General features: G+C 68.3%; 44 protein-coding genes, 2 pseudogenes and 1 riboswitch (1 of these 47 cut by a window edge). Of the genes and pseudogenes, 11 read left to right on the top strand and 35 right to left on the bottom strand.

Annotated features, from left to right (window positions below):
- Nucleotides 1-37 precede the first annotated feature (37 nt).
- Nucleotides 38-859: a 16S rRNA (cytidine(1402)-2'-O)-methyltransferase gene (rsmI, locus tag ABIA71_RS11125; protein WP_354285248.1), complete on the bottom strand. Its 822-nt coding sequence runs from the start codon at nt 857-859 to the stop codon at nt 38-40.
- A gap of 80 nt (nt 860-939) precedes the next feature.
- On the opposite strand from rsmI, the gene ABIA71_RS11120 reads away from it, so the two are divergent.
- From ABIA71_RS11120 to ABIA71_RS11105, 4 genes are all read left to right on the top strand, one after another.
- Nucleotides 940-2,661 carry a penicillin-binding protein activator gene (locus ABIA71_RS11120; RefSeq protein WP_354285247.1) on the top strand — a complete coding sequence of 574 codons (1,722 nt, stop codon included), beginning with the start codon at nt 940-942 and terminating at the stop codon, nt 2,659-2,661.
- 5 nt (nt 2,662-2,666) lie between these two features.
- On the top strand, nt 2,667-3,035 hold the full coding sequence (locus tag ABIA71_RS11115; RefSeq protein WP_354285246.1) for a YraN family protein: 369 nt from the start codon (nt 2,667-2,669) through the stop codon (nt 3,033-3,035).
- 305 nt (nt 3,036-3,340) lie between these two features.
- Complete coding sequence (locus ABIA71_RS11110) at nt 3,341-3,880, top strand: metal-dependent hydrolase (RefSeq protein ID WP_354285245.1); 540 nt, start codon at nt 3,341-3,343, stop codon at nt 3,878-3,880.
- Nucleotides 3,880-5,271 (top strand): FAD-binding oxidoreductase, encoded by a 1,392-nt coding sequence (locus tag ABIA71_RS11105; RefSeq protein ID WP_354285244.1) that lies wholly within the window; start codon nt 3,880-3,882, stop codon nt 5,269-5,271. Before ABIA71_RS11110 ends, ABIA71_RS11105 begins: the two co-directional genes overlap by 1 nt.
- Before the next feature lie 116 nt (nt 5,272-5,387).
- On the opposite strand, the gene ABIA71_RS11100 is transcribed toward ABIA71_RS11105, so the two are convergent.
- From ABIA71_RS11100 to ABIA71_RS11085, 4 genes are all read right to left on the bottom strand, one after another.
- A complete protein-coding gene (locus ABIA71_RS11100; protein WP_354285243.1) occupies nt 5,388-6,599 on the bottom strand; it encodes a hypothetical protein in 1,212 nt (403 codons plus the stop codon).
- 21 nt (nt 6,600-6,620) lie between these two features.
- Nucleotides 6,621-9,014: a TcfC E-set like domain-containing protein gene (locus ABIA71_RS11095; RefSeq protein WP_354285242.1), complete on the bottom strand. Its 2,394-nt coding sequence runs from the start codon at nt 9,012-9,014 to the stop codon at nt 6,621-6,623.
- 170 nt (nt 9,015-9,184) lie between these two features.
- Nucleotides 9,185-9,688, bottom strand: coding sequence for a CS1 type fimbrial major subunit (locus tag ABIA71_RS11090; RefSeq protein ID WP_354285241.1), 504 nt, complete (start codon nt 9,686-9,688; stop codon nt 9,185-9,187).
- A 113-nt stretch (nt 9,689-9,801) separates the two neighbouring features.
- Nucleotides 9,802-10,536 carry a fimbrial biogenesis chaperone gene (locus ABIA71_RS11085; RefSeq protein ID WP_354285240.1) on the bottom strand — a complete coding sequence of 245 codons (735 nt, stop codon included), beginning with the start codon at nt 10,534-10,536 and terminating at the stop codon, nt 9,802-9,804.
- Nucleotides 10,537-10,693: 157 nt separating this feature from the next.
- On the opposite strand from ABIA71_RS11085, the pseudogene ABIA71_RS11080 reads away from it, so the two are divergent.
- Nucleotides 10,694-11,118 (top strand): annotated as a pseudogene (locus ABIA71_RS11080) (FAD-linked oxidase C-terminal domain-containing protein); the annotation flags it as partial.
- 163 nt (nt 11,119-11,281) lie between these two features.
- Here the strand turns inward: ABIA71_RS11080 and ABIA71_RS11075 are convergent.
- The 3 genes and pseudogenes from ABIA71_RS11075 to ABIA71_RS11065 all read right to left on the bottom strand — a co-directional run bounded on the left by ABIA71_RS11075 (nt 11,282) and on the right by ABIA71_RS11065 (nt 18,137).
- Nucleotides 11,282-13,162, bottom strand: coding sequence for an autotransporter family protein (locus ABIA71_RS11075; protein WP_354285239.1), 1,881 nt, complete (start codon nt 13,160-13,162; stop codon nt 11,282-11,284).
- Between the two features lie 664 nt (nt 13,163-13,826).
- Nucleotides 13,827-14,666: pseudogene (locus ABIA71_RS11070) on the bottom strand (autotransporter outer membrane beta-barrel domain-containing protein); the annotation flags it as partial.
- Nucleotides 14,667-14,921: 255 nt separating this feature from the next.
- The gene (locus ABIA71_RS11065) at nt 14,922-18,137 is read right to left on the bottom strand and encodes an autotransporter family protein (protein ID WP_502961234.1); all 3,216 of its coding nucleotides are present in this window, start codon (nt 18,135-18,137) and stop codon (nt 14,922-14,924) included.
- Nucleotides 18,138-18,493: 356 nt separating this feature from the next.
- Between ABIA71_RS11065 and ABIA71_RS11060 the strand changes: the two genes are divergently transcribed.
- A complete protein-coding gene (locus tag ABIA71_RS11060) occupies nt 18,494-20,896 on the top strand; it encodes an autotransporter family protein (protein ID WP_354285237.1) in 2,403 nt (800 codons plus the stop codon).
- A 396-nt stretch (nt 20,897-21,292) separates the two neighbouring features.
- On the opposite strand, the gene thiL is transcribed toward ABIA71_RS11060, so the two are convergent.
- The 5 genes from thiL to ABIA71_RS11035 all read right to left on the bottom strand — a co-directional run bounded on the left by thiL (nt 21,293) and on the right by ABIA71_RS11035 (nt 25,364).
- On the bottom strand, nt 21,293-22,258 hold the full coding sequence (thiL, locus tag ABIA71_RS11055; RefSeq protein WP_354285236.1) for a thiamine-phosphate kinase: 966 nt from the start codon (nt 22,256-22,258) through the stop codon (nt 21,293-21,295).
- A gap of 174 nt (nt 22,259-22,432) precedes the next feature.
- On the bottom strand, nt 22,433-22,912 hold the full coding sequence (gene nusB / locus ABIA71_RS11050) for a transcription antitermination factor NusB (RefSeq protein WP_038690521.1): 480 nt from the start codon (nt 22,910-22,912) through the stop codon (nt 22,433-22,435).
- Nucleotides 22,909-23,376 carry a 6,7-dimethyl-8-ribityllumazine synthase gene (gene ribH, locus ABIA71_RS11045; protein WP_038690522.1) on the bottom strand — a complete coding sequence of 156 codons (468 nt, stop codon included), beginning with the start codon at nt 23,374-23,376 and terminating at the stop codon, nt 22,909-22,911. The genes nusB and ribH overlap by 4 nt, the downstream gene beginning before the upstream one ends.
- Nucleotides 23,377-23,643: 267 nt before the next feature.
- Complete coding sequence (ribB, locus tag ABIA71_RS11040) at nt 23,644-24,741, bottom strand: 3,4-dihydroxy-2-butanone-4-phosphate synthase (RefSeq protein WP_354285235.1); 1,098 nt, start codon at nt 24,739-24,741, stop codon at nt 23,644-23,646.
- The gene (locus tag ABIA71_RS11035; protein ID WP_354285234.1) at nt 24,738-25,364 is read right to left on the bottom strand and encodes a riboflavin synthase; all 627 of its coding nucleotides are present in this window, start codon (nt 25,362-25,364) and stop codon (nt 24,738-24,740) included. The genes ribB and ABIA71_RS11035 overlap by 4 nt, the downstream gene beginning before the upstream one ends.
- A 75-nt stretch (nt 25,365-25,439) precedes the next feature.
- Nucleotides 25,440-25,584, bottom strand: a riboswitch (FMN riboswitch).
- A gap of 160 nt (nt 25,585-25,744) precedes the next feature.
- Between ABIA71_RS11035 and ABIA71_RS11030 the strand changes: the two genes are divergently transcribed.
- A complete protein-coding gene (locus ABIA71_RS11030) occupies nt 25,745-26,383 on the top strand; it encodes an outer membrane beta-barrel protein (protein WP_354285233.1) in 639 nt (212 codons plus the stop codon).
- Between the two features lie 715 nt (nt 26,384-27,098).
- Nucleotides 27,099-27,983: a hypothetical protein gene (locus tag ABIA71_RS11025; protein WP_354285232.1), complete on the top strand. Its 885-nt coding sequence runs from the start codon at nt 27,099-27,101 to the stop codon at nt 27,981-27,983.
- Nucleotides 27,984-28,045: 62 nt separating this feature from the next.
- On the opposite strand, the gene ribD is transcribed toward ABIA71_RS11025, so the two are convergent.
- The 7 genes from ribD to ABIA71_RS10990 all read right to left on the bottom strand — a co-directional run bounded on the left by ribD (nt 28,046) and on the right by ABIA71_RS10990 (nt 33,326).
- The gene (gene ribD, locus ABIA71_RS11020) at nt 28,046-29,128 is read right to left on the bottom strand and encodes a bifunctional diaminohydroxyphosphoribosylaminopyrimidine deaminase/5-amino-6-(5-phosphoribosylamino)uracil reductase RibD (protein WP_354285231.1); all 1,083 of its coding nucleotides are present in this window, start codon (nt 29,126-29,128) and stop codon (nt 28,046-28,048) included.
- A 72-nt stretch (nt 29,129-29,200) separates the two neighbouring features.
- Nucleotides 29,201-29,722, bottom strand: coding sequence for a transcriptional regulator NrdR (nrdR, locus tag ABIA71_RS11015; RefSeq protein WP_354285230.1), 522 nt, complete (start codon nt 29,720-29,722; stop codon nt 29,201-29,203).
- Nucleotides 29,723-29,805: 83 nt separating this feature from the next.
- Nucleotides 29,806-30,285, bottom strand: coding sequence for a hypothetical protein (locus tag ABIA71_RS11010; protein ID WP_354285229.1), 480 nt, complete (start codon nt 30,283-30,285; stop codon nt 29,806-29,808).
- A gap of 239 nt (nt 30,286-30,524) precedes the next feature.
- Complete coding sequence (locus ABIA71_RS11005) at nt 30,525-31,031, bottom strand: hypothetical protein (RefSeq protein WP_354285228.1); 507 nt, start codon at nt 31,029-31,031, stop codon at nt 30,525-30,527.
- Entirely contained in the window at nt 31,006-31,449 is a 444-nt protein-coding gene (locus tag ABIA71_RS11000) for a hypothetical protein (protein WP_354285227.1), read from the bottom strand. Before ABIA71_RS11000 ends, ABIA71_RS11005 begins: the two co-directional genes overlap by 26 nt.
- Nucleotides 31,446-32,699, bottom strand: a complete 1,254-nt coding sequence (gene glyA, locus ABIA71_RS10995; protein ID WP_354285226.1) for a serine hydroxymethyltransferase — start codon at nt 32,697-32,699, stop codon at nt 31,446-31,448. Before glyA ends, ABIA71_RS11000 begins: the two co-directional genes overlap by 4 nt.
- Nucleotides 32,700-32,852: 153 nt before the next feature.
- Entirely contained in the window at nt 32,853-33,326 is a 474-nt protein-coding gene (locus tag ABIA71_RS10990; RefSeq protein WP_128096663.1) for an RcnB family protein, read from the bottom strand.
- Between the two features lie 236 nt (nt 33,327-33,562).
- On the opposite strand from ABIA71_RS10990, the gene ettA reads away from it, so the two are divergent.
- From ettA to ABIA71_RS10975, 3 genes are all read left to right on the top strand, one after another.
- Entirely contained in the window at nt 33,563-35,227 is a 1,665-nt protein-coding gene (ettA, locus tag ABIA71_RS10985) for an energy-dependent translational throttle protein EttA (RefSeq protein WP_128096664.1), read from the top strand.
- A gap of 149 nt (nt 35,228-35,376) precedes the next feature.
- Nucleotides 35,377-36,693: an NCS2 family permease gene (locus tag ABIA71_RS10980; protein WP_354285225.1), complete on the top strand. Its 1,317-nt coding sequence runs from the start codon at nt 35,377-35,379 to the stop codon at nt 36,691-36,693.
- Between the two features lie 68 nt (nt 36,694-36,761).
- Nucleotides 36,762-37,760 (top strand): DUF4434 domain-containing protein, encoded by a 999-nt coding sequence (locus ABIA71_RS10975; RefSeq protein ID WP_354285224.1) that lies wholly within the window; start codon nt 36,762-36,764, stop codon nt 37,758-37,760.
- Nucleotides 37,761-37,803: 43 nt separating this feature from the next.
- On the opposite strand, the gene ABIA71_RS10970 is transcribed toward ABIA71_RS10975, so the two are convergent.
- From ABIA71_RS10970 to gspD, 15 genes are all read right to left on the bottom strand, one after another.
- Nucleotides 37,804-38,937, bottom strand: a complete 1,134-nt coding sequence (locus ABIA71_RS10970) for an acyl-CoA dehydrogenase family protein (RefSeq protein ID WP_354285223.1) — start codon at nt 38,935-38,937, stop codon at nt 37,804-37,806.
- Between the two features lie 3 nt (nt 38,938-38,940).
- Entirely contained in the window at nt 38,941-39,627 is a 687-nt protein-coding gene (locus ABIA71_RS10965) for an alginate O-acetyltransferase AlgF (RefSeq protein WP_354285222.1), read from the bottom strand.
- Nucleotides 39,624-41,099 (bottom strand): AMP-binding protein, encoded by a 1,476-nt coding sequence (locus ABIA71_RS10960; protein ID WP_354285221.1) that lies wholly within the window; start codon nt 41,097-41,099, stop codon nt 39,624-39,626. The genes ABIA71_RS10965 and ABIA71_RS10960 overlap by 4 nt, the downstream gene beginning before the upstream one ends.
- Nucleotides 41,100-41,128: 29 nt before the next feature.
- Nucleotides 41,129-41,359, bottom strand: a complete 231-nt coding sequence (locus ABIA71_RS10955) for an acyl carrier protein (RefSeq protein ID WP_038690541.1) — start codon at nt 41,357-41,359, stop codon at nt 41,129-41,131.
- Between the two features lie 13 nt (nt 41,360-41,372).
- Entirely contained in the window at nt 41,373-42,953 is a 1,581-nt protein-coding gene (locus tag ABIA71_RS10950) for an MBOAT family O-acyltransferase (protein WP_354285220.1), read from the bottom strand.
- 12 nt (nt 42,954-42,965) lie between these two features.
- On the bottom strand, nt 42,966-44,090 hold the full coding sequence (locus tag ABIA71_RS10945) for an alginate O-acetyltransferase AlgX-related protein (RefSeq protein WP_354285219.1): 1,125 nt from the start codon (nt 44,088-44,090) through the stop codon (nt 42,966-42,968).
- Nucleotides 44,091-44,094: 4 nt separating this feature from the next.
- Complete coding sequence (locus ABIA71_RS10940) at nt 44,095-45,141, bottom strand: alginate O-acetyltransferase AlgX-related protein (RefSeq protein WP_354285218.1); 1,047 nt, start codon at nt 45,139-45,141, stop codon at nt 44,095-44,097.
- A gap of 21 nt (nt 45,142-45,162) precedes the next feature.
- On the bottom strand, nt 45,163-47,985 hold the full coding sequence (locus tag ABIA71_RS10935; RefSeq protein ID WP_354285217.1) for an NfrA family protein: 2,823 nt from the start codon (nt 47,983-47,985) through the stop codon (nt 45,163-45,165).
- The gene (locus ABIA71_RS10930) at nt 47,982-50,126 is read right to left on the bottom strand and encodes a glycosyl transferase family protein (protein WP_354285216.1); all 2,145 of its coding nucleotides are present in this window, start codon (nt 50,124-50,126) and stop codon (nt 47,982-47,984) included. Before ABIA71_RS10930 ends, ABIA71_RS10935 begins: the two co-directional genes overlap by 4 nt.
- A 6-nt stretch (nt 50,127-50,132) precedes the next feature.
- Nucleotides 50,133-52,346, bottom strand: coding sequence for a hypothetical protein (locus ABIA71_RS10925; protein ID WP_354285215.1), 2,214 nt, complete (start codon nt 52,344-52,346; stop codon nt 50,133-50,135).
- On the bottom strand, nt 52,343-53,524 hold the full coding sequence (wecB, locus tag ABIA71_RS10920) for a non-hydrolyzing UDP-N-acetylglucosamine 2-epimerase (protein WP_354285214.1): 1,182 nt from the start codon (nt 53,522-53,524) through the stop codon (nt 52,343-52,345). The genes ABIA71_RS10925 and wecB overlap by 4 nt, the downstream gene beginning before the upstream one ends.
- A gap of 170 nt (nt 53,525-53,694) precedes the next feature.
- Entirely contained in the window at nt 53,695-54,870 is a 1,176-nt protein-coding gene (gene pncB, locus ABIA71_RS10915; protein WP_354285213.1) for a nicotinate phosphoribosyltransferase, read from the bottom strand.
- A gap of 46 nt (nt 54,871-54,916) precedes the next feature.
- On the bottom strand, nt 54,917-55,753 hold the full coding sequence (locus tag ABIA71_RS10910; protein ID WP_354285212.1) for a glycosyltransferase family 2 protein: 837 nt from the start codon (nt 55,751-55,753) through the stop codon (nt 54,917-54,919).
- Nucleotides 55,750-56,610 (bottom strand): glycosyltransferase family 2 protein, encoded by an 861-nt coding sequence (locus ABIA71_RS10905; RefSeq protein ID WP_354285211.1) that lies wholly within the window; start codon nt 56,608-56,610, stop codon nt 55,750-55,752. Before ABIA71_RS10905 ends, ABIA71_RS10910 begins: the two co-directional genes overlap by 4 nt.
- Before the next feature lie 39 nt (nt 56,611-56,649).
- Nucleotides 56,650-57,671, bottom strand: the 3' portion of a protein-coding gene (gene gspD, locus ABIA71_RS10900; protein ID WP_354285210.1) for a type II secretion system secretin GspD. Its footprint extends 1,195 nt past the window's final position; only the last 1,022 of its 2,217 coding nucleotides appear in the window; its start codon lies beyond the right edge, outside the window; it ends in the stop codon at nt 56,650-56,652.

The following is a 57,671-nucleotide window of genomic DNA, read 5'->3' as shown; positions in this document are numbered from 1 at the left end:
GGCGCATGCCAGCCACCCATGGGGTGGCTCTACCGTGTCAGGTGCCGTAGAGGGCCTTGCGGGGGGCGCCGGTCAGTTCGGCGGCGAGCTTGGCGGCGGTCGAAGGCGGGAGGTGTTCGCTGAGCTTGGCGTACATGCGGCGGCCGGCTGCCAGCTGGGCCTGCTCGTCGTCGGCGGCGCCCTGCACCATCACCACGAACTCGCCCTTGCGCTGGTTGTCGTCGGCTTCCACCTGCTGCAGCAGCGAGGCCAGGGTGCCATCCAGCACGGTCTCGAACAGCTTGGTCAGCTCGCGGGCCAGCACCGCCGGGCGATCGGCGCCGAAGGTGGCCACCATGTCGGCCAGCGATTCGGTGATGCGGTGCGAGGATTCGTAGAACACCAGCGTGCGGGTTTCCGCCGCCAGGCCCTGCAGCCGCTCGCGGCGGCCCGAGCCCTTGGCCGGCAGGAACCCTTCGAAGGTGAAGCGATCGCTGGGCAGCCCGGCCACGCTCAACGCGGCGATCACCGCGCAGGCACCCGGCACCGGGCTGACCCGGATGCCCGCCTCGCGGGCGGCGCGCACCAGCCGGTAGCCCGGGTCACTGACCAGCGGGGTGCCGGCATCGCTCACCAGCGCCAGTGACTCGCCGGCCTGCAGCCGCGCCACGATGCGCTGCGCCATGGCCTCTTCATTGTGGTCATGCAGCGCGACCAGCGGCTGCTGGATGCCGAAGTGGGCCAGCAACTGGCCGCTGCGACGGGTGTCCTCGGCACAGATCGCGGCCACCGAGCGCAGCACGTCCTGCGCCCGCGGCGTCAGGTCGGCCAGGTTGCCGATCGGGGTGGCAACGACATACAGCGTGGGGACAGCACTCATCGCAACGTCACTCATGGGTCAAGGGTAGAATCGTACCGTTCCCCGGCCCTGGCCGCTGCCCCCATCGAATGGACCTGATCATGAACAAGCCCGTCGCACGGATCTCCGCCCTGTCGTTGTCGCTGCTGCTGCTTGCCGGCTGCGCCACGACGAGCCTGACCAGCGCGCCCGAATCGCCGGCCCAGGCCCAGGCGCTGGCATTGATCGATCAAGGCAAGCCACGCGATGCGGCCGTGCAGCTGGAAGCGCTGGCCAACACGCTCAAGGGCGGCGCGCGTGCCGGTGCACTGGCCGATGCCGCGTTTGCCTGGCACGAAGCCGGCGACAACGCCCGCGCGCGCAGCCTGCTGGCCCAGATCACCCCGCGCCAGCTCAACGGCGCCAGCCTGCAGCGCTACCACCTCACCAGTGCCGAACTGGCCCTGGCCGACAAGCAGCCGGCGCAGGCACTGGCCCTGCTGAAGGAATCGTCCGACACCGTCGCCCCGCAGCTGCGCACCCGCTGGCAGCTGGCCCGCGCCAGTGCCCTGCAGGCCAGTGGCGACGTCGTCGGCGCCGCGCAGGAACGCGCCCGTGCGCACGCCGCGCTCACCGGCCAGGCCCGCATTGAAAACCAGCAGGCCATCGCCGGCCTGCTCGGCACGCTCGACGATGCCACCCTGCGCGCCCGCGCCGCCGCGCTGCCGGCCAACGAGCCGCTGTACAACTTCGCCGGCCGCGCCCTGATCGCGCGCGGCCTGCCGCTGCCGCGTCCGTTCGATCGCGAGCAGGCGCTGCAGTTCGACACCAGCAAGCGTCCGCCGGCAATGAGCGACGGTTACCGTCCGCCGGTGAAGATGGCCGTGCTGCTGCCGCTCAGCGGCCGCCTGGCCACGGCCGCGCAGCCGGTGCGCGATGGCCTGCTTAGTGGCTACTACGGTGAAACCCGCCGCCGTCCCGACATCCAGTTCATCGACACCGCCGGCACCGCCGCCGGTGCCGTGGCCGCCTACGACAAGGCGGTCAATGCCGGTGCCGATTTCGTGGTCGGCCCGCTCGGCCGCGACGAAGTGGACGCCGTGTTCGGCCGCGCCCAGCTGCCGGTGCCGGTGCTGGCACTGAACCGCGGCAAGGGCAGCCCGCCGGCCGGCAGCGCCGGTTTCTCGCTGGCCCCGGAAGATGACGGCATCATCGCCGCCGAGTACCTGCGTGGGCGCGAGCGCAGCAAGGTGCTGGTGGTGCACAGCAATGACGACAACGGCCGCCGTGCCGCCGCCGCGTTCCGCGAGCGCTTTGCCCAGCGCGGCGGCCAGGTGGTGGCCAGCATCGGCGTGGGCGAGACCGTGGGCAACATCGATGCGCAGATCCGCGCAGCCGGTGCCGTCGACGGCGTGCTGCTGGCGGTGAAGGCACCGCAGGCGCGCGCGCTGGCCCCGCAGCTGGCGCTGGCCGGTGCCGGTGGCGCCACCCGCGTGGGCACCTCGCAGCTCACCGTGGGTGCCGGCAAGGCCGAGGAAGACATGGCCCTGGATGGCATCGTGTACCCCAACGAAGCATGGAACGTGCGCGGCGTGCCGGGCCTGCCGTCGGCCAGCACCGCCGGGCAGATCCTGCCCAGCGCACGCGGCGCCTCCGGCCGCCTGTTCGCGTTTGGTTTCGATGCGTGGAAGATCAGCGCCTACCTGGACAAGATGGCCAACGAAGGCGGCCTGTCCGGGGCAACCGGCACGCTGTTCCTGGACAGCAACGGCAACGTGCTGCGCGTGCCGGCATGGTCGACCTTCAGCGGCGGCCGGCCGACGCCGATCGCCAGCGCCAACTAAGCGGCATGCCAACCGCGCGGGCACAGCGTGGCGCGGCGGTGGAAGCCGCCGCGCAGGCGTACCTGCGCACCGCCGGCCTGCAACCGATCAGCGCCAATGCGCGCTACCGCGGCGGCGAACTGGACCTGGTCATGCGCGACGGTGACACCACCGTGTTCGTGGAAGTGCGCTACCGCGCCAGCGCCGGGTTTGGCGGCGGTGCGGCATCGGTGGACCTGCGCAAGCGGCGCAAGCTGGTGATGGCCGCGCAGTTGTTCCTCGCGTCCCACCCCGCCCTGGCGGCGCAGCCGTGCCGATTCGATGTGATCGACGCCTGGGGCGAACCGCCGCAGTTGAACTGGCTGCGCGATGCGTTCCGGCTGGAGGATTGCTGATGGATCGGCCGGATGTGGGTGATTGGGGAATGTCGTGCAGCCGGGCAGAGCCCGGCGCTACGGGGCGCTGGGATATGGGTGATTGGGGAATGTCGTGCAGCCGGGCAGAGCCCGGCGCTACGGGGCGGTGGGATATGGGTGATTGGGGGATGTCGCGCAGCCGGGCAGAGCCCGGCGCTACGGGGCGGTGGGATATGGGTGATTGTGGGATGTCGCGCAGCCGGGCAGAGCCCGGCGCTACGGGGCGGTGGGCTGTGGGCGGTTCGAGATGGCGTTGAGCCCGCCGGCGGCCGGAGTCGTGGCGCATGCCTAGTGTGTTCACCCATGCGGCGATACCGCTGGCGCTATGGTGCGCGTCCGATCGCGGCCGCATCTCTGCCCGGCTGCTGGCCGCTGGCGTGGTGGCGGCGATGCTGCCCGACGCCGATGTGCTCGCCTTCGCGCTGCACATCCCCTACGCCGACAGTTTTGGCCATCGCGGCGCCAGTCACTCGATCCTGTTCGCCGCGCTGCTGGCGGTGCTGGCCGCGCTGCTACGCACGCGCCTGCGCGCCACCGCCGTGCAGGCCGCCGCATTCGTGGGCATCAGCGCGCTCTCGCACCCGCTGCTGGACGCACTCACCTCGGGCGGGCTCGGGGTGGCACTGTGGTGGCCGTGGAGTGGCGAGCGCCTGTTCGCGCCGTGGCGCCCGATCCGCGTGTCGCCGTTCGCCGGGCAGTTCTTCAGCGCCCGCGGACTGGCCACCATCTTCTCTGAACTGCGTTGGGTATGGCTGCCGCTGGCCGCCGCCGTGATCGGCTGGCGGCTGATCCAACGCGCCCCTGCGAGCCCCCGGAATCCCTGATGTCGACTGCCCCCCTCCTGCCAACCGAATTCCTGTCCACCGTGCATGCGCTGCTGGGCGACGACGGCTGGCGCACCGATGACGCGGCCCTCGCCGCCCACGCGCAGGACAACTCCTGGCGCAGCCAGCTGCCGCTCGGCGTGGCCTTCCCGCGTGACCGCGACCAGGTGGTGGCGCTGGTGCGTGCGTGCCGCGCGCACCACGTGGCGCTGGTGGCGCGCGGCGCCGGCACCGGCACCACCGGCGCGGCCGTGCCGGTCAACGGCAGCATCGTGCTGTCGTTCGCGCGCATGGCGCGCATCCTCGACATCCAGCCCGGCAACCGGTGCGCGGTGGTCGAACCGGGCGTGCTCAACGGCGACCTGCAGCAGGCACTGATGCCGCACGGCCTGTTCTGGGCACCGGACCCGTCCAGTGCGGACATCTGCAGCATCGGCGGCAACCTGGCCTGCAACGCCGGTGGCCCGCGCGCGGTGAAGTACGGCACCAGCCGCGACAACGTGCTGGGCCTGGTGGCGGTGACCGGCGCGGGCGACCTGATCCAGTGCGGCGGCGCCTACACCAAGGACGCCACCGGCTACGACCTCACCCACCTGCTGGTCGGCAGCGAAGGCACCCTGGCGCTGATCGTGGAAGCCACACTGAAGCTGACTCCGCTGCCGGTCAGCCAGGCCGGCCTGCGCGTGCTGTACCGCGATGCCGATGCCGCCGCCGCGGCTGTGTCACGCCTGATGTCGCAGCCGGTGGTCCCGACGCGATTGGAGTTCATGGACGCGCGCAGCCTTGAACTGCTGCGTGGCAATGGTGCCGAGGTGCCCGAGGCCGGCGCGATGCTGCTGGTCGAAGCCGATGGCGACCACGACACCCTGCCCTACCTGCTGCAGGCGCTGGCTGCTGCTGCCGAGGGTGACGGCATGATCGCGCTGGACGTGGCCATGGAAGGGGCCGCGCGCGAAAAACTGTGGGCCGCGCGCAAGGCGCTGTCGCCCGCGCTGCGCAGCATCGCGCCGGGCAAGATCAACGAAGACGTCGTGGTGCCGGTGTCGCGCATTCCGGACCTGGTGTCTGGCGTGCAGGCGCTTGCACGCGACTACACGTTGACCATCGTCACCTTCGGCCATGCCGGCAACGGCAACCTGCATGTCAACATCCTCTACCACCCGGACGACGCCGACGAGAACGCACGCGCGCATGCCGCGCTGCCGAAAATCTTCGAACTGACGCTGGCGTTGGGCGGCACGCTGTCGGGCGAGCATGGGATTGGCCTGGCCAAGCGCGACTTCATGGCGCAGGCGTTCACCCGCGAAACGCTGGCGGCGATGCGTGCGATCAAGGCCGCGCTGGACCCGGATGGGATTCTCAATCCGGGCAAGGTGCTGCCGCCGGCCTAAGGTCCTGCGTTGGTGCGCGCCTGTAGACACACCGCGGCGCCGGCTGCACCCATCAGCCTCGTCGATAACGCCTGCCGTGGACGCCGTGACCCAGCTGCACCGGACGCTTGTTGCGCTCAGGGGTTGGCATCAAACACGACCGTCATGTCACCGGACCAGTGGGAACCGGGCATCCGCAGCATCTCCGTCACTGCCTCACCGTCGGCGGTGAAGCGCAGCGTAGAACGCCGCTGCATCAAGTAGCCATCCGGGCTGAAGCGCGGCGCCTGTCCATCGTCCGACAGCAGCGGCGTGTACTGCGCAGGGCGGCCGTCACGCAGGTTCGTCATGCCGGGAAGGGTCACGTCCACATCCACCGGCACCACCACGTCGTCGGCGGGGTTGCGGATGCCGCAACGGTCACCAGCCGCATGTTCGCAGCGCAGCTTCATGCTGAAGTCCATCGAGGTCGTCAGATGGAAGGGCAGTTCCTGGCGCAGGCGCGCGGGCGGCAGCCCGTGGTCGATCCACCGCGACCACCCGCCCTCTGGTGCCAACTGTACGCGCGGCGATTCAGCAGGAAAGCTCACCTTGAAGTCATGGGCGACGTTCAGCAGCAACTGCAACGTCAGCTCCGAATCGGAGTAATCGCCCTGGCCCAGATCGATCTGCTGCCCATTGCCCACCGTATAGGTGACGCTGCCGGTGTACTGACCGTCCTGGGCCTGCAGCGGGTTGGGTGTTTCAAGGTGGTAGCCGATGGAGAAGCTCAAGTACCGCGCGACCCGGTCAGTCGCCGCTCTCGGTGAACGGACGCAGACGACATTTGCGTCCGCGACGTCCCAGGCATAGCGATACAAAGAGCCTGAGCCGACACCGAGTCGCCCCCGACAGCCACCGCTTGAAGCGCCATTGGCACCCGGCGCACTACCGTCAGTCGGCAAGCCCCACTGCATGCCAACCAGGAACACGCGGATCCGCGCGTTGAGCTCATGATTGTTCGCATTGCGGACGATCACATCCCGCCAGTTTCCATCGACGGCCAGGTACCACTTTTCGCGAGGATCGTCGCCGCCACCGAACAGGCGCCTCTGGTCGACATTCAGCCCGGTGTCGATCGTGAAATCACCAGGCCTGCACAAGCTTGCATGCTGTGCGCAGTAGCCGGACTGTGGCGTCGTGTTGACGAACCGGTTATGCATGGGGTCCAGTACCGAGGGACGGAACTCGGCGGTGATGTTCAACTCCGCCGCCTGCGTGGGCGCCAGTACCCCCATCATCAGCGCCAGCATCCACGCGATGGGCCAACACGCGCCGGCGTCGGCGATGGAACGTTCATCAGCAGTCACGGGATTTCCTCGGGAATTGGTTCACGGGCCCGCCAACGGACTCGGGCAGCCAATGCCGCCCACCATCAGCACATCCCCCTCCCGGGGATGCTGCCCTTCTTCCATGGTCAGCACGCAGCTGACCAGATTCGGGTAGCGCAGTTCCACCACCGGTGCACGCGCACTCAGTTCCAGGGTGAAGAAGCCCTCCTCCTGGCTGACACTGCGGCCCGCGTGGTTGATCACCTGCACCCCACGTACGCCGTTGCCGTCGGCATCGAGCACCTGACCCATCACGGTGAAGGTGCGCAGCACATCTACCGTGGTGTACATGACCCCACCCCTGTTGAGGTGGTAGCTGAACGTGGCCGGCTGCAGGGCTGCCGCGGGGGCGTGGCGGCCATCGAAATCGAACTGGATGTGGCCCGCGCGATAGGCAGTGGTGGGTACGAAATTACGGCCCGGCCGGAGCACGACGCCACCGCCGCGATGGTCATCGGCGCGGATCGCGACATCCGGGTAGTCGCTGCGCACATCGACAATGACGCCGGTATCCACGCTGCCGCTGCGGCCTTGGCCGAGCACCGCGGCATGCCCTCCCCCCAGCACCAGCGTACTGTCGAGATTTGCAGTGCCGCTGAACCTGCCACCGTCGGCAGCGCGGTATACCTGCACGTCGCCCTCCAGCAACGGGCTCTGCAGATAGGCGCCAGCACCGGCCCCGACACCACCACGCTCGGCGCTGATCGTGCCGTTCACGCTCTGCAGCAACGTCCCTTCCACGCGTTGCGTGGCCGCTGCAGTCACGTAGGTGTCGCGCCGTCCGCCTTCGCCGGTGCGGCTGCCCAGGCTGCCGCTGTAGCTGCGGCGATCGCTGCCCAGCGACACGCTGAGGGTCAGATCGATCCCGCGCTGGCGGCGATACTGTGTGTGCCGGCCGCCGGGGCGATCATAGGCCGAGACCCGCCAGTTCGCGTCATGCTTGCCGAACAGGGTTTCACGACGACCGTACGAGACGTCGATGCCGGTGCCGCGGGAAAAGCCCGAACTGCGTGCAACGCGCAGGCTGGCATTGTCACGGTGGCTGAAACGGTGGGTGATGGATACTGCCGACGTGTCCTGCCAACCGCTCCGGGTCTCCCAACGTGGCGCTGCACCCGCGCCCGGCACTACCCGCTGCCGCTGCTCGGCCCAGCTGCGCGCGTGGTTGGCTACCACCGATCCGCCGCGATAGCGGTACAGCGCCTGCAGATCGACGCCGCGTCCGGCGTCGCTGGAGGTGTAGAAGTTGGTGTAGGTACTGAAGTGATCGCTGGCCTGCCAGTCCATCGACAGCCCCGTGGCACGGCGCTGGCCGATCTGCTGCACGGTAGCGCCGGCCACCGCGCGCGGGTGCAGCAGGTAGTTGACTACGGCGCCTGCGGCGTTCCTGCCTTCCTGGGGTGAGCTGCCACTGTCAAGCAGCCCACGCTGCTGGCCGGCGAATACGCTGTAGCGCCAGCGTCGGGTTGGATCGCGCCAGCGGCTGGGCTTGTGGATGGACGCCGTTTCGCGCGACACCTCGCGGCCCTCTTCAAGCACACGCAGTTCCACGTCGTAGATGCCGCCGGGCAAGCGCCGCGTATCGACTTCCTGGATACCCGGCGTGACTGCCTGGGTGGACAGCAGGTTGCCATCACGAAGGATCTCAACCACACCCTCACGGCTGGCGGTGACATACACCGGGTAGGCGCTGGCGCTGCGGGTGTCGGCCAACAGCACATCGGACGAACCCAGCATCAGCCCCAGTGCCGTGTCGTTCTCCGTGCCAGGGGCGCGCGGCTGGCGGATGATGCCTTCGAACGTGGGCAGGAAGTAACCGGCACGCACGAAGTGGTCACCCAGTTCGCGCTGTGCGTACAGCGCGCTCAGGTAGTGCTCGGTGCGATCCGGCTGCGCAGAGTACTGGTAGCTGCCAACCGTACTCCAATGGCCGATACTTCCATTCAGCTCGGCGCTGTAGCGCGCACTGGTAGGTTGATCCTGTCCGGCATACACGGCCAGGCTGTTGCGCACGATCAGGCCGTGGCTGCCGTGCGCAGGCAGTGCGATATGGCGGCTTTGCTGCTGTGTCCCCGCAGGGGTCAGCAGGGTGAGCAATGAATTGGCCAGGCTGTAGTGCAGTGCTGCCAGGCCGCGGCAGTGCGGGCTGCATACGCCCAGCGCCATCGGCTCGGACAGCTGCTCGGCCCAGCGCGCGCGTTCGGTCTGCGGCCAGGGGCTGTCATGGCTTTCGCCAAAGCCGATCAGCTGCATGCGGTTGTCTTCATGCAGCAGCACCTCGGCATCGCCCAGGTACTGCCCGTCGAGCTCCACGCGCACGGTCAGTGGGTTGCCGAACAGATGCTCGCGAAACTCCGCCGGCATGCGCTCGCGCTGTTCCAGAAGACTGGGCAACTCACCCAGCGCCAGACCCGCGGCCTGCGAAGACGCCGCAAGGACCACGACCCCGATGGCGACGGTCAACCGTGCCAGAGGCAAGCATGCGCAGGGGAGCCTGGGAAACATGGTGGGTTCTCCGGCCTCCCTGCCGCATCGATGGATGCGGCAGGGAGCACCAACAGGGCTCAGGGATCGGCGATATCGCTTTCAAAGATCATGTGGAACTGGCCGCCATAGCTGCCCTGCTTGTAGCCATCGGCCGGCACCGTCGGGGCGATGGCGAAGGCCAGCGACCTGCCAGCCGCCGCCTGTGCCGCGTTGGCGACGGTGATCTTCGCGGCGGCCGTGGCCGGCACGATCACGTTGTCCAGCTTCACCACCAGGTTCACGACATCCGCAGCCGACGCCATCTGTGCCGGGGCCGACAGGTAAGCGGTGATGGCCGCCGGCGACTTGACGTTGATGACACGACCGGTCAGCTCACCCAGCGCCTGGCGCGCGGTATCCCACGGCAGGTTCTGCGGCAGGCCTTCCCAGCCGTCGGGCGTGGACACCTGCAGGCCGGCGACGTTGGGTACGTCGGCCGTTACGTTGACGGTGATCGACTTGGTTTCGATCGCGGCCTGGCTGAGCGCCGGGGCCAGGAGCGCGGCTGCGGCGGCAGCCAACGCGTACTTTTTCAGAGACATGGAGTTGCTCCAGGAAGAGTGGATGGATACGGGACGCCAGGACACAGACACAGCCTCCCCGCGGGTGCCTGGCGGACCCGATGGGGCAGTAAACGGAGCGAGGAACAGAACGATCAGCGGCGCGAATCGATGCTGCGCTGGCTGTCGCCCTCCTTCAGGTCGTAGCGGAGGAACTGGCCGTCAGGCAGTTGCAGCGCGTAGGAGCGCCCCGGCCGGACGTGAACGATGATGCCGGGCGTGCAGGTGTCCGGGCTGGCGCGCTCGCACTGGCGCAGGTTGTCCAGCACCACGGTGGCATTGCCGTGGTTGTACACACGATCATCCTGCAGGCGGGTGTCGTAGCGCGCGTCCTCCGGCGCGATGAACAGGATCGTGCCGTAGCCGGTGAACATGCGGATCGACGCGCTGAGCTCAGCCGCTTCCCTCGCCTGTTCTTCGCTGAGTGAGAATTCTTCGGCGTCGGGTGCGACCGGGATGAAGCGCAGCCGATAATAGCGCTCCACATCGCGTTCACCCCGATAGAGCAGGCGTGTGGCCTGTTGGCCGTTGCCGGCGATGATGAGCCGGCTTGGACTGGCGATGACACCGTGTGCGGTGGGGGCGTTGCGCACCAGCGCCGCGCCATCGACCGGCGTTTCACTGGCCTTTCCTTCCGCATCGAAATGCATCTGGGTCACTTCCACGCGCACGTAGGCCGTCGCGTCACCGGTGTTGCGGATGCGCTTGAGCAGGTTGCTGCGGGTGGGCTCCAGGTAGTCGAACAGCACACCGACATTGATCTGGGGAGTTTTGGCATGGGCTGTGCTGGCGACAAGGGCCAGCAGAAGGAAACAGAGGACGCGTTGCATGGCGAGCCTGCGTGGAGGCAAGCGCATATTTCACAGCACACTCACATCTCAAACCATGCAACTTGTTGCAAAGAAAAGAGGCGGCATGGGAATGCAATGATTCCGATAGCGTGGCCCTTGCCACAGCCCCAGCTTGCCATGCAGACCGATGCGGTACGACGCACGCAGGGCGCTGTCATCCGCGCTGCGCAGCATCGCCCCGGCAAGATCAATGAAGACGTGGTGGTGCCGGTGTCGCGCATGCCGAACCTGGTGTCTGGCGTACAGGCGCTGGCGCGCGAGTACACGCTCACCATCGTCACCTTCGGCCATGCCGGCAACGGCGACCTGCACGTCAACATCCTCTACCACCCGGACGACGCCGACGAGAATGCGCGTGCACATGCCGCGCTGCCGAAGATCTTCGAGCTGACGCTGGCGCTGGGTGGCACGCTGTCGGGCGAACACGGCATCGGCCTGGCCATGCGTGATTTGATGGCGAAGGCGTTCACTGCGGAAACGCTGGCGGCGATGCGCGCGATCAAGGCCGCGCTGGATCCGGATGGCATCCTCAACCCGGGCAAGGTGCTGCCGCCGACTTAGCGGTGGGTGGCGGTCTACACCGCATCTCCGGCGCACGCGAAGGGCTGTCGTTTGCCTGCCGTGCGTTGGCCGAGCACGCGGATATGCAGCGCAAGCCGCATGAGTCGGACCGCAGAAGGGGTCGGATCCCTTTGCAACGCAAAGGGATCCGACCCCACAGGGTTTACCAGCTGTAGCTCAGGCCCACCTGGGCGCTGGTCTGGTGGTAACCCGAGGCACGCTGCAACGACAGCCCACCCCACGCGCCCACGCCATTGGCAAATTTCAGCGACGCACCGGTACTGAACTCGCCACGGCTGCGCGGAATGCGCGCGTCCACCGCCTCATCGTCCATCAGCACGCCCGACGCCGCACGCTGGTGCAGCCAGTGCGCAGCCACATACGGCTGCACCTGCGCGGCGCTCGTGCCCCACCGTGTCACACCGGAAAGGCGCACGCCCGCACGGCCGAACAACCCATCGGCATCGCGCGTGGTCACAATCGTGCCGTTTGCTTCGGTGTGGCGCAGATCATCCCAGCGGTTGTACCCGACCTGCAGCTGCGGCTCCAGGAAGAGCCCACCGTTGGCAGCACCGCCCACGCGCACCGCATATCCCGCTTCCACCGCGCCCTGCCACGCCTTGCTGTCATAGCGCTCCGGCGTCAGGGCCAGGCCTTCCACCCGGTTGCGGAACTGCGAACGCTGCAGCGAACCATCCACATAGAACCCTGCATACGGATCCTCGTGCGGTGCACGCCAAGTGCCATACACACCCAATGCGGTGCCCTTCACCTTGCCGCGCGCGTAGTAGCCGGTCAGCGCATTGGTGGAGGTACTGCCGGCGTTTCCGGCGGACAGCATGACCCCGAAGGCGCTGCCGTCCGCGTTGCGCAGCAGGTCCGCCCCCACGCTCAGCGCCTGACTGTTGCCCTGCACATCCAGCTGGCGGCTGACCGCATCGAAGCCACTGCGCGAACCGTCCACCCGCGCCCAGCCGCGGCCACCGTTCTGGCCTGCCTGGCGGTCGTGGTAGCCCAGGCGGAACATCACCTGCGAAGCAGTCAGATTGGCCAGGTAGGCACCGCCTTCCGGGCGCAGCACCGGTACTACCGGGCCGCCGCAGTCGGGCAGCGTCGGATCGGCATCGCACGGGTCCGGCGTGGTCGGCAGCTGCGAGCGCAGGTACCAGTTGCCTTCGCCACCGGCCACGCCGCCCTTGTGCAGGAAGTACTCGTACTGCCCGCCCACCGCGCGCCCGACCAGATCGAACTGGCCGTTGGATGCGCCGTCCACGCGGATCAGCTCGATGCCATCCACCGTCTGCGCGCCGGCACCGCCCACGTTGTTGACCGCCACCTTGGCGGTGCCGCTGGTATCGCCCAGCACGTGCAGCAGGTCGGTGTTGGACCCATCCGCACCTAGCACGGTGTTGAACAGCACGGTGCCGCCGTTGCCGGTGAAGGTGTCCACGCTGAGCGTATTGAAGGTGCCACCATCGCCCAGCGCCAGCGTGCCGCCATCGTTGAGCGCCAGCGTGCCCACGCTGCTGTCGCCGCTCATCTGCCAGTGGCCCCCGTTGTCCAGCGTGGCGCTGGTGACGTTGGTGAACGCACCGGTGACGCTGCCGCCGTTGGACAACGTCACGTGGCCCTGGCTGCCATCGTCGCCCACCACGATGTTGCCGCGCAGAGCGCTGGATTGAACGTCGAAGTGGGCGATGGGCAGGTCAGTACCCGTCGTCGACACTTCCAGCAGGTTGCCATTGCCGCCGATCACCTGGCTGCCGTTGCGCACGGCAATGCGTGCCTCGGCCGAAGCGCCGCCGCTGGATGTTCCCCTTACCTCGATGGCTGGGCCGACAAGGCCTTCCACGATGGAGCCATCAATGGTCGTCACGCCTGGCACTTCCATGCTGTAGTCACCCACACGGAGTTGAATGCCGGCGGTACCGCCCTGAATGTGACTTCCACCGAGGATGTTGAGACGACCACCGAATGAGCGGATGCCAAGATCGCCCCCCACTGCGGAGGTATTGGACAACACCAGGTCCGTGCGGGCACCCATCAGCACCGCCATGGACTCGGATCGGATCGTGCTGCCGCTGACGTCCGCGGTCGTCCTGCCTGGTAACGAAGGGTCCAGATTTGCGACCCGCAAGGCCTCACGACTGGTGCTGGTCAGGGATGAATTGGAGATGGTGGCTGTACCAGACACGTTTACAGCCGCAGAGCCAGGACTGGAGACCGTAGCGCCATCCATCAGCAGGGTCCCGCCCTCCCGCATGGCAATGTCGATGACCTGCGCGCCCGGCTGCACGATCAGCGTGCCGCCCGTTCTTACCGTCCAGCGTTCGGCGGGCGCCCTCGGCCCCAACACCACTTCACCATCTACCGGAACCACGCCGGCAAAGGCAGCGGGGGCCACGGTGGCGAGGGCGGCCATGAGGGCCAGGGTCAATCGGCGGTGCTGAATGGGATTCATGGAAAGGGTTCCTGTTTGATGGATCAGGCAGCCGAACTGCGGAGGTGCGCAGTCCGGTGGTAACGGCCGCTACTGTGTCCGTCGTACTTGATCGATCACATTCAATTAGTTGTAAAAGTGGCTATTGCGACAAAAAAGTTAGGATCTGTTAATGCTGTCGCGTGAGAGAGTGATGGACCCGTAAGCAACGCGGCCGGTGCCTGCGGGTGGCGCCGGGCCCCTCGCCGGCGCCACCTGCAGTCCCGTTTCACCAGGCGTAGCGCACGCCCATCTGCGCGGACACGTTCCGGTAACCCTGCTCGCCGCGCTGCACGCTCAGGCCACCCCACGCGCCCCAGCGCTGGCCCAGCTTCACCTCGGCGCCGGCCTGTACCTCATACCGGTTGCGCGGTACCTCCGCGCCCAGCGTCTCACCGTTGAACTGCAGCGTGCTGGTACCGCTGCCACGCAACCAGTTGACGCCCAGGTAAGGCTGCACGACGTTACCGGCTGCGGTGCCATGGCCGAACACGCGCGCGCCCAGGCGCCCGCTCAGTCCGCTGGCATCGGCGTGGTCGATCACCGTGCCGTTGGTTTCCACATGGCGATCGGCACGGAAGTCGACGTAACTCAGCTGCAGCTGCGGCTGCACGTACAGCGCGCTGGCGGCGCCCTGCCACACAGTGAAGGTGTGGCCGGTCTCCAGCGAGGCACTGGCCATGCGCGAATCGTAGTGCTCCGGCTCCAGGCCAATACCCTGCACCCGGTTGTCGAAACGGTCGTACTGCAGGGTTGCATCGATGTAGGCACCCTGCGTGCCGTCGGCATCCTGCATCCAGGTGCCGTACACCCCTGCCGCGTTACCGCGAACGCGACCCTTGGCGCTGTAGCCGGTCAGCCCGGACACTACCGTGCTGTCGGTGCGGCCGCTGCCCAGCATCACACCAAAGGCCGCGCTACCCCCACGCAGCACGTCGCTGCCGATCTGCAGTACCGACGTACTGCCATCCACCGACAGCTGACCGCCGACCGCGCTGAAATCCGCCTGTTGGCGGCCCACGCGCGCCCATGCAGTTGGACCGTCCTGTAGCGACACCGCGCCAATACGATGAGGTCAGTGCGGGGGGCCGGGTGGACCTCCGCTCCGGGCTGAGTGGTTGGGGCGGGCTGGGCGTGATGCGCGGTGACCACGGGTATCGCGAAGCGACCGCGAACGTGAGCGTTACTTACAGGTGGTGATAGTGGAACGGCGCCGGATGATGGCCGGCGCCGGTTTGCGTGGTCGGGAGCCGGCCAGCGGCCGGCACTACCGGTGGCGTGTGGGCTACGTAGAGCCGGGCACTGCCCGGCGCCTTTCTGCGTCTTACCAGCGCACCCGCATGCCCAGCTGACCACTGACGTTCCGGTAATCGTAGGCACCGCGCTGCAGGCTCATCCCACCCCAGGCCGACCAGCGCTGGCCCAGCTTCAACTCCGCGCCGGCCTGCACTTCATAACGGTCGCGTGGCATGTCGGCCCCCAGCGTTTCGCCGTTGAAATCCAATGTGCTGGTGCGGGTGCCGCGCAGCCAGTTCACCGCCATGTACGGCTGCACGATGTTGCCGGCACGCAAGTCATGGCCGAACACGCGCACGCCGAGGCGGCCACTGACGCCGCCGCTGTCGGCGTTGTCGATCCGCGTGCCGTTGCGCTCCACGTGCCGGTCCGCCCGGTAGTCCACGTGCGAGAGCTGCAGCTGGGGCTGCACGTAAAGGTTGGCGTGCGGCCCCTGCCAGACGTTGAAGGTGTAACCGCCTTCCACCGACGTGTTCAGCACGCGGGCATCGTACTGTTCCCGCGGCAGATCCAGGCCATCCACGCGGTTGTCGAAGCGGCCATGCTGGAGGCTGGCATCCAGATAGGCGCCTTCGGCGTGGCCGGGTTGTTGCAGCCAGGTCGCGTATGCGCCGATCGCGTTGCCGCGGACGCGACCCTTGGCGGTGTAACCGGTGAGGCGCGAGACCACGGTGCTGTCCGCCCGGCCACTGCCCAGCATCACGCCCAGCGTGGTGCCGTTGCGCTGCCACAGATCACTGCCCACCTGCAGCAGCGACGTGTTTCCGTCCACGGTCAGCTGGCGGCCCACGGCCTGGAAGTCCGCCTGCTGGCGTCCTACGCGCGCCCACGCACCGCGCCCCTCGCCGAACCCTGGCGCGCCAGCGCGGTCGTGCAGGCGGTGCTGGAACATGCCCACGGCGGCGGACTGGTTGGCCAGGTACGCCCCGCTCTCCGGACGCAGCACCGGGCCCGGCGGCGTGATGGGAATGCCGCCATCGTCACCGCCTTCTTCCGGGTCCGGATCGGTGATGCAGCCCGGATACGTCGGATTCTCCTGGCAGCGGTCAAACCACTGCGAGCGCAGGTACCAGTTTCCATCGTTGGGATCCGCCAGCCCGCCCTGGAACAGGAAGTACTCGTACGAGCCGCCTACCGCGCGACCTGACAACCTGAAGCGCGCCAGCGACGCGCCATCCACCTGGATGAGCGGGATGCCATCTTCCGTACGCGCCCCCACGCCGCCGACATTCTGTACACGGATAGCTGCATCGCCGCTGGTATCGCCGCGCACGTGCAGGCGATCGATCACGCTGTCATCGCCCGCCAGTGCGCCGTGGAGCAGGAATGTCCCGCCCTCGCTATGCAGGTCCCCCTCGACGGTGAGCGTGTTGCCCACCGTGGCACCCCCATCGGACAGCGCTACCGTGCTGTCGCGCAGGCTCAGTTCGCCCACCGTCGCAGCACCGCGCAGCGTCCACTGGCTGCCGCCGTCCAGCGCCATGCGCTCGGCGAGATCGGTACTGCCCCACCAGTGCGAGCCGCCGGTCAGGCTAACCTGCACCTGCGACTGCGGCACCAGACCGTTGTCCAGGTCGTCCGGGCTGATGACGATATCGCCATGCATCTGCGCAGCGTTCTCCAGCCGCACGTCGAAACGGCCACTCACAGCGGCATCCAGCGCCAAGGCCGTGCCGTTGCCGCCTGCCAGCAGCGCACCATTGCCCAGTGTCAGTCCCGCATCGCGGCTGCTGCGCAGCCACATGCCGCCGTGCTGCGCACTCACCAGCGAGCCGCCGTCGATCTGCATGCGACCGTTGCCGTTGATCACGGCCGCCCACGCGCCGTCGCCTTCGGTACGTACGTGGGTGTTGCGGAGCGTCATCTCGCCACGTCCACCCGACAACACGCCGTGCGCGTTGGCGCCCGTGGTACGCACGACGCTATCTGCCAGGTGGATACTGCCGCCCTGGCGCGCGATGGCGCCCACGGCGCCGGCGCCGGTGGTCAGGATGTCGACGCGGGTAGCGTGGGCGACCGGCGAGGCGGTGTTGTTGCCATCGGCGTACAACGCGTGGCCATTATCGCCGGTAGTCCGCAGCACGCTGTCGTCCAGCGTGGCCTGGCCCCGGGAAAGAGAGACCGCCGGGCTCAGCGCGCCATGGGTCGTCACCCTAGAGCCGGTCAGGGTCAGCCTGGAATCCCCCAGGAGCAGAATGCCGTTGCCAGTGTCGGCGGTGATGCGCGAGCCTGCGATGGTGGCGGTGCTGTTGGACTGGTTGATGTTGATACCGGTGTTGCCCGACGCCAGTGTGCTGTTGCGCATGTCCAGTGTGGTGTTCTCCCACATGAACATGCCGCGGCGCCCTCGGATGTCCACACCATCGAGCGTGCCATTCCCCCCCTGGGTGATGCTTACGACGCTGGCGCCTTCGCCCGTCGCATGGATGCGCCCGCCGCGCATCACCACCTCGCCGCCGACGCTCAGCCCCTCACCCGAGCGCTCGTGGGCAAGCATGATATCCACGTCCTCCAGCACCACGCTGCTACCCCGGCCGGTGCGGATGCCGTTGGCACCTGCCGCGTTGCCGTTGATCTGAACGGTGCGCAGGGTGACCGCGGCACTGCCAGGCTCGATCCGCACTGCGTTGCCGCTCGCGTTCTGGTCGATCTGCACGCGTTCGGCCAGCAGGGTGCCGGCGCCAACATGGATGCCATCGGAGTTGCTGCCGTTCACTGCCAGCATGCTGTCGCGCAGGTCAACACTCCCCCCACGCACGGCGACACCGTGCGACAGCCCACCCTGCGTGGTGATATGTACGTTACTGGCCGCCAGTGTTCCCCCAGCCAGATCGATGCCTGCACTGGCCACGTCCTGCGTCTGGATCCGCGTGCCCTGCAGCAGGGCCGTGCCCGCATTGGCAATCGACACGCCCGCTGCACCGTATCCCGAGGTGGTGATGGTTCCACCGTCCAGTTCAATACGGCTTCCTGGACCCTCTACGCGTGCAGCCGCTGCGCCGCTTCCCTCGGAGCGGAGATGGACCTCGCCGCGAGGAACGATGGATCCGCCATTGATCGCGTAGAACACATACCCGGACGTGTCGCCAGGGGTAACCGGTTCAACCGTGGCGTAGTGGCCTGCCGCCGGCACCTGCGCGTCACCGTCGGCGATGACCTGTTGCGCCGTTGCAAGGCTTGGCGCGGCGAGCGCGGTTGTAAGCGCCACAACGAGGACGTTGCGATGGGGAAGGGGGAATTGCATGGGAGTCTCCAGTGGAATGCCGCTGGAATGCTCGGTTACCGGCCCACATGCGCACCATGCAATCTGTTGCAAACGTGCTCGTACGCGATCGACGCGCGCCTCGCCCGACAGACGCGGTCTGGCTGAATCCCCACTGACAGCAGCACGGCCATCGGGTCAGGCTGCAACTTGTTGCATGGGTCTTGCGGGCATTGACGGGGAAGATTGCTAACGAACATTCCATAGCCGTACCCCACTCCACCAGCTCACGTGTCGATCACGTCATCGTCACGCGAGCGAAGTCTATATGCCACGTAGCTGAATGGCGGACTGCGGGCGGCCTCGTTTCCAAGTGCTCCCACTTCAAAGGACCCTCCATGCGCATTCATGCCTCTGACGCCCCCCTTCCCCTGCCGCGACCGCTGGTCGTCGGCGTGTTGCTGGCATTGGCCATCGCACCCGCCGGCATGGTGCATGCCGGCAATCTGGACAACCAGACCGCAGAGGTCGTGGCAGGCGATCCGGTGGAGGCCTGGAGTCTCATCAACGGCTCGAGGCTGACGGTCACGGGGGGGCAGAGCAACGAGATCGGCGCCAGTGACACTTCCACGATCGTGCTCGACAGAGCACAGGTCACTCGCGTGGGAAGCAGCACCCCGAGTGCCATCACTCTGTATGGAACCGCCTCGCTGGAGGCCACCAACAGCCGGTTCAGTGGTGGCGGCGTCACTCTGTGGACCGACGGGGCATCGGCCCACCTGGTCGGCAGTACCATCACCGTCCACACGGCCGACCTGCACCCGACCCAAAGGAAAGCGATCGGTGTGGATCTGATCGACCTCGGCGGCTCCACCGGCGCCACCTCTTATGCGCGAATCGACGGCACTCGCATCGATGTGCAGGATGGTCGCAGGTTGCCGTCGGTGATAGGCAGCGGTTTGGGCGTACGCCTGCAGGTGGGCGCGGTCGACATCGTAAACAACTCCATCGTTACCGCGGCGAGAGTGGGCGCAATGCTGTGGGGCGTGGACAATTCAACCGGGGTGATCCGGTTGAATGTCGATGACTCCATCCTGCAATCCGGCAGCGGCGCGGCCATCCAGGTGATGCCGCTATTGGACAATACCTACGAGATCACGGTCGCCAACGGTGCCCAATTGCTCGGTGGCGATGGCAACCTGCTGCTGGTGGGAGCCGACTACACCCGTAGCGAACGCACCGATGTTGATTTCACTGTCGATAACGCCCGACTCCGCGGCAACGTCACCTTCGACCCTGCCTCTGCCACCAACGGCACGTTGGATGTGATCCTGCGCAACAAGGCGCAGATCGACGGCCGCTTCCTCAGCGTGACGTCGGCCAGCATTGATGGCGACAGCACCTGGCTGCTCACCGGTGACAGCACTGTTAGCCGCCTGACGCTGGGCAGCACCGGCACCATCGGGTTGGGCGACGGCACTGCTTTCAACACCCTCACCGTAGATTCCTTCACTGGCAACGGCGGCACGCTGGCATTCAACACGCAGCTGGGTGATGACACCTCGGCCACCGACAAACTGGTGATCACCGGCGACGCCAACGGCCAGGCCAACGTGCGCGTGCTCAATGCGGGTGGCACCGGTGCGAAGACCGATCGCGGTATCGAGCTGATCGACATCGGCGGTGCCTCCAACGCGCAGTTCGACCTGGTTGGCCGCGCCGTGGGTGGCCAGTACGAGTACTTCCTGGTGAAGGACGCCAATGGCAACTGGTACCTGCGCTCGGAACTGGCCAACGCGCCGGACCCGTGCGTGGTGGACCCGAGCCTGCCCGAGTGCAAGCCGATCGACCCGGTCGACCCCGTGGATCCTGTCGACCCGCTGCCGCCCATCCTGCGCCCGGAAGCCGGGGCGTACCTGGCCAACCAGTTCGCCATGGACCAGCTGCTGCGTCATGGCTGGCGTGATCGCCAGGGTGGCGATGCAACGGGCGAGGGTGTGCGTGGCTGGGCGCGCGTCGACGGCACGCACAGCACGCTCTCGGCCGTTGAGGATCAGCTGGACCTGCGCGTACAACGCTCGCGCCTGCAGCTGGGTGCCGACGTGGGCGTGTTCGACAACGGCCGCGGCCGTGTCGGTGCAATGTTCACCGCCGGGCAGGCCGATGCGCAGTCGCGTTCGCAGCTGACCGGCTACAGTGCGCGCGGCAAGGTAGAAGGCGGTGCGCTGGGCGTGTACGGCAACTGGAGCACCGACGCGCTGTATGTGGATGCCAGCGTGCAGCGGGGGCAATTCCGCAACCGCGTGCAGGGCGAAGGCCTGGGCGAGGAACGCTACGACTCGGACATCTGGCAGTCGTCGCTGGAAGCGGGCTACCGCTTCGGCATCGGGCAGATCGGCAACACCGCGTTGCGCCTGCAGCCGGAGCTGCAGCTGGTGTACACCGACGCCACCACCGACCGGCATGAAGAGCACAATGGCACGGTCGTGCGCAGCGTGGGCGATGACGGGTTGTCGGGCCGCCTGGGTCTGCGCCTGCAGGGCGAGTCGCGCGCCACAGTGGGCGCGGCGGTGAGTCCGTACCTGGCGGTGAACTGGTACCGCGATGGCAGCAGCAACGGCATGGCGTTCGATGAAGATGTGCTGCAAGCCAGCGTGCCGCGCAACCGCTATGAGGTCAGTGCGGGGGGACGGGTGGACTTCCGCTCCGGGCTGAGTGGTTGGGGCGGACTGGGCGTGATGCGCGGTGACCACGGGTATCGCGAAGCTACCGCGAACGTGAGCGTTGCTTACAGGTGGTGATAGTGGAACGGCGCCGGATGATGGCCGGCGCCGGTTTGCGTGGTCGGGAGCCGGCCAGCGGCCGGCACTACCGGGTGTTGCGGGTTGGCGGCGGGTTGGTCGGGAGCCGGCCAGCGGCCGGCACTACCGGGTGATGCGGGTTGGCGGCGGGTTGGTCGGGAGCCGGCCAGCGGCCGGCACTACCGGGTGATGCTGGCCAGCGGCGGGGTTGGTCGGGAGCCGGCCAGCGGCCGGCACTACCGGGTGTTGCGGGTTGGCGGCGGGGTTGGTCGGGAGCCGGCCAGCGGCCGGCACTACCGGGTGTTGCGGGTTGGCGGCGGGGTTGGTCGGGAGCCGGCCAGCGGCCGGCACTACCGGTGGCGTGTGGCTACGTAGAGCCGGGCTCTGCCCGGCGGCTCACGCCGCGAAGTGCTGGTAGCCGCCGGGGCCGGTTTCGCCTTCGCACTGCACGCCCTGCCCTTCGACGATGCGGCCGATGCGGGTGAGCGGCAGCCGCAGCGATTCGGCCACGGCATGCAGCGCGTCGCGCTGGTCGGCGGCGGCGGTGAAGCACAGTTCGTAATCGTCGCCGCCGCGCAGGGCGCAGCCACGCGCGGCATCGCGACCGAGCACCGCACGCAGGGCCGGTGACAGCGGCAGTGCATCGGCATCCACTTCGGCGCCCACGCCACTGCGCGTGGTGATGTGACCCAAGTCGGCCAGCAGGCCGTCGGAGACATCCACGGCGGCATGCGCGAACGCGCGCAGGCGCAGCCCCAGGGTTACCCGCGGGGTGGGCCGCAGCAGTCGCTGCCGCAGCGCTTCGTAATCACCCAGCACGGTGGCGGTGGCGATGTTCAACTCGCCGCGCTGCCACAGTTGCAGGGCGCCGGCGGCGTCGCCGAGCGTGCCACTGACCCAGATGTCATCGCCCACCTGGGCGCGGTCGCGGCGCAGCGCCTGGCCGCGTGCCACCTGCCCCATCGCCGTGACCGAGAGCGACAGCGGGCCCCGCGTGGTGTCGCCGCCGATCAACGCGATGGCGTGTTCGTCGGCCAGCGCGAAGAAGCCATCGGCGAACGATTCGATCCAGTCCGGGTGCGCGTCGGGCAGCGACAGCGCCAGCGTGCACCACGCCGGGCGTGCGCCCATGGCGGCCAGGTCGGACAGGTTGACCGCCAGGGTCTTCCAGCCGATGTCGAAGGGCATGGTCTCGGCCGGGAAATGCACGCCGGCGTTGAGGGTGTCGGCGGTGACCACCAGCTGTTCGTTCGGCCGCGGCTGCAGCAGCGCGGCGTCATCGCCGATGCCGAGCACCACGTCGTCGCGCTCGGCGGTGCGGGCACGGATGCGGTCGATCAGGGCGAATTCGGCAAGGGACATGGGCGCTCCCGCGGTTGTGCGTGCCGCGCAGCGCGCGGTGGGCGATGGTGCGTCCTGCGCGGCGGGCAGTTGTACGTGCCGCGCGGCGCGCGGTAAGCGGTAGTGCCGGCCGCTGGCCGGCACCCTCGACATTCGGGCAGCTGCCGGCCAGCGGCCGGCACTACCGCAGGTCGGTCAGTGACCGGATTCGACCTTGCGCCACTCGACCGCCGCGCGATCCAGCACGCCGTTGACGTAGGTGTGGCCGTGCTCGGAACCGAAGCGCTTGGCCGACTCGATGGCCTCGTTGATCACCACGCGGTACGGCACGTCCAGGCGGTAGCGCATTTCGAAGGCGGCCACGCGCAGCGCGGCGCGTTCGATGGCGTCCACTTCGTCGATGCTGCGGTCCAGGTACGGGGTGAGCGCCTCGTCCAGGTCCTTGCGGTTGTCCAGCACGCCGTGGATCAGCGCTTCAAAGTAGGCCAGATCGGCGATTTCACGTGCCTGCTCGTGGGCAAACTGGGCAATCACGGTCTGCGCGTTGCCACCGGAAATCTGCCACGCATAGATCGCCTGCAGGGCACGACGGCGCGCGCGCGAGCGCAGCACGGGGTCGATGCCATCACGGCGGACGGGTTTACCGGAGGGCTTGCCCGGGTTCGACTTGTTCACGGCAACTGCTCCAGAAGATTGACCATTTCCAACGCCGTCAGTGCGGCTTCCTCACCCTTGTTGCCATGGCTGCCACCGGCACGGGCCTCGGCATCCTCGGCGCGTTCCACGGCGAGCACGCCATTGAGCACCGGCACGCCGAAATCCAGCTGCACGCGCATCAGGCCTTCGGCGCAGCCATCGGCCACGTGTTCGTAGTGGCGGGTGTCGCCGCGGATCACACAGCCCAGGGCGATGATCGCGGCATGTTCATGCGCGGCGGCCAGGCGGGCGGCGACCAGCGGCAGTTCCCATGCGCCGGGCACACGGATCACGTCGATGGCGGCTTCGTCGATGCCGTTGCCGGCCAGGCTCTGCCGCGCGCCAGCCACCAGCACGTCGGTGATGCGGGCATTCCAGCGGCTGGCGAGGATGGCAAAACGGGCCTTTTCCGGAGTACGGAGGTCGCCTTCGTAGTGGCTCATGTTCGGCGTGGGGTCCAAAAGGTTGACTAGTTTAACGCGGGCGGGCCAGTTACGCCGGACAAGGGCTGCCCAGTCGTAGCGCCGGGCTCTGCCCGGCTGGCGGTGCGCCGTGGCTGTGGGACAGCCGGGCAGAGCCCGGCGCTACGGGGTGTTGTGGACAGCCGGGCAGAGCCCGGCGCTACGGGGTCTTGCGGGTAGCCGGGCAGAGCCCGGCGCTACGGGTGTTGGGGTAGCCGGGCAGCGCCCGGCGCCACGGGCGGTGGCCGGTCAGGGGGTGACCGTTTCCACCACTTCCAGCCCGTACCCGGCCAGGCCGATCTGGCGGCGGGGGGTGCCCAGCACGCGCAGCTTGCCCAGGCCAAGGTCGGACAGGATCTGCGCGCCGGCCCCGTTGCGGCGCCACTGGCTCACGTCCTTGTCCTTGCCCGGGGTCACCGGGGCCGGCTGCTGGCGCAGGCGGGCCAGCAGGCTGTTTGTGTCGCGCGGGGCCGACAGCACCACCATCACCCCGCGCTCGGCGGCGGCAATGGCACGCAGGGCGTCGGTGGAGGCCACGCCGAAGTCGTCTCGGCGCCAGTGCAGCAGGTCGGCCAGCGGGTTTTCCACCTGCACCCGGACCAGCGTGGGTTCGGTGTCCGGGGTGCCGCGGACCAGGGCGAAATGCAGGTCGTGGGCGATCCGGTCGCGGTAGGTGACCAGCTTGAAGGGGCCGAACTCGGTGTCGATCTCGCGCTCGTCCACGCGCTCGACGGTCTTCTCGGTGGCCAGGCGGTAGGCGATCAGGTCGGCGATCGAGCCCATCTTCAGGCCGTGCTCGCGGGCGAACACCTCCAGCTCCGGGCGGCGCGCCATGCTGCCATCCGGGTTGAGGATTTCCACCAGCACGCCGGCCGGCTCCAGCCCGGCCAGCATGGCCAGGTCCACGCCCGCTTCGGTATGCCCGGCGCGGGTGAGCACGCCGCCCGGCTGGGCGATCAGCGGGAAGATGTGGCCCGGCTGGTGCAGGTCGGCCGGCTTGGCATCCGGCTTCACCGCGGTGCGGATGGTGTGGGCACGGTCGTAGGCCGAGATGCCGGTGGTGACGCCCTCGGCCGCCTCGATGCTGACGGTGAAGTTGGTCTGGAACTGCGCGGTATTGGCCTGCACCATCGGCGCCAGGCCCAGGTCGGCGGCGCGCTCGCGGGTGAGCGGCAGGCACACCAGGCCACGGCCGTGGGTGACCATGAAATTGATGTCCGACGGCTTGACCAGCTCGGCGGCCATGATCAGGTCGCCTTCGTTCTCGCGGTCTTCGTCATCGACGATGACCACCATGCGGCCGAGGCGGATGTCTTCCAGGATGTCCGGAATGGGGGCGAAATTCATGCCGCATCTCCTTGTGCGTGCGAACCGCTGGCCGGCACGCTGATCAAACGTTCCACGTAGCGGGCCACCAGGTCGATTTCCAGGTTCACCGCGCTGCCCACGCCGGTGGCGGCGAAGGCGGTGTTGGCCACGGTGTGCGGGATGAGCGCGACCTCGAAGCCCTGCGCATCGACCTCGTTGACGGTCAGGCTGACGCCGTCCACGCAGATCGAGCCCTTCTTGGCGATGTAACGCAGCAGCGCGGCCGGCGCGGCGAAGCGCCAGCGCTGGGCGCGGGCATCGTCATGGATGGACAGCACCTGGCCCAGGCCGTCGACATGGCCGCTGACCAGGTGGCCGCCAAGGCGGTCGGTCGGGCGCATGGCGCGTTCGAGGTTGATCACCGCGCCGTCGGCCAGCTGGCCCAGCGTGGTCAGGCCCAGGGTCTCGGTGGACGCGTCGGCCTGGAAGGACGTGGCGTCGTGGGCGATGACGGTCAGGCAGACGCCATTGATGGCGATGCTCTCGCCCATCTGCACGTTGTCGAACGGCAGGGTGCCCACGTGGAAGGTAAAGCGGACGTCGCCGCCGAGGGTGTCGCGTGCGGCCAGACGGCCGACGCCTTCGATGATTCCAGTAAACAAGGAACGTTCTCCGCGAAAAGTGAGCGAAAAACGCCGCAAGGCATATAGGTGCACACCGAGCCCAAGGCCCGGTCGCACCGTCTTCTTTCATCCGGACTATACCGTCGGCTCCGGCATTGGACCGGATCTGCTGACCTTCCGGCAGGGCCGGAAGCGCTCGCGGGCTCGTGCTTGCGCACCTACCGCCGGTGGGGAATCGCACCCCGCCCTGAAGACGTTTGTGTACCGGCGAGCCGGCGCGGCCATTGTAACAGGGCAACCTGACTGCTCGCTTTTTGTGAAGTTCTGGTTAAAATTCGCCCGCGCGGCAGTGATCGCCGCTCCTGCCGCCCAGTGAAGGGCCGGCTGAAATGGACCTCAACACCACTCAAGGAACCTGCATGCGCAAGATTCTCCTGGCCGCCGCCCTGCTGGCCGCTGCCCCGCTGTCGGCCGTCGCGGCCGAAGGCCTGAGCTACACCTACGTGGAAGGTGGCTGGACCCAGCTGCAGCTGGACCGCAACGGCGCCCCCTCCAAGCCGAAGCTGGACGGTGGTTATGTCCGCGGCTCGTTCGCCATCGCCGAACAGGTGCACGTCTTCGGTGCCTACAGCACCGTGTCCAAGACCACCACCTACGATCTGGGTGTCTATGACGTGCGCGTCAAGCAGGAGCTGAAGCAGCCGGAGCTGGGCATCGGCTACCACATGCCGATGAGCGACCGCGTCGACTTCACCACCGACATCGCCTGGCTGCGCATCAACAATGAAGCCAAGTACGAAGCCGACGGCTTCGAAACCGAGCGCTACAAGGAACACACCAACGCCGCCCGCGCCACCCTGGGCGTGCGTGGCAAGCCCTCGCCGCGTACCGAAGCCTGGTTGAAGGCCGGCTACATCGACGGCAGCGACATGGACGGCACCTGGACCGGCACCCTCGGTGGCCAGGTCAACTTCACCCCGACCTGGGGTCTGGTTGGCGAAGTGCAGGCGTACGACGAAGTCACCCAGTATTCGGTGGGCGTGCGCGCGAGTTTCTGATCGGGCGGCGGCGGTTCTCCGCTGCGCCATGATCGAACGGGTCCCGAAAGGGGCCCGTTTTTTTTGGTTCTTCTCCCCTCTGCGGGGAGCGTGATTTCTGCAGGGTCCTCGAAGAGCGAGCACGAGGCTACACGGGTGGCCGGGTGTGCAGGTGCCGTTTGGATAGGCTGGCATCTCCGATCGGGCCGGTCGCGAGCGTGAGTGCCCCGTAGCAGCCGGTAGGCCCCTGGCGCAAATGTCCCCCGGCCGCGTGGCGGCCTCCTCCTTTACGTTGCCCAGGAGCCTACCGGCCGCTACGGGGCTCGGCGTGCGGTAAGCAGGTAGAAGCCAGGCCTGTTTGGCGCAGGTCGGTGGGTCGGGCGCTGGGGCCCCATACCCTTGGAGGCGAAGTAAAGGGGGAGGGGGCGGCCGCAGGCCGACGCCGGAGGACATTCGCCGGAAAGGGTATGGGGCCCCAGCGCCCGACCCGCCGACAACCGCGTCTGAAACCGTGATCGCATGTTTCCACTTCTCCTCAGATGGAATAAGAACCGTTTGGTTGTTCTTTGCATTCCGGCGCCAGGCGCACCGCGCCCTCTGCACCGTGGCAGGCGTTGGCGGGGGGCGGGCGCGTGAGCCGCGTGCAGCCACCCGTGGGGTGGCTCTACCGGCGAAACATCGGCCGCCGGTGTGAAATGCGTTAGGCTTCCGCGCCCTGCATTGGACGCTGACCTTCATGAATACCCGCCACGTACTGGCCACCTCGCTGTTGCTGTGCATGCCGCTGCTGGCGACCGCCGCCGCACCGGCACCGCTGACGCCCGAACAGACCTTCGACCTGTACGCACGGGTGATGCTGGAAGACGACGCGGCGGCCGCACGCACGCTCAACGACGCGCTGCGCCCGGCCTATGACGGCCAGGACCCGATCGATTTCAACAAGGGCGCGTTCGCCACCGCGCTCGCTTCGCCGTTGCAGGGCCTGCTCACCGCGGCGGGTACCGATGACGCGCGCATCAAGGCGATGCCCGCCGTGGTGGCGGCCAACCTGGGCAAGACCCACTGCCGTGCGCAGCGCAGCACCCTGCGCGACAACGACGCGGTGGACGGCGCGAAGATCGCCACGGTCGACTTCAGCTGCCAGGTGACGGCGCTGGACGACCTGCGCCCATTGTTCGACGCCAGCGTGGCCAACAACACCCCGGCCGGCTTGAAGCGCTTCACCGACGCCTACGTGGCCGCACTCAGCAGCGGTCCGCGCCGCGAGGTGCGCGGCACCGTGGATCTGTACCCGGCCAAGGACAACGGCTACTGGTACAGCGGCAACCTGGATGCACTGGTGGCGCCGGTGGTCGATGCGCTGCTGCCGTTCGACGCATGGCAGCAGGACGCCGCCGCGAAGGACGCACCGACGGTCACCGGCGTGGCCAGCTGCGACCTGCTGTTGCAGCAGCACCGCCAGTGCGTGGCGAAGATCGCGCCGGAGCAGCTCAACGGCGTGGATGCGATGGCCGAAGAGTTGAAGGACAAGGCCCAGACCCAATCGGTGGAGGCCATGGTGCAGGAGTGCAAGGCACTGCGCTCCATCGTTGAAATGATGTGGACCGACGCCTGCCGTTGAGCGCAACACCGCGGGTGCCGACCGTTGGTCGGCATTCGCAAACCGGCACCGCCCACCCTCGATCACACCCGCAACAGCACCCGCAGATCGTCGCCCACCTGGCGCTGGTCCACCACGCGCATCCGTCGCTGCTGCTCCATCGCATGGATGCCCAGCCCCGACAGCAACGGCAAGCCATGCTCGCCCAGCAGCGTGGGTGCCTGGTACAGCAGCAGCTCATCGACCCAACCGCCGGCCAGCAACGCACCGGCCAGCGTCGCACCCGCTTCGGTGTGCACTTCATTGATGCCGCGCTCGGCCAGCAGCGCCAGCACCGCGCCCAGCTCCAGGCGGCCTTCGCGGCAGGCAATGCTGGCAAAGTCCGCATCGGCTGCATCGGGAGCGCTCACCGCCGCGTCATGCAGGTACAGCGTGGGTGCCCCGCCCTCGCGCACGCGTGAGCATTCCAGCGAGCGCAGGCGTGAATCGAGTACCACGCGCAGCGGCGGCAGTACCTCGGTGTCGGCCAGGCGCACGGTCAGCATCGGGTCGTCGGCCAGCACCGTGTCGGCGCCGGTCAGGATCGCGCCGGCACGCGCGCGCCAGTGCTGCACGTCCTCGCGTGCGGCCGCGCCGGTGATCCACTTGGACGTCCCGTCGGCCATCGCCGTGCGGCCGTCCAGGCTGGCAGCCAGCTTCACCCGCAGCCACGGCCGGCCGCGCTCGATACGCGACAGGAAGCCCTTGTTGAGCTCGCGCGCCTGGGTGGCCATGAGGCCTTCGGCGACGTCGATGCCCGCCGTGCGCAGCAGGTCGAAGCCACCGCCATCCACCTTCGGGAACGGATCGCGCATCGCCGCCACCACCCGCGTCACGCCCGCGTCGATCAACGCCAGCGCACAGGGCGGGGTACGCCCGTAATGCGCGCAGGGCTCCAGGGTGACGTAGGCGGTGGCACCGCGCGCGCGTTCACCGGCCTGGCGCAACGCGAAGACTTCGGCATGCGGACCACCGGTGCGTTGGTGCCAGCCCTCGCCCACCACCTCGTCCACGTGGGCGATCACACAGCCCACCATGGGATTGGGCCGCGCGGTGTACGCCGCCCGTTCGGCCAGGCGCAGCGCGTGGGCCATGTGCAGGTGGTCGAGTGCGGAAAAATCGGTCATGGCAGTTCAATCGGCGGCGGGCGTGCAGCGCCGATGGTAGCCCAGCCGGGGTCGCCGCGAGGCGGCCGGGACTCAGCCCTTCTTTTTCTTGTCCAGCGGAATCACGCCGCCCAGCAGCTGCAGTTGTTCGGTGCTGGCCGGCAGGTCGCGTTCGAGCTTCTCGATTTCCTCGCGGAAATCGGCCACGTCGCCAAAGCTGCGGTACACCGAGGCGAACCGCACGTAGCCAACGTGGTCGAGCTTGCGCAGTTCGTTCATCACGAACTCGCCGATCTTGATCGACGGGATTTCACGCTCGCCGCAGACACGTGCCTGCTGCATCACCGCGCGCACCGCCAGTTCAATCTGGTCTTCGGGCACCGGGCGCTTCTGCAGCGCGCGATCGAAGCCGCTGCGTACCTTGCGCGCGTCGAATGCTTCGCGGCTGCCGTCACTCTTGACGATCGCCGGCAGTTTCAACTCGATGGTTTCCAAGGTACTGAAGCGTTCGTTGCAGGCCTCGCACTCACGCCGACGCCGGATCGTCGCCCCGTCTTCAGAGACGCGCGAATCGATCACACGGGTATCGGCATGCTGGCAGAACGGACAGTACATGGAACGCCTTGCATCAGGAAAACGTCATGCCGTGGTCACGGCAGCGTCGCAACGGTACCTGAGAAGGTCAGCCCGCACAAATATCAGGAGCGTATCGTCGTGGCCCCGGTCCCTTCCCGCCACCGCAGCCACGCCAGGTGCGCCACGCATCCGGCCAGCGGCGTACCGGCCCACAGGTAATGCCCGTACTGGCTGAGATCCAGGCCGGTGCCGAACCGCAGCATGGCCCACCACGCCGCGGCCTGGACCGGTAACGCGGCCAGCAGCAACCACCAGGCCCGGCGGCTGCCCTGCCGGAGCGGGCGTCGCCGGACCAACCAGCCCCAGCCCAGCCGCGCCATCGCCGCAGCCCCCGCCAGCACCGTGCCATACCACGCCAGGAAGCCCCGCCGCAGCCCGACCATCGAGGCACCGCCTTCGAACACGGCCAACGGCACGATGACCACGAAGCACGACAACGAGACGACCATCAAGGGCAGACCCACTGCCAGCAGGTGGACGGCAAAACCGATCTGATACCGGGAAAGCGAAGGAATCGATTGCGAAGGGACGGGATGCGTCACATGCTCTGCCTCGAGACAGCCGTAGGTCACGGCAATGGGCGACGCTAGAACCAACCGCCCGCGCTCGAATATGCAATTAATCCGAAAATCACCCGTGCCTGACCAGCCGGCTGCACCCGGTACAGAATTCTGCCGCGCGCGATCGAAGCCGCTGCACACATAGCGCGCGTCGAGTTCTTCGCGGCTATCGTCGCCCCGTTTCGATCTGCGCTGGCGCGTAACGGTCCCTCGCGCGGCCCTCAGGCGCGGGGTCGCAATCGGCACAGTATGCCGGCCGGAACCAGCAGCGAAGGTCCCGCCAGCAGCAGGCCGAACGCCTCGCTGCCGTGGGTAAACCCCAACCAGAGCCCGATGCCCAGCATCGGCAGGCTGGCGAGCATGCCCAGCAGCATCGCCGCCCACTGGGCACGGCTGCGGGTGCGCAGTGCGCTGCGTCCTTCCAGCAGATAGCTGCAGCTGAGCCCCAACCAGGCAATGCAGCCGGCGAGACCGGCCATCCCCCACACCAGCATCAGCGCCTGCCCGGGAAGCGCGACGGTGCCGTCGGCCAGTGACGCCACGCTGCCCACCATGCCCATGGCCGCAAGCGCCCCGCCCAGCAGGACGCTGGGGCCGCCCAACAGCACCGCCAGCGCGGCATAGAGAAGGCGCTGGCGCCGATCACGCCGTGCCGATGCGTCGGCTACCGGATGCACGGACGGCGCCGCGTGCGCCCAGCGCTCATTGCAGGCGTTCCTGCGTGCCACGGTGTCGCTGCACGTACAGGACGGCGGAGGGAACGAGCACCGGCGGCCCGGCCAGCAGCAGCAGGTAGGCACCCCCCCGCCCCGGCCCGATATCGAGCACCACCGCACCGACCAAGGCCAGTGCAGCGGCAACGCCCAGGCCCAGCAGCCACCACCATGACCGATGCGGCCACTGCAGGCCGTCCCGTCCGGCGCTCACCCAGGCCCAGCTCAGCCGGACCCACGCCAGAAGCCCGAGCAGTCCGGACAGTGCCCACCCCACGGCGAGCAGGGGCGGCGGCAACCCGCCGAGCTGTGTCTGACCCACGCCGGCCACCATCCCCAGGCCGGCCAGCGTCGCGCCGAGGACCAGGCCGGGCACTCCGAACAGGAGGGCCACGGCCAGGTAGAACCGGCGCTGGTCCAGCAGATCGATCAACCGTAGACCGGGTACTTGGCGCACTGCGCGCTGACCGCATCGCGCACGCGGGCGATCACGGCCTCGTCAGCCGGGGCGTCGAGCACGTCGGCGATCCAGTTGGCCAGGTCCACGCAGTCCTGCTCCAGGTAGCCGCGGGTGGTCACTGCCGGGGTACCCAGGCGCAGGCCGGAGGTCACGAACGGCGAACGCGGGTCGTTGGGCACCGAGTTCTTGTTGACGGTGATGTGGGCCTTGCCGAGCGCGGCTTCCGCGTCCTTGCCCGACACGTCCTTGCCGATCATGTCGACCAGCATCAGGTGGTTCCGGGTGCCGCCGGAAACAATCTTGTAGCCGCGCGCAATCAGCGTGTTGGCCATCGCCTGGGCATTCTTGACCACCTGCGCCTGGTAGGTCTTGAAGGCCGGCTCCAGCGCTTCCTTGAACGCCACGGCCTTGCCGGCGATGACGTGCATCAGCGGACCGCCCTGGATGCCCGGGAACACGATCGACTGCAGCTTCTTGACCAGGTCTTCGTCGGCGCCCTTGGCGATGATGATGCCGCCGCGCGGGCCGCGCAGGGTCTTGTGGGTGGTCGAGGTGACCACATGGGCGTGCGGCAACGGGCTGGGATACACGCCCGCGGCAACCAGGCCGGCCACGTGCGCCATGTCCACGAACAGGTAGGCACCGACCTTGTCGGCGATGGCGCGGAAGCGCGCCCAGTCCACCACCTGCGAGTACGCCGAGAAACCGGCGACGACCATCTTCGGCTTGTGCTCGACGGCCAGGCGTTCCACTTCGTCGTAATCGATCAGGCCGGCTTCGTCCACGCCGTACTGCACCGCATTGAACAGCTTGCCCGACGCGTTGACCTTGGCGCCATGCGTCAGGTGGCCACCGTGGGCCAGGCTCATGCCCAGAATCGTGTCGCCCGGCTGCAGCAGCGCGAAGTACACGGCCTGGTTGGCCTGCGAACCGCTGTGCGGCTGCACGTTGGCGTAGTCGGCATCGAACAGCTGCTTGAGGCGGTCGATGGCCAGCTGTTCGGCGATGTCCACGTATTCGCAGCCACCGTAGTAGCGCTTGCCCGGGTAGCCTTCGGCGTACTTGTTGGTCAGCTGGCTGCCCTGGGCTTCCATCACCGCCGGGCTGGTGTAGTTCTCGCTGGCGATCAGCTCGACGTGGTCTTCCTGGCGCTGGGTTTCGGCGGCGATGGCCTTGGCCAGTTCGGGATCGTAGGTTTCGATGCGGACGTCACGCGGGAACATCGGTTACTCCAGGCAGGCAGAGGGGGTACAGCGCGAGCTCTGGATTGTAGTCCCCACGGCCCGGGGTGACCAATCCGGGCGCACGCGCCCCGGAACGCAGAACGGCGCCCCGAGGGGCGCCGTCCAGGCCGGGCCGGTTCACTGCCGCCGGGCTTACCGGTTGTTGATCACGTAGTCGGCAATGATGCCGGTGGCGATGGCGACCAGCAGCAGGTTGCCGCGGTCGTCGCGGATCCAGTGATGGTCACGCGGCGGACGGCGCACCGAGTAGCGGCTGTAGTCGTTGACCACGTACACCGGGCCGCCGTAGTACTCGCGGTAGCGGTGGCCGCGCGCCCAGCCGTAGGAGCCATAGCCCGGGGCCGGGCGGTAGACCACGCGCGGCGGCGGTGCCGGGCGGTAATAGCCGCGGTTGTCGTAGTAGCGGCGGTCGTGGCGGGCCTCGCGGCGATCGTCGCGCCAGTCGCGGCGATCATGCCGGTCGTGGCGACGGTCGTGGCGATCATGCCGGTCGTCATGGCGGTCGTGCCCACGGCCGCGGTGGTCGTTGTCGGCGAAGGCCGGCGCCACCGTGCCCAAGGCCAGCAGCGAGGCAACGGCCCCGACCACAAATCGATTCATGCGCATGATTGGCCTCGCTTGGTGGATTGATGGCTCCATCATGCTGACGGCATCTGAACGGTTTCCGGCTGGAAACGGTTTCCATTTCAACGGCTTTGACGGCCCATTCAGGCCCCGGCAAGCCCCGCCCCGTGGGCAGACCGGCGTCTGTCATCGCTTCCGGCTATAATCGGGGGTACCCCTTTATTCATCTGTTCCTGTTCCGCCTGGAACGGGCGCAGGGTTGCGCCTTCGGAGACCTCATGTCCTCGCAATACATCTACACCATGAACCGCGTCAGCAAGGTGGTCCCGCCCAAGCGGCAGATCATCAAGGACATCTCGCTGTCGTTCTTCCCGGGTGCCAAGATCGGCCTGCTGGGCCTGAACGGCTCGGGCAAGTCGACGGTGCTCAAGATCATGGCCGGCGTGGATACCGACTTCGAGGGCGAAGCCCGCCCGCAGGCCGGCATCAAGGTCGGCTACCTGGCCCAGGAACCGGAGCTGGACCCGACCAAGACCGTGCGCGAGTCGGTCGAGGAAGGCGTGGGCGAGGTGCTGCAGGCCCAGGCCGCGCTGGACGCGGTGTACCTGGCCTATGCCGAGGAAGGCGCCGACTTCGACAAGCTGGCCAAGGAACAGGAACGCCTGGAGGCGATCCTGGCCGCCGGCGACGCGCACACCCTGGAAAACCAGCTGGACGTGGCCGCCGATGCGCTGCGCCTGCCGCCGTGGGAAGCCATTGTGGGCACCCTGTCCGGTGGTGAAAAGCGCCGCGTGGCGCTGTGCCGCCTGCTGCTGCAGAAGCCGGACATGCTGCTGCTCGACGAACCGACCAACCACCTGGACGCCGAGTCCGTGGAATGGCTGGAACAGTTCCTGGCGCGCTACACCGGCACCGTGGTGGCCGTTACCCATGACCGCTACTTCCTGGACAACGCCGCCGAGTGGATCCTGGAACTGGACCGCGGCCGCGGCATTCCGTGGAAGGGCAACTACACCGACTGGCTGACCCAGAAGGACGACCGCCTGCGCCAGGAAGACAACCAGGAAAAGTCCCGCCAGAAGGCGATCCAGAAGGAACTGGAATGGTCGCGGCAGAACGCCAAGGGCGGCCGGACCAAGGGCAAGGCGCGTCTGGCCCGCCTGGAAGAACTGCAGTCGGTGGACTACCAGAAGCGCAACGAGACCAACGAAATCTTCATTCCGCCGGGCGAGCGCCTGGGCAATGCGGTGATGGAGTTCAAGAACGTCTCCAAGAAGTTCGGTGACCGCCTGCTGTTCGACGACCTGAACTTCCTGGTGCCCGGTGGCGCGATCGTGGGCATCATCGGTCCCAACGGTGCCGGTAAGTCGACCCTGTTCAAGATGATCACCGGCCAGGAAAAGCCCGATACCGGCGAGATCGTGGTCGGCCCGACCGTCAAGCTGTCCTACGTGGACCAGAGCCGCGACGCGCTGGAAGGCAACCACAACGTCTTCCAGGAAATCGCTGGCGGCCTGGACATCCTCAACATCAATGGCGTGGAGATCCAGTCGCGCGCCTACATCGGCCGCTTCAACTTCAAGGGCCAGGACCAGCAGAAGCTGGTGGGGTCGCTGTCCGGTGGTGAGCGTGGCCGCCTGCACATGGCCAAGACCCTGCTGCAGGGTGGCAACGTGCTGCTGCTCGATGAACCGTCCAACGATCTGGACATCGAAACCCTGCGTGCACTGGAAGATGCGCTGCTGGAGTTCCCGGGCAACACCTTCGTCATCTCGCATGACCGCTGGTTCCTGGATCGCATCGCGACCCACATCCTGGCGTTCGAAGGCGACTCGCACGTGGAGTTCTTCCAGGGCAACTACCGCGAGTACGAAGAAGACAAGCGCCGCCGCATGGGCGACGACGCCGCCCCGAAGCGCCTGCGCTTCAAGGCGCTGAAGTAAAAAAGGAAACGGCCGCGCTCTGCGCGGCCGTTTACATTTGGATAGGTCGTGACCGCAGGTCATGACACACGCGCACACTGCGCAGCCGTTTTGCATACCGGTTGGTCACGACCGTTGGTCGTGACACCACATCGTCACGAGATTCCACCATGTCCCTCCCCGAGCGCCTGTTCCAGCTCCAGCAGCACGGCACTTCTGTGCGTACCGAGATGCTGGCCGGGCTGACCACCTTCCTGACGATGTCCTACATCGTCTTCGTCAACCCGGACATCCTGGCCACCACCGGCATGGACCCGGGCGCGGTGTTCGTGGCCACCTGCCTGGCCGCGGCGCTGGGGTCGCTGGTGATGGCGTTTGCCGCCAACTTCCCGGTGGGCATGGCCCCCGGCATGGGGTTGAACGCCTTCTTCGCCTTCACCGTGGTCGGGGCGGCCGGGCTGCCGTGGCAGCAGGCGCTGGCAGCGGTGTTCATTTCCGGGCTGGTGTTCCTGGCGCTGTCGCTGACCGGCGTGCGTGCCTGGCTGGTGGCGGGCATTCCGCCCTCGCTGCGCGCGGCCATCGTGGCCGGTATCGGCTTGTTCCTGGCCATCATCGCGCTGCAGAAATCCGGGGTGATCATCGCCAACACCGACACCCTGGTGGCGCTGGGCCCGCTCAACACCGCCCCACCGCTGCTGGCCCTGGCCGGTTTCCTGCTGATTGCGATCCTGGAAGCACGCAAGGTACGCGGCGCGATCCTGATCGGCATTCTGGCGGTCACCGGCGCGGCGTGGCTGCTCGGTGATGTGCAGTTCCATGGGTTGATCTCGCTGCCGCCCAGCCTGGCACCCACCTTCCTGCAGCTGGACCTGCCCGGGCTGCTGCACCACAACGGCGGCGCGCCGATCGCGGTGTTGCTGCAGGTGGTGCTGGTGTTCGTGCTGGTGGAAGTGTTCGATGCCACCGGCACGCTGTACGGCGTGGTCGGCCGTGCGGGCCTGCTGAAACTTCCCGGCGCGCAGAAGCGCTTCGGCCGTGCGCTGCTGGCCGACAGCACCGCCATCGTGGCCGGCTCGTTGTTGGGCACCAGCAGCACCACCGCGTTTGCCGAAAGCGCGTCGGGCGTGCAGGCCGGTGGCCGCACCGGCCTGACCGCGCTGGTGGTGGCGGCCCTGTTCCTGGCCGCCCTGCTGTTCTCGCCGCTGGCGGCGATGGTGCCCGGCTATGCCACCGCCCCTGCCTTGCTGTTCGTGGCCGGGCTGATGCTGCGCGAGCTGGTGGACGTGGACTGGAGCGACCTGACCGAATCGGTGCCGGCCGCGCTGTGTGCGCTGGCGATGCCGTTCACTTACTCCATTGCCAACGGCCTGGCCTTCGGCTTCATCGCCTATGCGGTGCTCAAGGCCGGCACCGGGCGCTGGCGCGAGGTGCACCCGGCGGTGTGGCTGGTGGCCGGCCTGTTCGTGCTGCGCTACGCGCTGGAGTAAGGGTGTGCGCCCACCGGCGCCGATGGCGCGGTTCACCCCTCCGCAACGCGGCTCTGGGATGATGTGGCATGACTGATGCCCGCGTGCTTTCCGATCTGTCTTCGCCGTTGCGTCGCCGGCTGCTGCGTGCCGCGCTGCTGGCCCCCGCCATGGGTGCCCTGGCCACCCTGCCCGGCTGTTCGATGCCGGTGCAGGTAGAGGGCACGTTCCTGCAGCCCTGGCGCAGCCATCTGGACTGGACCATGGCCGATTGGCAGCGCTCGGTGGGGCTGGCCCAGCGCCTGGGCTGCAAGCAGCTGGTGCTGCAGTGGAGCGGTATCCACGGCGCGCCGGAAGGCGATTGGCAGCTGACTGATGCCGGCCTGCGCATGCTGTTCACCGCCGCAGGCGAAGCGGGCATCACCGTGCGGGTGGGGCTGCCCTTCGAACAGTCGTGGTGGCAGGCGATCGGCGGCGATGACGCCGCGCTGCAGGCCTTCTTCGCCAGCAGCCTGGCGCGCGCCCAGCAGTGGCTGGCGCAGGCACCGTGGGCACGCCTGCAGGCCTTCGGCGGCTGGTACCTGCCCTATGAGATCGAGCAGTACCACTGGGCCGACCCGGCCCGCGTGCAGTGGCTGGGCCAATGGCTGCACGGCCTGCACCAGGCCGCACAGGCGCGCGGCGGCGACTGCGCCATCTCCACCTACTTCAGCCGCCTGCAGACCAGCGGGCGCCTGGAGACAGTGTGGGCCAGCCTGCTGGACCAGGTGCCGCTGCGGCCGATGGTGCAGGACGGCGTTGGCGTTGCCGGGGCCGGCAATGTGCAGCAGCTCAAGCCGTTGCTGGCGATGCTGAAACAACGCGGCGTAGCGTTCGATGCGATCGTGGAATTGTTCCGCGAACTGCCCGGTGAGAACCACGACGGTACCCAGTTCAAGGGCGAAACCGCCGACGCCGCGCGGATTGAGCGCCAGCTGGCGTGGGCGCGCGACAGCGGTGCCGAACACGTGCTGGTGTATGCGCTGGACCCGTGGTTGTCGCAGGACACGCCGCAGGCGAAGGCGCTGCGGCGGCAGTGGGGGTTGTAAGGCGCGCGGGCCTACCCACCCACGCCCGGTAGCTGCCGGGCGGTTACAACGTGCGGCCGATGATCTCGCGCAGGATCTCGCTGCTGCCCCCGAAGATGCGCAGCGCGCGTGCGTCGGTCCAGGCGCGGCCGATGCCGTACTCACTGCTGTATCCATAACCGCCATGCAGCTGCAGCAGGTCGTCAAGGATCCTGCCCTGCAGTTCGGTGGCGTTTAGCTTGGCCATCGCCGCCACGGTCGCGTCCAGTCGGCCCTGCAGCTGCTCTGACAGGCACTGGTCGAGGAAGCTGCGCAGCATCGCCAGCTGCGCCGCCGCGCCTGCCAGCACGAACCGGGTGTTCTGGTGGTCGATCAGGAAGCGTCCGAACGCCTTTCGCTGGCGCACGTAGGCCACGGTTTCCTCCAGCATGCCTTCGGCCGATGCCGCCGCGCGCAACGCAATGGCCATGCGCTCGGCCGCCAGCTGTTCGCCCAGGTAGTCGAAGCCGCGCTGTTCTTCCCCCAGCAGGTGCGACACCGGTACCGCCACGTCCTGGAAGAACAGCTCGCTGGTGTCCTGCGCGTGCTGGCCGATCTTGGCCATGGGTGCGCCGCGGGTGACGCCGGGCAGGCGGGTATCCACGCAGAACAGGGTGAGCCCACGCGCGCCCAGTTCGGGCGCCACGGTGGCCACCACCACCACCACGTCGGCATTGCTGCCGTTGGTGATCCAGGTCTTCTGGCCGTTCAGCAGGTAATGCTCGCCCTGGCGTTCGGCACGGGTGCGGACCGCCTTGAGGTCGCTGCCCGCGCCCGGTTCGGTCATCGCAATGGCGCCGATCGCCTCGCCGCGCGCCATGGCCGGCAGCCAGCGCGCGCGTACCGCGTCGCTGCCGTATTGCATCAGGTAGGGCGCCACCATGTCCGAGTGGATCGAGAAGCCGATGCCCAGGTAGTTGGCGCGCGCCAGTTCCTCGATCACACAGGCGGCGTGGCCGATGTCGCCGCCCAGGCCGTACGGCTCGGGCAGCTGGCAGTTGAGCAGGCCGGCCTCGCCGGCTGCACGCCACAGCGCGCGCGGGGTGATGCCGTCGCGCTCCCACTGCGCGTACTGCGGGGCGATCTGTTCGGCAATGAAACGCCGTACCTGCGCGCGGAACAGCGCATGGTCCTCACCGAATACCGGACGGGTCTGCATGGATCAGCGGCCTACCGGGTCGGTGCCGCTGAGTTGGCCCTGCAGCACCGGGGCGGTGGCGCTGCCGGTCAGGAACAGGCTGTAGTGGTCGCCGGGCTGCAACGCCGGCAGCGCCAGCGGCGCGCTGTCCTTGCCGCCGCAGCCGGCCACCAGGCGTGCCTTGACCGGGTTGATGCCACGCGCACTGCTGCTGCCGGCCGCGACGGCCGGGAACACCACCGCACCCTTGTCAGCCATCGCCAGGCGGCCCTGCGTGCAGCCACTGGCCAGGTTGTAGAAGCGGATCTCGGCCTTGAGCGCGTCGCTGGTGCCCCCGCCATCGGCCAGTGCGGCCAGGGGCTTCGACGGGGCGGCGGCGTCCAGTACCAGCGTGGTGAAGCTGCCGGCCGCAACCTGCGGCTGGGTGCGGGGCTTGCCGGCCACGCGCACGGTGAACGGCTTCCCGCCCTCCACGATCGCGTAGCGGCTGGCCCGCGTGGCCGGGCCGACGGTCTGTTCGGCGCCGGGACCGACAGCGACCTTGAGCGCGGCGCTGCCCGGGTTGAGGACACGCACGAACGCCGAACCGGCCGGCGGCCGTGCCGCATAGAGCTGGGCCAGGCGGCCTTCGGGGGCCGCCTGCTGGGCGCTGGCGGCCAGCGGAGAAAGGGCCAGCACGGCGGCGGCGAGCGATATCAAAGGCAGTTTCATGCGTTGGGTTCCTGGCGGCGAAGCGTGCGCGCCATTGCGTAGCGCTGCTCCAGTTGTCGGCGATCCACCTTGTTGCTGTTGCCGGTGGGCAACGCATCGACGGCGATCAGTTCAGAGGGAATCATGTACGGCGGCACGCGACGGCCCAGCTGCGCCTTCCAGTCCTGCAGCGACGCCGGCAGCGGCTGAACCGCGCCTTCGCCGGGCTGGGACAGTTCGACGAAACCGATCATGCGCACCAGGCTGCCGTCGGGCCGGCGCAGCACCACCGCCGCGCCGGCCACCACGCCGTCCAGGGTGGACAGCGAGGCGTCCACTTCGGCCAGTTCGATGCGGTAGCCGTTGAGTTTGATCTGGTCATCCTTGCGGCCGCGGAAGTACACCCGCCCTTCCGCGTCCAGGCCGCCGAGGTCGCCGCTGCGGTAGGCGCGCTTGCCGTGGTGGTCGAACAGCACGCCGTGGTCCAGGTCCGGACGGTCCAGGTAGCCGCGCATGACGTGGTCGCCGGCCATGCAGATTTCGCCGTCGTCGATGAAGACCTCGGCGTAGGGCTTGGCCACGCCGATCGGGAACGGATTGGGCGCGGCCGCGCGCAGCGCCGGGTCGATCTCCACCCAGGTGGTGGAACAGGTGGCTTCGGTGGGGCCGTAGGAGTTGATGATGCGCGCCTGCGGGAAGCGCGCCCACAGCTCTTCAGCCACGCGCGGGGTGAGCGACTCGGCGCCGAACACGAACACGCGCAGCGACGGCAGGTGCTCGGCGTTGAAGCGCGGGTTGAGCATCTGCTGGCGCACGAACGAGGGCGTGGAGGCCCACACCGCCACCGCCGAGTGGCGCAGGTGTTCAACGAACCGTTCGCTGTCGGCGATCACCTCGCGCGGGCACAGCACGCAGCTGCCGCCCGTGCCGAGCGCGCCGCACAGGTCGAACAGCGAGAAGTCGAAGCTGAAGAGCATCTGGTTGAGGAAGGCCGGCGCCTCACCCAGCTGCAGGCAGTCGCGGATCCAGCCGGTGAACAGCGCCACGCTGTCGCGGCCGATCTGCACGCCCTTCGGGTCACCGGTGCTGCCGGAGGTGAACATGATGTAGGCCAGGTCCGGCACGCTGAGCGCGCGCGGTGCATCGGCACCGGGCCCGAAGGTGTCGGTGGCGGCATCGTAGACCGCGCCGGCATGGGTGAGCTGGGTGATCCGCTGCAGCCGCGCGGCCGGGTTGATGGTGTCCACCGGCACATAGGCGACGCCCATCTGCAGGCAGCCGAGCATGGCCACCACGAACGCAGACTCTTTGTGCCCGGAGATCACCAGCGCGTAGCCAGGCTGCACGCCGGCCGCCTGCGCGCGCGCGATCCAGGCCTGGGTGGCTGCATGCAGCGCGGCCCAGTCCAGGGTGCCGTCGGCATCGTGCAGCGCCGGCGCATGCGGGGCGTGCTCCAGCGCGACGAAGCGGCAGTGGTCGAAATCGAATCGCATGCGCGCAGCTCCTGCAGGGGGGATACGGCTCAGCGCTGGTGCGCGGCCACGTAGTCGGCCAGCACCTGCACCGAATCAACCAGCGCGTCGATCTCATCGACCGGCAGGGTCACGCCGAGGCGGTCCTTGACCTCGACCATCAACTGCACCTTGGACATCGAGTCGAACAGCGACTCCATGTACTCGTCGGGCTGCACGCGGGTGCCGATCACCGCTTCGACGATGTCGATCAACTGGGCCTGGAGGGTCTGGATATCCATCGGGTTCACCTTGTCAGAACTGGAAGTAGAGGAAACGGGATTCTTTGTGCAGGCTCAGCAGCGACAGCCCCAGCATCAGCAGCATCACCAGCAGCCACTGCCAGTTGGGCTGCCAGCGCATCCACGCGCGCGGGGCCGGGCTCGGCTTGGCCAGCGACGGGCCGTACACGCCCATGATCTGCTGGGCGTTGGGTGCCAGCCAGACGATGGCCAGCAGCACCAGGATGTAGAGCAGCTGCACGTGGTGGCCGGCCAGCAGGCGCCAGCTGTCACCCAGCCCCATGCCGCCAAGGTAGCCCAGGTTCTCCAGGCTTTCCCAACCGCGCACGCCGAACATGGCCTGGACCAGCTGCCAGGCGTCGTGCACGCCGTCGGCGCGGAAGAACGCCTGCGCCACCAGCACCGCGCCAAAGGTGAGCAGCACATAGCCGGCATGCTGGTACCAGCGCAGCTGGCGCAGCGCGGCCGGCTTGCGTCCGCCGACGAACACGCGCCAGGCGTGGTTGATGGACAGGTAGCCGGCATGCAGCAGGCCGAAGATCAGGAACTGCAGGCCCGCGCCATGCCAGATGCCGGCCAGGCCCATCGCCCACACCGTGGGCAGCACGATCATCGACAGGAAGCCGCCCGCCGAGGCCACCGCCGCCGGGCCGGTGGCGCGGCCATGGCGGGTGCGCCAGCGGGTTACCGCCATCGCCACCGGGTAGTACAGGTAGGCGGTGATGTAGCGGGTGAGGGTCATGTGCCAGCGCGCCCAGAAATCGATCACGCTGGTCGCCTTGTAGGGCGAGTTGAAGTTGAGCGGGAAACGGATGCCGAACATGCGGGCCAAGCCCAGGGCCATGTCCGAATACCCGGAGAAATCGAAGTACAGCTGCAGCGCGTAGCTGAGCGCGGTGGCCCAGGCGCCCCAGAACTGCACCTCGCCGGTGGAGGCAAAGCCCGCATCGGCATACGGGGCGATGGTGTCGGCCAGCAGCACTTTCTTTGCCAGCCCGATCACGAAGAGCATGCCGCCCACCGACAGGTTGTCGGCCTGGAAGCGATAGGTTTCGCGCTTGCTGAACTGCGGCATCATCTCCTTGTGGTGGAGGATGGGACCGGCAATCAGGTGCGGGAAGAAGGTCACAAACAGCACGTAGCTGAGCGGGCTGCGGTCGTTGACCACGCCGGCCCGGCAGTCGAGCAGGTAACCGATCTGGGTGAAGGTGAAGAAGGAGATGCCCAGCGGCAGGATCAGCGCATCCATCGGGCCGACGTTGAAGCCCATCTCGCCGACGAAGTTCACCATCGCCGCGAAGTACTTGTAGTGCACCAGCAGCAGCAGGTCGGCGGCCACGCCCAGTGCGGTGGCCAGCAGCTGCAGTTTTGGTCGCTTGGCCAGCGACAGGATCACCAGGCTGACCAGGTAGTTGAAGACGATCGAGCCCGACAGCAGGATCACGAACTGCGGGTTCCACCAGCCGTAGAACACAATCGACGCCACGCACAGCCACAAGGCGGCCAGGCGCGGCCGGACCGCGCCCAGGGCGTAATGCACGCCCAGCGCGATCGGCAGGAACACCAGCAGGAACAGGAAGGAGTTGAAAAGCATCGTCCGTAGCGCTCAGTCGATCTCGGCCAGCGTTGCCTGCTCACCGTCGGTCAACGGCAAGGACAGGGCCATTTCAGAAAATTCCCAGACCACCAGCTTCAGCGTCGGCGGCCACTGCGCCCGCTGCGGCCAGGCGGCCAGCAGCGCGCCGGAGAACTGCCCGCCATCCAGGCTCTGGTTCCACACTTCGCGTCCCAGGGCATTGCCCAGGCGTTCGGCGAACAGACTGCGGCGGCCGTTGGAGCTGCCCAGCAGCAGCACGTCCACCGGCGGGGTGTCGTCGAGCAGCCCACCGCTGCGCACCGGCGCGATGACCTGTTCGGGCTCGCGATCCAGCGCCGGGCGCCAGGCCGGCGGCGCCTTCTCCAGGCCGGCGAGCACGATCAGGTCGCCCATGCGCGGCTTGGGCGCACCGGGCGCGCCGACCTCGAACGCCTGCCCGCCCCGCCCGCCCAGCATGGGCAGCGCCGAGGCGGCCACCGCGTCGGCGGCGCGCTGCGCGCCGATCCGGTTCATGTGCACGTCGGTGCGGAAGAACACCGGCGCCGTGCCCTGCTGCAGTACCGGCAGCAGGTCGGTGGAGGCCACCTGGGCGGCACCCAGCGCCTGCTGCCACTGGCCCAGCCGCGCGCGCATGGCCGTTGAATGGCGCAGACCACAGGTATGCGCCTGCTCGATGCGCGACTTGTCCGGCACCACCACTACCAGCACCTGCACGCCCTGCGCCTTGAGCTGCGTCGTCCAGTGCTGCATCAGCCGCACGCGCTGCTGCAGCACGTGTTCGCCCGCGCCCGGCGGCGGGCGCAGCCCGTCGCGGTAGAACAGCCAATCCGGGCACCCCAGCGCCACCTGCGGCCCCAGGTCGCCGAGCAGGCGATAGCGCAGCGCGGCCGTGGCCAGGTCGGCCTGGGCCTGCACCGGCAGTTTGAGCGCTTCGTTGATCGCGCGGCCGGCTTCGCCGTCGGCCCAGCGCGCCGGTGCCAGCGCGGCCGCGGGGATCCTGGCCTTGCCCAGCATCCAGCCGCCAGCGATCAGACCGATGACCAGCAACACGATCACCACCACCGTCGTGGGACGGTGGGCACGGGCGGGCGCAGCCGGAGGCAGGGGCGCGGGTGCGCCGGGACGTGCACTCATCGGGTTACTGCCCCAGTGCCTTGTTCACACGCGCGGTAAATTGCGCCGGGGTCATGATCGACGCGTTGTCCCACTGGCCCTGGGCCTGCGGGCCGAAACCGTACACCGGTTCGAACATCTGCCAGACCAGCACCTGCGGCGGATTGGTGCGGAAGTCGTCGGACTCCAGGTACTCCAGCAGCATGATCCACGGGCCCACGTTGCCGGCCTTCCAGTTGACCGTGACCGGGCGGTCCAGTGCATTGGAGAGCTTCTGCGGGAAGCCGAAGTAGGCCTGCACCATGCTGTGCCCGGTCACGTGCACCGGTGCCTTGCCGCTGTCGAGCAGGCCCTGCGATTCGGCGGCGCGGCGAACGGTGAAGGTTTCGCGGCCGACCGCGGCGCGCTGTTCCGGGGGCAGGAACAGTTCGGCCAGGTCGCCATAGCGGCGCTCGCGGGTTTCCTTGCCCAGCGGCGTGCCCGTGCCGGGCTCGCCGGCCAGGTTCGGCACGGCCTGCTTGATCCGTGCCGCCAGTGCATCGGCGGTGGCGTCGGCGGCTGCCTGGGTCCAATGCTGGTCGCTGCGATAGAACACGTCGGTGCCGCCAGCGCGCACGCCGGCCAGCACCTTGCGCGCATCCAGGGCATCCACGCCGGCCTTCTGCAGCGAGCCGAGAATGCTGTCGTAGCGTTTTTCCACCGAGGCACTCACCACCTTGCCCTCGGGCAGGCGATCTTCGTAGAACAGCACCTTGTCGGGCAGCAACAGCAGCTCCAGGCGCACGCCCCGTGCGGCAAGGCGGGCCTTGGTCTCGGCGATCAGGCCGGTGGAGGCGTCCACCGCCTGCATGTCCACCGCGCTCAGGCTGCCCCACGCCGGGAACAGCCAGCCGTCCTTGCCGACCAGCACGATGGCCGAGTCGTCCTTGCTGGCTGCTGCCGGTGCGGCAGCGGGCGCCTGCGCCTGCGCGGCACCGGCGCCGGCCAGTGCGCACAGCACGGCCAGCAGCGGCAGGCCGGCCCGCAGGCGACGGCGGGGGGCGGTGGGGGTCAGCAAAGAATGCGTATCCATGTCGTTCATGCCTTTTCCATGTCAGTAGTACAGGGTAGCGGTAGCGAACAGGCCCTTGGCGCGCTGCGTATCGCCGCCGCCCAGGGCGAACCGGTACTGCACGGCCAGGTCCAGGTAGGACCGCGCCGCGTTGTAGTGGTCTTCGCGGAACCAGTAGCGCACGCCCACGCCGGGGCCTGCGCCCAGCGACCAGCTGCGGTCGGTGTCGGAGAGGTCGAACGATTGCGCGCCGATCAGCGGGTATTCGATGCCGCGTACCCTGGAGCGCTGGTCGATCCAGTCCGCGCCGATCACCAGGTACGGGCTCAGCACCCAGCGGGTCTGTTCGGCACCGAAGCGGTAGCTGCGGCCGGCGCGCAGTTCGGCGGCACCGAACCACTGCTGGCGACGCAGGCGACCGTCGGAGTCGGTCAGCCGCGCCACGGTGTCGCCCAATGCGTTGATCTGGTCGACGGTGAAGTGCGCGCGGTTGTCATCCCAGGTGAAGCCGGCCTGCGCGTAGCCGCTGAGCGTCCACCACTGGTTGACGTCGGTGCGCACGCCGGTGCCTTTGTAGAAGCCGTAGGTGAGGTAGGACATCCAGCCGCCGGCGTTGTTCTGCAGGCGGTAGCGGGCGGCGGTGGTGATCTGCAGCGGCTGGCTCGATTCGATCTGGATCCGGCACTGGATGGCGGCCGAATCCGGGTACACGCCGCCGTTGCGGGTGGCGGTACCGAGGAACTGGCGGCGCTCGATGCCGGCGCTCAGGCCGGTCTGGCCGAAGGTGTAGCGCGCACCGAACGCGCCGATGGTGGACGGCCAGCCGGCGATCGACCGCGAGCGGCTGAGCCGCTCGGCACGCGTGCGTGCATCCTCGCTGGGGATGCCGGTGCACGGGTCCACCGCCTGCAGGGATTCGAAGGTGCCGCCTTCGTCGTACAGCGTGTTGGCCAGGCGCGCATACAGTTCCAGCGTGCCGTGCTGGTTGTTGGATTTCTGCGGCCGCCAGAACGCTTCGAGCGTGCCGAACACCGAGTCGCCGGGCGTACTGATGGCCGCACCGCCCAGGTTGGTGGCGGCCTGGCGCGCACCGCGATACCCCGCCGACAGCGTCATGCCCCATTCCCGCGAATAGTTGGCGATGGAGCTGCGCGTGTTGTAGCGCTGGGCGGCATCCAACGGCAGCGTGCCGGCGTCGGCGCTGTCGATCGCCCCGCGCAGCAGCGTCACCGCCTGCGGGTGCTGGCCCAGGGCGGCATTGGAATAGGCCTGGTCCAGCACCACCGTGGGCGGTGCCTTGCCGGTTGCCTCGGCGGCCTGGAAATCTCCCAGTGCGCTGCGCGGATCACCCGCACGCTGGTTGAGGTAACCGCGCTGCATCAGCAACCCGGCGTCCTGCGGCGTGGTGGCCAGGGCGGTATCCAGGCGCTGGCGGGCTTCGGCCTGCTGGCTGCGGTCGCCGGCGGCCAGCGAGGTGGTGAGCAGCGACTGCAGCGGCGCGCTGTCCTGCGCGGCCTGCACGGCCTTGCGCGCCTCCTCGATGGCCTGTTGGTAGTCCTGCCGGCCATAGGCGGCATAGGCACGCTGGGCCGCGCCGCCCTCGCCCTGCAGGTCGGTGGGGGTCAGCTCGCACTGGGTGCCGTAGGGCGTTTCGCGGCATTGCTGGATCGGCGCGGGATAGGTGGCGTCGGTGAGCGCCAGGCCCGGCCGCGCCGAACGCATCGAACGGGTGCGCAGGGCCACCGCATCGGCGATGGCACGGCGCGTATCGGCGTCTTCGTCGGCCAGCGGATCGGTCCGCAGCGGGGCCAGCAGGCGTTCGGCACGCTCACGGTCGCCCGCGGCCAGCGCGGCATCCACCGCCAGCAGGCGCACGTTGCGTTGCTGCTGGCCATCCAGCCAATCCTGGGCAAGCACGCGGTCGAAGTCTGCATTGGCCTGCGCGCTGCGGCCCAGCCGCTGCTGGAGGTAGCCGCGCATCACCAGCGCATTGGTGTCTTCATCGTCCTGGGCGATTGCCGCAGACGCGGCGTCCACCGCCTCGGGCAGCTGGTTGCTGAGCAGCAAGGCGGTCATCAGCAGCAAGCGATGGCTGCCCGACTCCGGCGCCAGCTCCACGGCCTGGCGCGCTGGGGCCACTGCATCCTGCGGACGCAGGGCGATCAATGCCTGGTAGCCGGCCTGCGCCGGGGCGACGGCCTGCTCGCGCTTGATGCGCAACTGCGCGGCAAGAATATCGGTGCGGTTCGGCGCACCCAGCGACAACGCGGTGGCCGCCGCCTGCTGCGCCTCGTCCAGCTTGCCGCCGGCCTCCAGCGAGGCCACCCACAGGATCGCCCACGCGCCCTGCTGCGGCTGCTGGCGGAAGGCCTGCTCGGCCTTGCTGGCGGCTTCTTCCATGCGGTCGCTGTTGAACGCCTCGTAGGCCTGGGCCGCCAGGGGGAACGCGCGCTGGTAGGCCAGCTCGGCCGCGGTCGGGCGGGGAGCGGTGGCACCGCGCACGCGTGTACCCGCGGCGGCGGCGGCACGCGGTGCAGCCGCCGCCAGACCCGGCAGGGCCGGGTCGGTGATGCCATCGGCAAGCGCCCGGCGTGCCAGTGCGCGCGCCTCGTCGGTGCGGCCCAGTTTCTGCGCCGCGTAGATCTGCAACAGGCGCAGGCGCGCCACGTCGGGCCGCAACCGCACCGCCTCGGTGGCGGTCCGGTAGGCCTGCTGGAAGTCGCCGCGGTCGTAGGCGCCGAAGGCCTGCTCGGCGATGCGGTAGGCGTTGCCCGACAGCGGCAGGGATTCCTGTGCGTGCACGCTGGCACTGCCCAGGCCGATCAGACTCAGCGCGATCACGCTGGAAAGCAGGGTGGTTCTCATGCCTTCAGCTCTCCGTCGGCGCTGTATTGGGGTTGGCCCGAGCGGCGGTGCTGTTCGCGCACCGCTTCGGCAATGGCCGCTTCGGTGGCGACACCGTGCTTGACCAGGTAGTCGCCGATGCGGCCATCGCGCTGCGGCTTGTATTCATCCAGCACACGCTCGAACTGGTCGCGTGCGATCAGCCGCATCTCCACCAGCAGGTCGCCCAGCAGCGGCACGGCGTCGATGCGGTAGGTTTCACCGCTGATCAGGCGCAGGCCCGCATTGATTTCGCTTTCGCGCGCGATCGACTGCGCCAGTGCGGTGGCCTGCACGTCGTGCAGCAACTGGGCCTGCTCGGCCTCGCTGAGCGGGTTGGCCACCGCGATCGACAACGTATCGGCGGTGCTGCCCGGCAGCGGCAGCAGGCGCCACTGCACGCAGGATTCCACCGAGATCGGGAACTGCCCGGCCTGCAGGTAGTCCACGTCGATCACCGCGCGGGCCAGGTCGCCCTGGAAGGCGATCGCCTCGGCCAGGGTTTCATCGTCCAGCCAGCCTTGCGACACCAGGATGCGGCCCAGCGGTTGCTGGCGGCCGCCCTGCTGTTGCTGCAGCGCCTGCTCCAGCCGCTCCGGCTCCACCGCCTGCCAGGTGGTGAGCAGTTCGCCCAGCCGCTTGCGGGTCTGCACCAGCTGCGAGGCACTGGGGAAATCGTGCATGGTCTTGTCCCACACCATGCGCTTGCCGAACAGCAGGTACAGCAGGAACATCCGCCACGCGCGCGCGGTGGCCATGAAGTTGATCATGTTGCCGACCACCATGCGCGGGATCGACATCAACGCGTGTTCCCAGCCGTACAGCCGGTTGACGAAATAGAAGCGCTGCACCACGCGGGTAGCCAGTGCGGCGGTGGTGATCAGCGCCACGTTCATCTGCCAGGTACCGGCTTGGAAAATGGTCGGGAACTGGGTCGTCCATACTCCGGTCACCTTGAGCAGCCAGAACAGCAGCAGCTGCAGGAAGATGATGTAGGCGATGATGCTGATGAACGAGGTGACGATGCCCTTGCGGTCGCGCGCCAGCAGGTACTTGGTGGCCAGCGAGCCGCGCCAGCCCAGCGTTTCCCAGCTCTGCAGGCCGATGCCCAGTACCCAGCGCGCCTTCTGCCGGTAGGAGGCGCGGAAGTTGTCGGGGAAATACTCGCGCACGCACAGCGCCATCGACTGGGTGCTCTCGCGCACCGGGCCCCAGCCGAACCACGACGGCCGGCGCACGCGGAACTGCACCGGGAAGCGGGCGAAAATGGAATGCATGCCCATCGCCGCGAGCCGCGCACCGACGTCGTAGTCTTCGGTGAGGCTGTCGGTGTTGAATGGCTGGTTGTCGGTGGCTGCACTCAGCGCCAGCAGCGCCTTGCGCGAGAAGCAGGTACCGACGCCGGCCGAGGGCACCATGCCGGACACGCTTTCGCGCACCACCAGGTCCTTGGCATGCCATTCGGCGAACTCGTCCATGTACACCCCGGCGATCAACTCGTACCACTCGCGGTCCAGCGAGGTGACCGGCAGCTGGATCATGTCCTTGCGCGGCAGCAGGTAGTTGAAGAAGCGCAGCTCCATCGGGTGCAGGACGTCTTCGCTGTCGTGCAGGATCACCCCGGCAAATTCGATGTCGTGGCGCTTCTCGTAGTCGAAGATCGACAGGATCAGCCAGTTCAGGCAGTCGGCCTTGCTGGTCGGGCCGGCATGCGGCACCTCCACGCGGCGCAGGCGCTTGTAGCGCCGGCGCATGCGCTCCACTTCGGCGATGGTCTCGGCGTCGTTGGGATAGGTGCCGACGAAGACGATGTACTCGCGGTAGTCGAGTACATCGATCATGTTTTCCACCATCTGCGCGATCACGTCGTACTCGGCCCAGGCCGGGACCATGATCGCCAGCGGCTGCTCCGGACGCTGCAGCAGGTCCTGCTGGGTCAGCGGGCGGTATTCGCGACGCTTCTTGACGGTCAGGGTGCGCCAGCTTTCGCGGACCCAGTACCAGATGTCGATGAACAGGTCATCCAGGCTGGAGATCAGGATCAGCACGGCGACCGCCGCTGCCACTGTTTCCAGGGCAGCGTAGTAGTTGGCCAGCTGGATGTTCCAGAACAGACCGTCCACGGCCGGTCAGTGACCGTTGCTTGCGGATTTGCGGCGACGACGGACCTGGGTGACGCGGGCCGCCAACAGCGCGAACACCACCAGCCCGACCAGTACCAGCAACCACACCATGTGCTGTTGCCACCAGGGCTCCGGGTTGCCGCTCTCGGCCTGGCGCGCGCCATAGGGGTCGTGGCTGTCGAAATTGCTGACCACGCCACTGCCGTCAAGCACGGCCAGGTCACCGCGCAGCAGACGGAACGGCTGGTCCAGCGCCGGGCCCTGCGCGCCAAGGTCGTTGTAGAGCACGCCGGTATGGCCGCCACCGTCCACCACCTGCACCGCTGCGGCACGGTCCAGGCCAGCCAGGTCCAGCAGCGGCTGAGTGCCACCGTTGACCACCAGGCGGCCGTCCTTGAGACCGGCCGGGGTGACCCCGGACGGGGCCAGTGCGAAGGCCAGGTAAGGCCGCGCCGGGCTGATCGCGGTACCGGCAGCGACCACCTTCAGTTCGGCCGCCTGCGGCGACACGCCGACCGCGCTGGCGATGGCGATCACCTTGGCCAGCGACGCCGGGGCGTCCTGCAGCCAGGTGGCCGGCACGAACACCTCATTGGCGTGGGCCAGCTGGCTGGCGGCACCGACGAAGTCGGCGTCCAGGCTGCGCTTGGCCAGCGTCAGGTGGCTGCTGGGCAGGATCGACACCGGGAACGCGGTTGCCGGGTCATGGCAGTACGGCCGCGCCGGCTGGCGCAGGAAGCTGATCCGCACCTCGTTGCGTGCGGCCAGCGCATAGGCGGGTACCTTGGCCACCAGCCGCTGCGGCTTGCCGTCGGCGGCGAGCACCTTGGCGCCCAGCAGGTAATCGTTGAAGTAGAGGCTGGCCACCGCGCCCTGCCCGGCCGCGTTGGGTGCGGCGGAGACATCGACCACCACCTGGTCGGGCAGGCGGCCATCGGCCGACAGCGCGCCAAGCGCAAAGCTGGCGGTGCGGTCGCCGCGGGTCACGATGTCCAGGGTGCCGGCGATGTCGCCCAGGCGGCTGAGCAGCACCGCGTTGTCGCCCACCGCGGCGGGGCTGGCTTCGGCCACCTGCAGGGTGTGGCCCAGCGCGTAGGCGCGCCATTGTTCACTGAGCAGGCCCGCCACCTTGGCGCCGGCGTTGGCCGCCACTACCAGGGTCGGGCGCCCCGCCACGGCGGCGACGCTGACCGACGCGGTGCCGGTGCCCTTTTCCAGCGCGGCCATGTCGCTGCCACGCCAGGCGGTGAAGGCGCTGGCGGCATCGCCGCTACTGGCACCGACCTCGGTGGCCAGTGCATCCAGTGCGGCGCGCACGGCGGCGCGCAGCGGGTCGGTGCTGATCGCCACGTCGATGGCCAGCGGACCGCTGTCGCGCAGCGACAGCAGCGCCCCGACTTCGGCCAGGCTGGCAATGCGATGCTGGGTGCCGCCTGCGGCCAGGGCCGCATACGCCGGCACGCCCTGCAGGCTGGCCGGAATGGTGATGCCGGTGAGGTCCACCGTGCTGCCTACCCCCGGCAGCGCCACCACGTCCACCTGCTTGCCGCCGTTGCGCAGCGCCGCGCCCACCCGCCAGGCGGCGTCGTAGGCCGGTGCCTGCAACGCCTTGCCATCGATCAGCACGCGCACGCGCATCGGCAGTGCGCCCCAGGCCTTGGCCACGGTGTTCACCGCACGCCCGTCGAAGCGGTAGCTGAAGCGTGAGTCGGGTGAGAGCCGCAGCACGTTGGCCGGCGCGCTCTGGTCGGCGCAGCGGTAGTCGGACACCACCGACCACCAGCCCACGGCCACGCGGACGAAGCCGTTGTCGCGCGGCAGGCCATCGATGGCCAGCAGCTGGCTGGCATCGCCCTGCGCGTCGGTGATCGACCGCGCCGCGACCGGGTCGCCGTCGACCGACCACAACCCCGAACTGCGCCCGGTATGACCGCGTACGTAGCGGCCATCCAGCTGCAGCTGCGCGTCGCGGGTCGGCACGCCGGCCGGGACGGGCAGGTAGATTTCGCGCTGGCTTTCCTGGCCGCTCAGGGTCAACGGCTGGCGGAAGCCCAGCTCGCGCAGGGTCATGCTGCGCGTCACGGTGGCGTCGGCTGCCCACTCGCTGAACTGCCCGGCCGCGGAGTCGGCGGCGTGGGCAGAACCAAGTGGGAGGGCCAGAACCAGGGCCAGCGGTAATACCTGGGGAAAACGAGCGGTACTACGGTTGGTCTGGGTCATGGCGTCAGTTCGGTAAGGGAGGGATGGGACAGTGGGGCTGCATGGGCGGCCACGAACTCGTCGAACGGCTCACCGCGCAGCGCGGCGACGATCCGCGCCGAAGCGCGTCCATCGCCGTACGGGCTGGCGTCGGCGATGAAGTGCGCTGCCACCCGCGGCCCGTTGCAGGCCTCATGCACGGCGGCCACGATCCGCGCCGGGTCGGTGCCCACCAGGCGCACCACGCCGGCCTGCACCGCTTCCGGGCGCTCGGTGACATCGCGCATTACCAGCACCGGGCGGCCCAGCGCCGGGGCCTCTTCCTGCACGCCGCCGGAGTCGGTCAGCACCACATGCGCACGCTGCATCAAGCGCACGAAGCTGAGGTAGTCCTGCGGTGGAATCAGGTGCACGTTGTCCAGCCCGCCCAGATGGGCATGCACCGGCCCCTGCACGTTCGGGTTGAGGTGCACCGGGTACACGATCTGCAGGTCGTCGCGCTGGGCCAGCTCGGCCAGCGCGCGGCAGATGTTCTCGAAGCCGCCGCCGAAGTTCTCGCGGCGGTGGCCGGTGACCAGCAGCAGCTTGCGCTCGCTTTCCAGGAACGGGAAATGCGCGTCGATCGAGGCGCGCAGGGCCGCGTCCTGGTCGATGCGTTCGACGGTCTGCTTGAGCGCGTCGATGACGGTGTTGCCGGTCACGCTGATGCGCCCGGCCAGGTTTTCCTGTTCCAGGTTGTAGCGTGAGCTGTTGGTAGGGGCGAACAGATGATCGGCCACCACGTCGATCACGCGGCGGTTCATCTCTTCCGGCCACGGCTGCTGCAGGTCGCCGGTACGCAGGCCGGCTTCGACGTGCGCCACCGGGATGCGGCGGTGGAAGGCCGCCAGCGCCGCGGTCATCGCCGTGCTGGTATCGCCGTGCACCAGAACCCGGTCCGGCTGCACCTGTTCGTAGAGCGCGTCGAGTTTGGCGAACAGACGGGAACACAGCCCGTTGAGGGTCTGGTTGGCGACCATGACATCGAGGTCGTGATCGGGGTGGATGTCGAACAGCGACATCACCTGGTCGAGCATCGCCCGGTGTTGGCCGGTGATGCACACAAGGGACTCGATGCCCGGCGCGGCATGCAGCGCGCGGACCAGCGGTCCCATCTTGATGGCTTCAGGCCGCGTACCAAAAACAGATAGAACCTTCACCCGACTGCTCCCTGTGATGACCAACGACTGTGACTTCCATCACGCAAATCGTAGGCCAAGTACGGCGAGCTAGCCAGTGCAACGTGATGTAGATCACATTTCTCGGAAAAGTGACGCTCTGCGTCACTTTTTGCCCCGGAACACGGCTCATTGTGGCGTTTTTGTCCGTGTCACCCGGGTGAAAGTTCGAAAACCTGGCGCAGGTAGGCCAGGTAGCCGGGGTCGTCGCACATGCTCTTGCCCGGCGAATCGCTGAGCTTGGCCACCGGCTGGCCGTTGCAGCGGACCATCTTGATGACGATGTTGAGCGGGGTCGGCCCGAGGTCGTTGGTGAGGTGCGTGCCCACGCCGAACGCGACCTGGCAGCGGCCGCGGAAGTAATCGAACAGCTGCATCACCTTCTCGATGTTCAAACCATCGCTGAAGACCAGCACCTTGCTACGCGGGTCCACGCGGCGGTCCTTGAAATGCGCGAGCATGCGGTCGCCCCAGGCGAAGGGGTCGCCGGAGTCGTGGCGCACGCCATCGAACAGCTTGCAGAAGTACATGTCGAAGTCGCGCAGGAACGCGTCCAGCCCGACCACGTCGGACAACGCGATGCCGAGATCGCCGCGGTATTCGCGCGCCCACGATTCCAGCGCGGCCACCTGCGAATCGCGCAGGCGCGGTCCCAGGGCCTGGAACGCCTGCAGGTACTCGTGGGCCATGGTGCCGTGCGGGGTCATGCCGTACAGGCGCGCGAAATGCACGTTGCTGGTGCCCACGAACTGCGCCCCCAGCGCGTCGCGCATCATCGGCAGCATGCGCGCATGCCATTCACGCGAATAGCGGCGGCGGCTGCCGTAGTCGGCGATGCGGCACAACTCGAAGCCGGGGGTGTCGCGCAGCAGCGCGGTCTTGGCCTGCAGGCGGCGCTCGCCTTCGGCGAAATCGGCGGTGGTGGTGTTGCGGAACCACACCTCGTTGATGATGGCCAGCAGCGGCACTTCGAACAGAATGGTGTGCAGCCAGGGGCCGGTGATGTCCAGCTCGATCTCACCGGGCACGCTGGCCGACGGCTGCAGCCGGATGTACTTGCGGTCGAGGTGGAACAGGCCGAGGAAGTCGGCGAAATCCGCTTTGACGAAGCGCAGGCCGCGCATGTACTCCAGTTCTTCGGCACTGAAGCGGAGCTGGCACAGGTGGTCGATCTCGGCGTTGATCTGGTCGATGTAACTGGCCAGATCGATGCCGGGGGTGCGGCACTTGAACCGGTACTGGACCTGGGCGCCGGGATGCTGATGCAGCACCGCCTGCATCATGGTGAACTTGTACAGGTCGGTGTCGAGCAGGGACTGGATGATCATGCGGCGATTATGCGCCCGCGTGGATGTACCCACCAACGGTGGGTACCTACCGGGCGCGCAGCAGCCGTGGAATCTGCACCACGGCGTGGGCCCAGATCGCGGCGAACACCGCGCCCTGCACCGGCAGGCTGCGCTGGCTGGCTTCGAACTTGCGGAAGTAGCGCCACAGGCCACGGTGCTTGTGCCATTCCACGAAGAACGGCCGCGAGCGGCTGGAGACCCCGCGCACGTGCACCGCCTGCAGGTCGTTGGCGATCGCCACCAGCGCGCCGGCCTGGCGCACGCGACGGCACAGGTCGAGGTCTTCGGCGTGCAGCCGGTAACCGGCATCCCACCCGCCGATGCGGTCGAACAGGGTGCGCGGCATCAGCAGCAGGGCCCCCGACAACGCCGGCACCGGTTGCAGCGGCAGGCTGTGGTCGACCGGAATCGCCAGCTTCGCGCCCTGCCCCGGCGAGCGCAGCATGGCCCCGAAGTCCGGGTCGCGACGGCGCACGGCCGGGTCAGGCTGGCCCTGCTCGTCCACCTGCTCGATCCCCAGCAGGCACTCGCCGATGGCCATGCCGCGTTCGCACAGCGCGGCCAGGGTGCCGGGGTCGACCAGCAGGTCGGGGTTGATGAAGGCCAGCCACGGTGCGCGGCTGTCGGCCACGCCCTGGTTGTTGGCAGCCGCGAAGCCGGGGTTGTCCGGGTTGGCGATGAAACGCACGCGCGGATCCGCGGTGGCGTGGCGTTGCACGATATCCAGGGTGGCATCGGTGGACCCGTTGTCCACCACCCGGATCTCGACCACGCCGTCGGCTGCCCGCAGCCGGGCCAGGCAGGCATCCAGCGTGCTCGCGCTCTGGTAGCTGACAACAATCGCGGCGATGGCAATGCTCAAACGGGTGGCTCCGGAAGGGATGCAGGCGGCACGGCGAACAAGTCGCCCTGCGAACGCGGCATTATCGCCTGCCGGTGCAGCTGCTGCAGGGTTTCGCGGGTACCGCGCAGCGGATCGGCCATCAGGAACGCGGCCAGGCGGGGCTGCCAGCCCGGCCAGCGCGTGCCCAACGCATCCATGTCGCCGTCGAAGGCGGTGGCTTCGCCAGCGCGCGCCACGAAGGCGGTTTCGCACAGCGCATTGCGCCAGCCCAGCCCGGCCATGCGCAGGCTCAGGTCCACCAGCGCGGCATTCCACGAGCCGTAACTGTGCATGTCCAGCCCACCGGCCTTGCGCCGGGCATTGGCCCGCAGCAGCACGGCATGGGTGACGGCCGAGGGCAGTTCGGGATGCATCGGCGGCAGCCCGGCGCAGGCCTGGGCCATGGCGTTGAGGTCGGCCGGCACCGGGTCGATCTCCCCCAGCCGTGGCCAGGCCGCGGTTTCACCGGCGTTGCACCAGGGGGTTGCCGAGCCTATCGAGGGGTCGCGCGCGAAGCAGGCATCCAGCTGCTGCAGCCAGCCCGGCGCGGGAATGGCGTCGGGCGCGAGCACCACCACGTCGGCGCCCGCACAGGCCCGCAACATCTCATCCAGGTGCGCCACCTCGCCGATACTGCGGGCGCGCCGGGTGTATTCGGCACGCAGCCGGGTGTGGGCCAACCAGTGTTCGATCACCGGTTGCGCGCGGGGGCCGGCCTGGCCGTCATCGGCCAGCCAGACCGCAGTGTCGGCCGGCGTGCCGGCGTCCAGTGCCCCCAGGCACAGGTCCAGGGCGGTGTCATCGACCCCGATCGGCAGCAGCACGATCGTCCCCATCGGTTCCCCTGTCTGCGGCACGCGTGGCCGCAGCGTAGCTCAGTTCTTCTGCTTCTGGTGGTTCGGGAACGGCTCCATGGCACGGAAGCGGTTGCTGTACTCGTCGGTGAGGTTGCGCGATTCCTGCGCGTTGCGGACGATGGTCGGGGTGAGCAGCACGATCACTTCCGAGCGGCCGGTGTTCTTGGTCTTTTTACCGAACAGCGCGCCCAGCACCGGGATCTTGCTCAGACCCGGAACGCCATCGGAGCCATCTTCATCGGAGTTGGTGATCAACCCCGCCAGCATGATGGTGTCCCCGCTCTGCACGGCCGCTTCGGTGGAGATCTTGCGCGTGTTGATCGGCGGGTTGCAGGTGGTCTTGGTCGGGTCGCAGCCGGACGGAATGGCGCCGGCCGAGCTGACTTCCTGCACGATGTCCAGGAACACCACGCCATCGCGGGTGATGCGCGGGCGCACCTTGAGGATCACGCCGGTGTCCAGGTACTGCACCTGGCTGTAGGTGTTGTCGCCACCGGTGCCGGTGTTGACCGACACCGAGTTGATCGGGATCTGGGTGCCCACGTTGAGCGTGGCTTCGGCGTTGTTGCGCACGAACAGCGACGGGGTCTGCAGCAGGCGCAGGTTGCTGACCTTGTCCAGCGCCGTCACCACCGCCGCCGCGTTCTTGCCGAGGAAGGTCCAGCCCACCCCGCCATCGCCTACCGTGCCGGAAATGCTGCCCCAGATCGAACGCCCCAGCGCGCTGGGCAGGTCGATGCCGCTTTCGGTCTTGCCGGTGGCCACGGCCTGTTCGAAGAACCAGTTGACGCCGTAGCTGAGGTCGCCGGTCAGGGACACTTCGGCCACCTGCGCTTCGATGTGCACCTGCATTGGCATCACGTCGAGCTTTTCGATCACCTCGCGGATCGACCGCCAGGCCTGCGGGGTGGAGCGCACCAGCAGCGTATTGGTTTCTTCCACCGCCGAGATGCCCACGGTGTCGCCCTGCACTTCCAGGCTGAAACTGGCGTTGCCGCTCTGCCGCTGCGGCAGGCTCATGGTGCCCTCGCCCAGCCCGC

Source organism: Stenotrophomonas sp. 2619 (genome assembly GCF_040548725.1).
GTDB lineage: Bacteria > Pseudomonadota > Gammaproteobacteria > Xanthomonadales > Xanthomonadaceae > Stenotrophomonas > Stenotrophomonas maltophilia_AP.
The sequence above is the reverse complement of the archived record's forward strand: the minus strand, read 5'-3'. Positions and strand labels throughout refer to the sequence as shown.

Bases quoted from the DNA above. Each gene is read 5' to 3' on its own strand.
- rsmI (WP_354285248.1), bottom strand. From the start codon at position 859: ATGAGTGCTGTCCCCACGCTGTATGTCGTTGCCACCCCGATCGGCAAC.
- ABIA71_RS11120 (WP_354285247.1), top strand. From the start codon at position 940: ATGAACAAGCCCGTCGCACGGATCTCCGCCCTGTCGTTGTCGCTGCTG.
- ABIA71_RS11115 (WP_354285246.1), top strand. From the start codon at position 2,667: ATGCCAACCGCGCGGGCACAGCGTGGCGCGGCGGTGGAAGCCGCCGCG.
- ABIA71_RS11110 (WP_354285245.1), top strand. From the start codon at position 3,341: ATGCCTAGTGTGTTCACCCATGCGGCGATACCGCTGGCGCTATGGTGC.
- ABIA71_RS11105 (WP_354285244.1), top strand. From the start codon at position 3,880: ATGTCGACTGCCCCCCTCCTGCCAACCGAATTCCTGTCCACCGTGCAT.
- ABIA71_RS11090 (WP_354285241.1), bottom strand. From the start codon at position 9,688: ATGTCTCTGAAAAAGTACGCGTTGGCTGCCGCCGCAGCCGCGCTCCTG.
- ABIA71_RS11085 (WP_354285240.1), bottom strand. From the start codon at position 10,536: ATGCAACGCGTCCTCTGTTTCCTTCTGCTGGCCCTTGTCGCCAGCACA.
- ABIA71_RS11075 (WP_354285239.1), bottom strand. From the start codon at position 13,162: ATGGGTGCCCGCACGGACCTGGTGTTGTCCAATACCTCCGCAGTGGGG.
- ABIA71_RS11065 (WP_502961234.1), bottom strand. From the start codon at position 18,137: ATGCAATTCCCCCTTCCCCATCGCAACGTCCTCGTTGTGGCGCTTACA.
- ABIA71_RS11060 (WP_354285237.1), top strand. From the start codon at position 18,494: ATGCGCATTCATGCCTCTGACGCCCCCCTTCCCCTGCCGCGACCGCTG.
- thiL (WP_354285236.1), bottom strand. From the start codon at position 22,258: ATGTCCCTTGCCGAATTCGCCCTGATCGACCGCATCCGTGCCCGCACC.
- ribH (WP_038690522.1), bottom strand. From the start codon at position 23,376: ATGAGCCACTACGAAGGCGACCTCCGTACTCCGGAAAAGGCCCGTTTT.
- ribB (WP_354285235.1), bottom strand. From the start codon at position 24,741: ATGAATTTCGCCCCCATTCCGGACATCCTGGAAGACATCCGCCTCGGC.
- ABIA71_RS11030 (WP_354285233.1), top strand. From the start codon at position 25,745: ATGCGCAAGATTCTCCTGGCCGCCGCCCTGCTGGCCGCTGCCCCGCTG.
- ABIA71_RS11025 (WP_354285232.1), top strand. From the start codon at position 27,099: ATGAATACCCGCCACGTACTGGCCACCTCGCTGTTGCTGTGCATGCCG.
- ribD (WP_354285231.1), bottom strand. From the start codon at position 29,128: ATGACCGATTTTTCCGCACTCGACCACCTGCACATGGCCCACGCGCTG.
- nrdR (WP_354285230.1), bottom strand. From the start codon at position 29,722: ATGTACTGTCCGTTCTGCCAGCATGCCGATACCCGTGTGATCGATTCG.
- glyA (WP_354285226.1), bottom strand. From the start codon at position 32,699: ATGTTCCCGCGTGACGTCCGCATCGAAACCTACGATCCCGAACTGGCC.
- ABIA71_RS10990 (WP_128096663.1), bottom strand. From the start codon at position 33,326: ATGCGCATGAATCGATTTGTGGTCGGGGCCGTTGCCTCGCTGCTGGCC.
- ettA (WP_128096664.1), top strand. From the start codon at position 33,563: ATGTCCTCGCAATACATCTACACCATGAACCGCGTCAGCAAGGTGGTC.
- ABIA71_RS10980 (WP_354285225.1), top strand. From the start codon at position 35,377: ATGTCCCTCCCCGAGCGCCTGTTCCAGCTCCAGCAGCACGGCACTTCT.
- ABIA71_RS10975 (WP_354285224.1), top strand. From the start codon at position 36,762: ATGACTGATGCCCGCGTGCTTTCCGATCTGTCTTCGCCGTTGCGTCGC.
- ABIA71_RS10970 (WP_354285223.1), bottom strand. From the start codon at position 38,937: ATGCAGACCCGTCCGGTATTCGGTGAGGACCATGCGCTGTTCCGCGCG.
- ABIA71_RS10965 (WP_354285222.1), bottom strand. From the start codon at position 39,627: ATGAAACTGCCTTTGATATCGCTCGCCGCCGCCGTGCTGGCCCTTTCT.
- ABIA71_RS10960 (WP_354285221.1), bottom strand. From the start codon at position 41,099: ATGCGATTCGATTTCGACCACTGCCGCTTCGTCGCGCTGGAGCACGCC.
- ABIA71_RS10955 (WP_038690541.1), bottom strand. From the start codon at position 41,359: ATGGATATCCAGACCCTCCAGGCCCAGTTGATCGACATCGTCGAAGCG.
- ABIA71_RS10950 (WP_354285220.1), bottom strand. From the start codon at position 42,953: ATGCTTTTCAACTCCTTCCTGTTCCTGCTGGTGTTCCTGCCGATCGCG.
- ABIA71_RS10945 (WP_354285219.1), bottom strand. From the start codon at position 44,090: ATGAGTGCACGTCCCGGCGCACCCGCGCCCCTGCCTCCGGCTGCGCCC.
- ABIA71_RS10940 (WP_354285218.1), bottom strand. From the start codon at position 45,141: ATGGATACGCATTCTTTGCTGACCCCCACCGCCCCCCGCCGTCGCCTG.
- ABIA71_RS10935 (WP_354285217.1), bottom strand. From the start codon at position 47,985: ATGAGAACCACCCTGCTTTCCAGCGTGATCGCGCTGAGTCTGATCGGC.
- ABIA71_RS10925 (WP_354285215.1), bottom strand. From the start codon at position 52,346: ATGACCCAGACCAACCGTAGTACCGCTCGTTTTCCCCAGGTATTACCG.
- pncB (WP_354285213.1), bottom strand. From the start codon at position 54,870: ATGATCATCCAGTCCCTGCTCGACACCGACCTGTACAAGTTCACCATG.
- ABIA71_RS10905 (WP_354285211.1), bottom strand. From the start codon at position 56,610: ATGGGGACGATCGTGCTGCTGCCGATCGGGGTCGATGACACCGCCCTG.